Origin of the sequence: Sphingobium xenophagum, from assembly GCF_031457465.1 — a bacterium.
Taxonomy (GTDB): Bacteria; Pseudomonadota; Alphaproteobacteria; order Sphingomonadales; family Sphingomonadaceae; genus Sphingobium; species Sphingobium xenophagum_A.
Genome location: NZ_JAVDWV010000006.1, coordinates 1 through 55,228 on the forward strand (window position 1 = coordinate 1; position 55,228 = coordinate 55,228).

Consider the following 55,228-nt stretch of genomic DNA (forward strand, 5'->3'; position numbering starts at 1 on the left):
GCCGAAAACTCATCCATCGGGCGCCTCCAACCATGGAGACTGCCCAAGAATCCCATTCGATCAATCGTTCAAGCCCATATGCGATTCCCCTGCCCTCAAGGGGGAGGGGCCAATATGGATCACTGCTCCTCTTCGGCCAGGGGCACAAGAAGGACAGCATATCCTCATGATCAAAACCGCGCTTCTCCTCGCCACCGCCCTCGCCGCCTGCCTTTCCGGCATGGCGCTGGCGGAGCCGGTGCTGCTGATCTCGATCGACGGGCTGCGGCCCGGCGACGTGATCGAGGCACAGAAGCGCGGCCTCGCCATTCCCAATCTGCGCCGCTTCCTGACTGATGGCGCCCATGCCTCCGGCGTCACCGGCGTCGCGCCAACGCTGACCTATCCCAGCCACACGACGCTGATCACCGGCGTGTCGCCCGCGAAACATGGCATCGTCGCCAATAACAGTTTCGATCCCATGGGCATCAACCAGGGCGGCTGGTACTGGTATGCCCCCGACATCAAGGTGCCGACCCTTTGGGAAGCTGCAAACAAGGCGGGCCTCTCCACCGGCAATGTCCACTGGCCGGTCAGCGTCGCGCCCAAGGGCGTGACCTGGAACCTGCCGCAAATCTGGCATACCGGCCATGGCGACGACGCCAAACTGCTCGACGCGCTGGCAACGCCGGGGCTGTCGGCCGAACTGGCGGCGAAGGTCGGCCAGCCCTATGCAATGGGCATCGACGAAAGCCTGACCGGCGACCAGCTCCGGGGCAAATTCGCCACCGCGCTTATCGCCACGCACAAGCCGCAATTCCTGACCGTCTATTTCGCCGCGCTTGACCATGAGGAACATGCGAGCGGCCCTGACAGCCCGGCCGCCAAGGCCGTGCTGGAAAAGATCGACGCCATCGTCGGCGATCTGGTGGCGGCGGAGATGCAGGCCCATCCCGACGCGGTGATCGCCGTGGTCAGCGACCATGGTTTTGAAGCGACGCATACCGCCATCAACCTCTATCGCCCGTTCATCGACGCGGGACTGATCACCGTTGGCGCTGATGGCAAGGTCGCCTCCTGGCTGGCCATGCCCTGGATTTCGGGCGGATCGGCCGCGATCATGCTGGCCCGGCCCGACGACGCCGCACTGACGGAACGAGTGAAGACGCTGCTCGACACGCTCGCCGCCAACCCTGCCAACGGCATCGCGCAGGTAGCCGACAAGGCGCAGATCGCCGCGATCGGCGGCAATCCGCAAGCGACTTTCTATATCAACCTCGCCCCAGGCTTCGTCACCGACATTTATCGCGGCCCCCCTGCGCCGGTGCGCGCGAAAAGCCCGGTCAAGGGGATGCACGGCTATTTCCCCGGTCCCGCCAATCTGCAGGCGAGCTTCCTGCTGATGGGCAAGGGCGTGCCGCGCGGCAAGGATTTGGGCATGATCGACATGCGCGCCATCGCACCGACGCTGGCGACCATCATGGGCGCGTCGCTGCCCGACGCCGACAAGCTAGCGATCGACCTCCAGCCCTAAGGCAACGCAGCGTTTCCCGGCGCGGCAATGGACTTCGTTGCACAGGCGACATAGCTTTGCCCCGTTCATTGATCCGGGGGTTCCCATGCCGCGCTACAGCCTTGCCGCCATCATCCTGCACTGGGCGATCGCCGCCCTGCTCGCTTTCCAGATCAGCGTCGGCTGGGCGCTGGAAGATCTGGGGGCGCGCGGCTTTGCGCTCTACCAACTACATAAGTCGGTCGGCATCGCCATCCTCGCGCTGACGCTGCTGCGGATCGGCATCGGCTATTGGAAGCCGCGCCCGGCGAAGCTGGAGGGCGGATGGCAGGGTGCCTTGGCATCGACCGTGCATGGCGGCCTCTACGCTTTCATGTTGGGTGCGCCGCTGACCGGCTGGGCGCTCGTCTCGACTGCCAAGGTCAAGGTGCCCACCCTGATCTTCGGGATCATCCCCCTGCCGCATCTGCCGCTCCCCGCGTCCGCCCATGGCCTGGCCGAGGGCGGCCATAGCCTGATCGCCTGGATCGGTATCGCGCTCGTCTTGCTCCATGTCGCGGGCGCGCTGCGCCATCATCTGCTGATGCGCGACGGCCTCATCTGGCGGATGATCCCGAACCGATCGACCGCGCTGCTGGTCGGACTGCCCGCGCTGATCCTGCTCGGCTTTGCGCTGGGGCGGATGATTCTGCCCGCTGCTGCACCCGTTACCGCCGCAGAAGCGCCAGCCGCCGAAGAACCGGCAGCAACGGCCCCGGAGGCCCCAGTCAACATCACCGAACCAGACAATAGCGCCGTCGCCAATGAAACCGTCGCCGCAGCAGAAGAACCCATCGGCCCGCCCCCCGCCTGGACCGTGCAACCCGGCGGCACGATCGGCTTTGCGGTCGGGAATGATGGCCAGACGATCACGGGAAGTTTCGTCAAATGGACCGCCGCGATCGTCATGGACCCCGACCATCCCGAAACCGCCGACATTCAGGTATCCATCGACATGGCCAGCGCCAGCGTCGGCGACGCCTATCAGGACGGGATGCTGCCAGGCGACGAATTTTTCGCCGTCGCCGCCCATCCGACCGCGACCTTCACCGCAAAGGGCGCGGAAAAAACAGGAGCAAACGCCTATCGCGCCAGCGGCAGGCTCAGCCTCAAGGGCGTGAGCAAACCCCAGACCATCAGCTTCACCCTGTCGGGCGACGGCGCGACCCGCAAGGTCAGCGGCACCGCCACCATCGCCCGCGCCGCCTTCGGCGTTGGCAATGGCGACAGCAGCGGCAGTCTGGCTCCCAATGTCGCCGTCACCTTCGCCTTCACCGCGAAGAGGAAGCCATAAACCACCTTCCTCCGTTCGCCCTGAGCCTGTCGAAGCCTGTCCTGAGCGCCTGCCTTGGCAGGCAGTCGAAGGGGGCCTCACTTCTTTGAAGAAAGTGCAGGGCTTCGACAGGCTCAGCCCGAACGGGCTTGATGGTGGATGCGAGGGCAGTCAGCCCTAAAACCGCATCCCGACACCCACGCCGAACACCCACGGGTCCAGGCTCACCTTCACCCGCTGCACGCCTGCCGCCGCCGTCGTCAGCCGCGCTTTCGTGTCGATGTCGATATATTTGACGTCGAAGTTCAAAAACAATTTCTCGTTCAGGTCGATGTCGACCCCCGCCTGCCCGGCCCAGCCAAAGCTGTCGGACAGATGCACCTTGGTCTTGCCAACCGCGCCTTCCAAAGCGCTGGACGCATCATTGTTGAAGAACAACGTATAGTTTACGCCCGCGCCGACATAGGGACGGATCTTGCTGCCCGGCGCGAAATGATATTGCACCGTCAGCGTCGGTGGTAGCGCATTGGTCGCCGCCAGATCGCCCAGCGATCCCGTCGTCCCGGTCTTGCCGCTCACCGTATGGCGGCTGGTCGCCGCGATCAGTTCGAAACCGATATGATCGGTCGCCATGTAAGTGATGTCGATTTCCGGCGTGATGGTGTTGTTCACCTTCACCTTTTCGCCCGGAAAGCCGGGCAGCACGCTACCGCTCTTCTCATTGGGCGCGACCATGATGCCGCGCAGGCGGACAAGCACGTCGCCCTGCGCGGCCTGCGCCGGGGCGGCCATGGCAGCAGCGGCGCAGGCCGTGGCTAGCAGGATGGTCTTGATGGTCATGATAAATCTCCCTGTCTGGTGGGGAGCGCTCTGCCGCATCCGGCACGGCGCGGCATTGACCGGGCGCAAGCTGCAATTTGATCTGGCGCAATGCAGCCGCGGCGACTTGCTGCGATCACCCAGCCCATGTGGACCTATCATCCTGACCTGCTCGCCCGGCCGGTGCCGCGCTACACCAGCTATCCCACCGCCGCGCAATTTACCGATAGGGTCGGCGCGACGGAGATGGGCCAGCGGCTGGACGCGCTCGCCCCCGACACGCCGATCTCGCTCTATGTCCACATCCCCTATTGCCACGACATCTGCTGGTATTGCGGCTGCAACACCGGCGCGGCGAACAAGGCACAGCGGCTGACCGCCTATGTCGAAGCGCTGGAGCGCGAAGTCGCGCTGATCGCCGCCCGGCTGAACGGACGCGGTCGGGTGACGCGTATCGCTTTTGGCGGGGGCAGCCCCAATTCGCTGCCGCTCGTCGATTTCATCCGGCTGATGCAGCAGTTGCTACGCTGTTTCGACGCCCATCATGCCGAGCTTTCGGTCGAACTGGACCCGCGCCGTCTGGACGCGGACTGGATCGACGCGATGGCCGCCATGGGGGTCGACCGCGTCAATCTGGGCGTCCAGACCTTCAGCCCCCATGTCCAGACGCGGATCGGCCGTATCCAGCCGCTCGACATGGTCGAACGCGCGGTGGAACGGCTGGACAAGGCAGGCGTCGCCACGGGCTTCGACCTGATGTATGGCCTGCCGGGGCAAAGCATGGACGATCTGTCCGCCACGCTCGACGCCACCATCCGCCTCGCGCCTGCGCGCATTGCCCTGTTCGGCTATGCCCATATGCCGCGCCTGCTGCCGCGCCAGCGGCGCATCGACGCCAGCGACCTGCCAGATGTCGCTCAGCGATTCGCGATGGCTGCCATGGGGCATGTTGCGCTGACGCAGGCAGGCTATCGCGCGATCGGCTTCGACCATTTCGCCCTGCCCAACGATGGCATGGCGTTCTCCGCCGCGCAGGGCCGCTTGCGCCGTAATTTTCAGGGCTTCACTGATGATCCCGCCCAAATCTTGATCGGCATGGGTGCCAGCGCCATCAGCCAATTCCCCGACCTGATCGTCCAGAATGCGAAACAGGCCGGCCCCTGGCGCACCGCGATCGAAGCGGGCCAGCTCGCCACCACGCGCGGCCTGATCCGCACTTCCGAAGACCAGCGTCGCGGGCGCATCATCGAAGCCCTGCTCTGCCAGGGCGAAGTACATCTGGACGCCGCCGACCCCCAGCCCGACCTCGACCGCTTCGAACAACGCGGACTGGTCGAACGGAGCGGAAATCGTCTATGGCTGACCGCCGAAGCACTACCCTACGCCCGCAGCATCGCCGCCTGTTTCGATGCCTATCTGGAGCTCGTCGAAACACGGTTCAGCCATGCGGTCTAGCGCGGCGCTCGCCAGCACGCTGGCCTGCCTGTTCCTCAACGCCCCGCTGGCCAGCGCCGATGCCGCTTCACCCTGGTATTGCGGCGCAGGCCTTGCGGGCCAGTGGGTGCCGCCCTGGCTGCCCCAGCCCGGCCCCAGCCGCCACGACATCGCCTGCCACCTCATGACCGGATGCCGCCGCGAGGAGCAGCGCGAAGCTGGCTGAGCCGGATGGTGGCCATAGCGCGCCCGGTCGTCTGGACAGGCCCGGAAGGCTGCGTCATGGTCGCCCCCAACGCCCCTCACCCACAGGATGCCCCGCCATCATGCGCGCGCCCCTCCTTGCCCTGCCCGTCGCCCTGCTCGCCGCGTCCCCCACACCAGCCGCACAACCGGGCGGCGGCGCATTCATGTTCGAAAGCGGCACCAGCCTGCTCGCCAAATGCCGTAACAAGGCTCCCGAATATGGCCTCGCCTGCACCGCCTATATCGTCGGCGTGGTCGATGGCATCCGCAAGGATCTGTTCATCGGACGGGGCCGACAAGTCTGCTGGCCCGAAAGGATGAGCGCCGACGACGCGCGCCGCACGGTGGTCGCCTATCTCGAACGCTGGCCCGACCAACGGCGCACCCCCGCCTCCGTGCTGGTCAGCGTTGCGCTAAACGACCGCTATCCTTGCCAAAAATAGCCGCTCGATCACATTGATCGAAAGGATCATTGCGCGGCGCGCCCGTGCGGCTGCTATAAACTTGCCTTGAAGGGCGCGGCGGCGTAGGTGCGGCCCCTGTTTTTTTGGTTCATGTAGGAGACTCGTCGTGGCGGCGAAATGGACGCCGGATAGCTGGCGCGCGCATAAGGGCATTCAGATGCCTGCCTATCGTAATGCGGAGGCTCTGGCCGCCGTCGAGGCACAGCTTGGCCAGTTTCCGCCGCTCGTCTTTGCAGGCGAAGCCCGCAACCTGAAGGCGGATCTCGCCAAGGTCGCGGCTGGCGAATCCTTCCTGCTGCAGGGCGGCGATTGTGCGGAGAGCTTCGCGGAATTCCACCCGAACAATATCCGCGACACGTTCCGCGTGCTGCTGCAGATGGCGGTCGTCCTGACCTTCGCGTCGAAGCTGCCCGTGGTGAAGGTCGGCCGCATGGCAGGTCAGTTCGCCAAGCCGCGCTCCGCCGACACCGAAGTCATAGATGGCGTCGAACTGCCCAGCTATCGCGGCGACAATGTCAACGACATTGCCTTCACCGCACAGGGCCGCGAGCCGGACCCGCAGCGGATGGTGCAGGCCTATAACCAGTCGGCGGCCACGCTCAACCTGCTGCGCGCCTTCTCGACCGGCGGCTATGCCAGCCTCGACCGGGTGCATGGCTGGATGCTCGATTTCATGGGCCGCTCGCCCTGGGCTGCGAAGTTCGAACAGATGGCCGACCAGATCGGCCAGGCGCTCGACTTCATGCGCGCCTGCGGCCTGTCGGCGGAAACCGTGCCCCAGCTTGGCGGGACCAGCTTCTACACCAGCCATGAAGCGCTGCTGCTGCCGTTCGAACAAGCGCTGACGCGGCAGGATTCGCTGACCGGCGACTGGTATGACACGTCCGCGCATATGCTGTGGATCGGCGACCGCACCCGGTTCGAAGGGTCGGCCCATGTCGAATATCTGCGCGGCATCGGCAATCCGATCGGCCTCAAATGCGGCCCCAGCCTGGAGCCGGACGCGCTGCTGCGCCTGCTCGACACGCTGAACCCGTCGCGTGAAGCCGGGCGGATCACGCTCATCACCCGCTACGGCCATGACAAGATCGAGGCGGGCCTGCCCAAGCTGGTCCGCGCGGTGCTGCGCGAAGGGCATCCGGTGGTGTGGTCCTGCGACCCGATGCACGGCAACGTCATCAAGGCCGCCAACGGCTATAAGACGCGGCCCTTCGATCGCATCCTGGCCGAAGTGCGCGGCTTCTTCGCCGTCCACCGCGCCGAGGGCAGCTTCGGCGGTGGCATCCATGCCGAAATGACTGGCCAGAATGTGACGGAATGCACCGGCGGCGCCATCGCCATCACCGACGAAGGCCTCGCTGACCGCTACCACACCCATTGCGACCCGCGCCTGAACGCAGCGCAAAGCCTGGAGCTGGCTTTCCTGCTGGCCGAAATGCTGAACGAAGAACTGAAAGAACGCCGCGCCGCTGCGTGATGATCGGTCGGGGCTGGATTGCATGATCCGGCCCCCGCTGGTCCGGGCGGCATCGGGCGACCGACGGAGGCATATTGGACACGCAGACGATCGTCATCATGGCTTTGCTCATGGGCGTGGGCGCGATGCTTTATACGGCCGTCGGGCATGCCGGGGCCTCGGCCTATCTCGCGATCATGGCCTTCTTCAGTGTCGCGCCGGAAACGATGCGGCCGACCGCGCTGGTGCTGAACATCCTTGTCGCCACCTTCACGACCTGGCGCTTCGCCCGCGCCGGGCAATTTGACCTTCGGCTTGCCCTGCCCTTCGTACTGGGTGCCCTGCCCTTCGCATTTCTGGGTGGCCGCATCCACCTCCCAGCCGACACCTATCGGCCCCTCGTCGGGGCGATTCTGCTTGTCGCGGCGGCACGGCTGCTCTGGCCCCGCCCGATCGCCCAGCAGGCGACGATAGCCGCACCGCCCCTATGGGCAAGCCTTGGCAGCGGCGCGATCGTGGGCGCGCTATCGGGCCTGACCGGGACGGGCGGCGGCATTTTCCTCAGCCCTATCCTGCTTTTCTTTGGCTGGTCTACGCCACGCCGTGCCAGCGGCGTTGCCGCCCTGTTCATCCTCGTCAATTCGATCGCGGGGTTGGCCGGTAATCTGTCGAGCGTCGGAAAATTGCCGGACGCGCTGCCCTATTTCCTCGCGGCGGTCGCGATCGGCGCGGCGATCGGGACCAGCTTAGGCATTGCGCGCCTCCCCAATGCGCGCCTGCTTCAGGCATTGGGCGTCGTGCTGTTGATCGCCGGCGGAAAACTGCTTCTCACCTGACGCATCACAGACCGCAGACGGCTCTGCCGGGACGCGGGAATGGGCTCTTTCAAAATAGGATTTCGTCTGCTTTATCCTGACGGATGCGTGATCCTTCCTCCCCGATGCCAGGATTTTTTGGCGGCAACAGCGTCGCGTCGCTGTCGCATAGGTGTCGCGTCAGTGGCGCGTCGCTGGCGCGCGGGCCGCACCTGACGCATAGGCATCCGTCGCGTCGCCGGTGCCTATCCGTCGCAATTTCTGCGAAACAGGGAAAATCACCCCGACGACGGTGTGAACTTTGCCACTGTCGCGTTACTGCGCCCCGCCCTTCCGTTTCTGCGCACGGCGCGCAAAAATGTTCAGGCATTCGACCAGCGTCGAAAACGCCATCGCCGCATAGATATAGCCCTTGGGCACATGCACGCCAAAGCCATCGGCGATCAGCACCGCGCCAATCATCAGCAGGAAGCCCAGCGCCAGCATCACCACGGTCGGATTGCGCGCGATGAAGTTGGCGAGCGGATCGGCCGCCAGCACCATCGCGGTCACCGCGACCAGCACCGCGATCACCATGATCGCCAGATTGTCAGTCATGCCAACCGCGGTCAGGATCGAATCGAGCGAGAAGATCATGTCGAGCAGGATGATCTGCACGATCGCGCTGCCAAAGGTGATGGTCGCAACGCTCTTCTTGTCCAGCATATCGTCACCACCCGCCGGATCGACAGTGTGATGGATTTCCTTGGTCGCCTTCCAGATCAGGAACAGACCGCCGACGATCAGGATCAGGTCGCGCCAGGAAAATTCGGTCTCAAAAGTCGGTGCGCCGTATTCGTTCAACGGACCGCTGATGCCAAGATCGAACACCGGGGCCGTCAGCCCGACGATCCAGGCGATCATCGACAACAGAACCAACCGCATGCCGAGCGCCAGGCCGATGCCGATGCGCCGTGCCGTCTGCCGTTGCTCCATTGGCAGCTTGTTGGTCAGGATCGAGATGAACACCAGATTGTCGATACCCAGCACCACTTCCATGACCACCAGCGCGATCAGCGCGGCAATGGCGGTGGGGTCGGTAAAAGCGGCAATCAGACTGTCCATGATAATCCTTCCAGGGCTGCCATTCGGCACGCGGGCGCAACGATCCATCTGGCCAGCAGTTCCCGCCCACCTGCGCAGCACCGTCTTGATCGGGTGAAGAGGCGCGCTTACAGCAACGGCGGGGCAAATCAGGGGGAATTTTTATGCGGTCAATAATGGGGGTCACCATGCTGGTGGCGGTCCTGACAGCAAGCATGCCGGTTCAGGCGGAGGTCTTCTCCATGACCGGCCATTTTCCCGCCCCCCATCGCCCCGTCAGCCAGCTCCGCAGCATCGGCGTTGATCGTATCGCCGGGCGGGACGGCACCGCCCTGGCACTGGCGATCGAACAGAAATTGCGCCGGACCGGACCGGATGGACGCCCCTATTTTGCCCTCATTGCCTTGTCGCGGCGCGGCCCCGATGCCGATGGCATCATCACCGGCCTGGCCGACGCCAGCGTGCGCGACAGCAATGTGACCCGCAAGGTGGAGGTATGCGCCGAGGGCACCGAGCAAAAATGCACGAAGAAGGAAAAGGTGGAGGCATTCTGCTTGCAGCAGACGATCAGCTTTGCCCCGACCTTGCGGATCGCCCGTGCAGCGGACGGTCAGATACTCTATAACGAAACCCGCACGCAAACCGACACGATCGTCACCTGTCCCAACGACAAGTCCAAGCGCACACCGCGCCAAAGCATTGATCGCATGGTTCGCGCCGCCGCCGACCGGCTGGCTGACGACATTATTCCACGCCACGAAAATTATCGCATCCGTCTGCGCGAAGAGCGCGAGGGGATGGACAAGGCCATGGCCCAGCGGTTCCGCGACAGCATCAAATTGTCGCAACGCGATCCGGTCGCCGCCTGTAATATATGGTCCGCAATGGACGCCAACCAACCGGGCCATCCTTCGCTTCTGTTCAACCGGGGACTGTGCGCTGAACGGGACGGCGACTATGCGACGGCGGAACGCTTTTATGCTCAGGGTGCGCGCGACGATGCTTTTGCCGAAGCGGTGGAACGGGTCCGTGCCCTGACGCTGGGCCGCGCCGACGCTGCGGCACGGGCGCGCGGCGAGTGACGCGGCGGCTGGACTTGACGGAGCGAGTCCCGTAGCGAAGGCCCGTTCCGATTTTCAAGCGCCGCGGCGTCCTGTCGCGGCCCCTGCCCTTTACGAAAGGCGGCCCATGGCAAGAACCACCCTCACCCGTTTCCTGATCGAACAACAGCGCTTGGCCGAAGCCCTGCCCGCCGAATTGCGCCTGCTGATCGAAACCGTGGCGCGCGCGTGCAAAACGATCAGCCATGCCGTCAGCAAGGGCGCGCTGGGCGAAGTGCTGGGCAGCCTGGACAGCGAAAATGTCCAGGGCGAAGTCCAGAAGAAGCTGGACGTCATCGCCAATGAAATGCTGCTCGATGCCAATGAATGGGGCGGCCATCTCGCCGCCATGGCGTCGGAAGAGATGGAGACGATCCACCGCATCCCCAATCGCTATCCCAAGGGCGAATATCTGCTGCTGTTCGATCCGATCGACGGGTCCAGCAACATCGACGTCGACCTTTCGGTCGGCACCATCTTCTCCGTTCTCAAAGCGCCTGAGGCCTGTGCCGGCCGCGAAGTGACCGAGCAGGATTTCCTGCAGGACGGCCGGGCGCAGGTCGCGGCGGGCTATGCCATTTACGGGCCGCAGACCTTGCTGGTGCTGAGCGTCGGCACGGGCGTCTATGAATTCACGCTCGACCGCGAAGTCGGCAGCTGGGTGATGACCGACGCCAATATGCAGATGCCGCAGGGCAAGTGCGAATTTGCCATCAACATGTCGAATCGCCGCCAATGGTCGCCCGCCGTTGCCCGCTATGTCGAAGAGCGCGTCATGGGCGGCGCGGGTCCGTGCGGCCAAGATTACAACATGCGCTGGACCGCCTCCATGGTGGCGGACGTGCATCGCATCCTCAAGCGCGGCGGGATTTTCCTCTATCCCTACGACCATCGCAATCCGGGCAAGGCCAAGCTGCGGCTGATGTATGAAGCCAATCCGATGAGCTATCTGATCGAGCAGGCCGGTGGCGCGTCGAGCGACGGGTTCCAGCCGATCATGGACGTGCCCGCGACCAGCCTGCACCAGCGCGTCGGCGTGGTGCTGGGCGACCGCGCCGAAGTGGAAGCGGTCGTCGCTTATGGCCGCGAGATGGCGACGGCATAGAAGATAAGAAAATGGGGGAGAGCGCACTTAAGCGCTCGATCCCCCAACTATGCCCCGCCTGCCGGTCTTACCGGCGGCCCCTCTCCAGAAACATGTTATATGGCGCGGCAACAGCGAGGGATGCCTAGCCCAAGCCGCAGACAAAAAAAAGGCTGATCGTGAGACCAGCCTGAAAAGTTTAGGAGAGGATGCCTGAAAGGCACAGTCTTAGTGCCAGCGGGGCGTATTCTTCGCAAATGCGAAGGGTGAAGCTGCAATTGCGTAAACTGCAATCGTGTCCCGTGCCCTCGCGGCGAATCGGGTAAAGCAAATATCAGGGCTTTGGGCGTAGGCCCGCGCCATGCACGGAAAGGCAGAACAGATAGGCGCGCACACGACCCGGCCCCACCGCCGCGACATTGACGGCCTGCGTGCGCTCGCCATCCTGCCTGTCCTGCTGTTCCACGCCCATGTGCCGGGCTTTGCGGGCGGCTATGTCGGCGTCGACATCTTCTTCGTGATTTCGGGCTATCTGATCACCGGCATCATCGCCCGCGACATCGACGAAGGCCGCTTCTCGCTGCTCCGCTTCTACGAGCGGCGCTTCCGGCGAATCATGCCCGCCCTCGCCCTGATGATCCTCGCCGTGCTGGGCCTGTCGGCCTGGCTCTATTTGCCCGGCGATCTGGAGGGCGTGCCCAAATCCGCTTTGGCTGCGACGCTGTTCGTCTCCAACCTGTGGTTCTTCACCGACACCGGCTATTTCGCGGGCGGCGCCGACGTGAAGCCCCTGCTCCAGACCTGGTCGCTGGCGGTGGAGGAGCAATATTATATCGGCTTCCCCGTCCTGCTGATGCTGCTCGCCCGCTTCGGAACGCGCGTGCGCGCAGGCGTCGTGGCGGCCATCGCGGTCGCCTCCCTGACCCTGTGCATATTGATGCAGCGCGACACCACAGGCTTCGCCTTCTACCTGCTCCCCACCCGCGCTTGGGAATTACTCGCGGGCGCGCTCCTAGCGCTGGGGATCATACCTGCGATCCGGGCGCGCTGGCTGCGCGAAGCCGTCGCTTGGGCTGGCCTCTTGGCGATCGGCAGTGCGGTCTTCCTCTATGACCGCAACACGCTATTCCCCGGCGTTGCAGCTTTGGCTCCCGTCCTGGGGGCAATGGCGCTGCTCCACGGCGCGCCGGGGACGATCGTGGGTCGCATCCTCGCCCTGCCCCCGCTGGTCGGCGTTGGGCTGATCTCTTACTCGCTTTATCTGTGGCACTGGCCGCTGATCGTCTTCACCGAATATGCGACCGACCTGCCGCTGTCGGGTGGAACACAGATCGCCGTCCTTGTCGCATCGCTGGCCATCGCCTGGCTATCCTGGCGCTTCGTCGAACAACCTTTCCGCGATTCGGCCCGCATGCCGCCCCGCACCATTTTCCGCTTCACCGGCGCGGCGATGGCGCTACTCTGTGCGCTGTCGCTAGCCCTGCTGGCGATGGGACCATGGTCCTCACGATTTTCACCCACCGTTCTGGCGCAGATCGCCGGGCGCAACGACATCAGCCCGGATCGCAAACGCTGCCACGACAGCTATATGCGTGGCGCCAAGCCCTGCATCCTGGGCGCCCCAGTCCGGCCCGACGCCATGCTGTGGGGCGACAGCCACGGCGTGGAACTGGCGCATGTGCTGGCACAAGACGCCCGCGCACAGGGCCAATCGCTGATCGAGCGTACAACGTCGAGTTGCCCGCCCGTATTGGGTTATGAGGCGAAGGATGCTCGCTGCGCTACCGCCAACCGGACCGCGTTCGAAGCAATCCGCGCCGATACGGGATTGCGCCGCATCTACCTTGCCGCCTTCTGGGCCAATGGCGTATTTGACGATCCCGCTTTCGTGGCGAAACTCGACCGCACCATCGCCGCGATCCGGACCGAAGGGCGGGAGGTCGTGCTGATCGGCGCAGTTCCGCCCCAACCCTTCGACGTTCCCCGTCACCTCGCCCATCTGGCGAGAGCCGGCAGGCTGAACCGCGCGCAAGGCATCGCGCGGGCACAAGTGGAAGCGCGCATCGTGCGTCTGCGCGCGCTCTTTGCCCGCTGGCAGGCGCAGAGTGTGACGCTGATCGACCCCGTGGCGCGGCTATGCGACGCGCGCGTCTGCGCCATCGAACGGGACGGCCAGCCGCTCTATTTCGATTCGCACCACTTAAGCGTTGCAGGCGCGCGCGCCGTCATTGATCCGCCGCGTTAATCACTCCGCCGCCAATACATAATCGGCACGCGGCAATTCGGCCGCGAGCGCCTGGACCATCGCTTGCACCAGCACGCGCATCCGTGCGATTCCCGGCCCCGGCCGGTCCAGCGTCGCGTCGAGATAAAGTGCGCGGTCGATCTCGATCTGCAGCGCATGCAGATCCCGCTCCGGTCGCCCATGCCGTTCGATCAGATAATCGCCCGCATAAGGGCTATTGATCGCCACCAACATGTCGTGCCCCGCCGCGACATCGGCGGCGAGCGTCGTCAAGCGGCTCGACGCGCTGCGGCCGAACCGGTCGCCCAGCACCAGGCCCGGCGCGGGGTGTCCTGGGGACGGGGGCGGCAACGGTGGCATAGAATGCAGGTCGATCAGGATCGCATGGCCATGAACATCGCGCGCCGCAGCCATTAGTTGCCCAATCATCGTGTGATAGGGCCGATGGACCGTCTCGATCCGCCGCTGGGCCTCAGCCCATGCAATTGGCCTGAGCCACAATTCGGGCGCGCCGGCCAAACGGCGCGGCAGCAGCCCAAGTCCGCCGCGTAACTTCGCGCTGCTCTGCAACGTGATCATAGGCGGCAGGTCCGACAGCATCGCCGGATCAATCTCCCGGTCATGGCGATTAAGGTCGATCAATGCGCGCGGTGCGCGCGCGATCAGTACCGTAAAGCCGAGCGCAATGAGCGGGTGGACGAGCAAATCGACCCAACGATCTTCAAGCCGCCTTAATGTCTCAGGCCGCACGCGCGCCTGCTCCAGCAAGGCGGGGGGATAGAGGCGGCCTGCGTGGGGAACCGACAGTATAACCGGACTGTCAGGAACCGTGGGGCCATATAGGTCGAAGGCCGGGTCGCTGTGCGTCGGCGCGCGCGGCGGGCTGTCGTCCAATAGGGCTCCTTTCAACGGCGCAGGCGAAAATGGTTGCTTGGCTGGATAATATTTACACCTTGTCGCATATATCTCGGCTTCGCGCCACCCGTGGGGGTCGCAGATGTTATGAAGAGTGGGGGCGATGGTTCGCATATTATTGGCAGAAGACGATGAAAGCATGCGGGTCTATCTTGCTCGCGCGCTGGAACGGTCGGGATATGAAGTCGTCGCGGTTTCAACGGGAACCGAGGCTGTCCCCCATATTCAATCCGACCGATTCGACCTGCTCCTGACCGATATCGTCATGCCGGAGATGGACGGCATTGAACTAGCCCAACACGCCGCATCCATAGCACCGGATATGCGCATCATGTTCATCACTGGCTTTGCCGCGGTGACATTGCGCGCAGGTAAAGCCGTGCCGCAAGCAAAGGTCCTGTCCAAACCTTTCCATTTGCGCGATCTGGTGCTGGAGGTTGAACGGATGTTTAGCAGCGAGAGTCTGACCGGATTGAACTGAACGTCTAGTCTGGAACGACTTCTTGCATGTCAGGCGTGGGATCAAGCGCGATCCCCGCCATCGCAGCGTTGAAACGCTCCCGATCCAGCCCCTTTTCCCAGGCGGATACCACCACCGTCGCCACGGCATTGCCGATAAAGTTGGTCAGACTTCGGCACTCGCTCATGAAACGATCCACGCCCAGGATCAACGTCATGCCGGCAACAGGCACGGTCGGCACAATCGACAGCGTCGCGGCCAATGTGATGAAACCCGCCCCGGTGACCCCCGCTGCCCCTTTGGATGATATCATCGCGACCAACAGCAGCAATATTTGCTGCTCCAGGCTGATATCGACATTGCAAGCCTGCGCGATGAACAGCGCCGCGAGGGTCATATAGATGTTGGTGCCGTCAAGGTTGAAACTATATCCTGTCGGCACGACCAGGCCGACCACCGACTTGCGGCACCCGGCTCGCTCCATTTTCTCGATCAGGCTGGGCAAAGCGGCTTCCGACGAGGATGTGCCGAGAACCAGAAGCAATTCGGCCTTCAGATAGCGGATGAGATGAAGGATGTTGAAGCCCACCGCCCAACAGACGCCGCCCAAAACCACCAGCACGAACAAAAGCGAGGTCAGATAGAAGGTCGCGACCAGTCCCGCGAGGTTGGCGAGCGTGCCGACCCCATATTCGCCGATGGTGAAGGCCATCGCCCCGAACGCCCCGATCGGTGCCGCCTTCATCAGGATCGATACCAGTTTGAACACCGCATGGCTGGCGGATTCGAGGACGATCATCAGCGGGGCTGCCTTGTCGCCGATCAGAGTCAGCGCGATGCCGAACAGGATCGCCACGAACAGCACCTGCAGGATGTTGCCGTCCGCCACCGCCGACACCATGGTCGCGGGAATGATGTTCATCAGAAAGCTTGTCAGGCTGCTCTCATGCGCCTTGCTCGCATAGTCGGCGACCTGTTCGGCATCGAGGCTGGCGGGATCAATGTTGAGCCCCGCGCCGGGCTGTACCACATTCGCGACAATCAGGCCGACAATCAGCGCCAGCGTCGAAAAAGTCAGGAAATAACCAAAGGCCTTGGCCGCGACCCGGCCAATGGCACCCAGTTCCTTCATGCCCGCAATGCCGGTCACAATCGTCAGAAAGATGACAGGCGCAATGATCATCTTCACCAGCTTGATGAAGGCTTCCCCCAAGGGCTTGAGCTGGACACCGGCATCAGGGAAGAAATGACCGATCGTCACGCCCAGCGCGATAGCGATCAGCACTTGGACATAGAGCTGCCGATACCAGGGCAGACGTGGCGTCGTCTGGATCGGCGAAGATGGCGATGGCAGCATATGTCTTGGCGTCCCCCTGTTTGCACTGCAACATATGGGCCTGCTATGCCCTGTCCAGAAGAATATCGGGGTCGGGCATTTTCCTGCTTGCACCATCCGATTCGCCCGGCTAAAGGCCCAACTCCCGTGGGCGTGTAGCTCAGTGGTAGAGCACTGTGTTGACATCGCAGGGGTCGCAAGTTCAATCCTTGCCACGCCCACCATGACAAAGCCCGTCACCTGTTTTCAGGTGGCGGGCTTTCTCTTTTGCGGTGTCGCTGGCGCCGGGCTATGGGCGTTGCGGCATGGGCAAGGGGCGAACAGAGATGGCAGGCTGCGAGATCGTTTCGGGCAAGCGCCTGCTGTTCGTGATGGCGGCAGATGCGGAATATGGGCCGCATCTGCGTAGCCGGTTTACGCCGCTGATGACGGGCGTGGGGCCGGTAGAGGCCGCACTGGCGACCGGGATCGCCCTTCAGGATATGGCGCGCCATAATGCGCTTCCCGATCTGGTCGTATGCCTCGGCTCGGCCGGTTCGCGGATTTGCGGCTTGGGTGAAATTGTGCAGGTCGCCAGCGTTTCGTGGCGCGATATGGATGCCTCGCGGTTGGGCTTTACCAAAGGCGTGACGCCCTTTGTCGACCATCCGGTTGATTTGCCGCTGGCAACGCCACTGGCCATACCAAGCGCCCGGCTCTCCACAGGTGCCAATATCGTCGGCGGCGACGATTATGCGGCAATCGACGCCGACATGGTCGACATGGAGACCTTCGCGGTGGCGCGGGCCTGCGCCCGGTTCGACGTGCCGCTGATGGGCTTGCGCGGTATTTCCGACGGACCGGGCGAACTCGATCATATCAACGGCTGGATGGAATTGCTGGAACTACTCGACGAGCGTTTGGCGGCAGCGGTCGATCTGCTGCCGGAGGCATTGGCCAACGGTCTTTAGTCGCCTTCGAACGCGATGATCGCCTGCGCGGCGACACCGTCGGCTTCCAACGCCGCCATCCCGCCAAGATCAGGCAGGTCGATCGCGAACAGCGCCATCAACACACTCGCGCCCTGCTCGCGCAGCAATTGCGCTGCGGCAAGGGCCGTGCCGCCTGTGGCGATCAGATCATCGACCAGCAATATGCGGGCACCCGATGGAACTTGCCCTTCATGCAGTTCCAGACGATCCGTGCCATATTCCAGCACATAGTCGATGCCGACAGTTTTGCCCGGCAGCTTGCCCGCCTTGCGCACGGGCACAAAACCCTTGCCCAAGGTCAGAGCGAGCGCGGCCCCCAGGATGAAGCCGCGCGCTTCAATGCCGACGATCAGGTCGGGGTCCAGCGGTCGCGCGATGGTGCCCATACGCTCGACAAGTTCCGCCAGCCCTGCCCCGTCCGCCAGCAAGGTCGTGACATCGCGAAATTGAATGCCGGGTTTCGGAAAATCGGGAATGGTGCGGACGAGGCCCGCCAGCGTGTCGATGCTCATGCCGTCTCCATAAGGAAAAAGGGCGCGGTTCCCAAATGAAACCGCGCCCTCTTCATAATCCTTGTTCTTGCGGACCGACCTGTCAGGCCGCCTTCTTCTTTTCCGCCCAGATATTCTGGTAGGACATATAGGCCAGGCCCGTAGCGATCAGCAGGAAGATGATCGTCGCCAGACCCGCACGGCGGCGATTCTCCAGCTTCGGCTCAGCGGTCCAGGTCAGGAAGGCCGAAACGTCCTTCGCCATCTGGTCCACCGTCGGCTTGGTGCCGTCGCTATAGGTCACCTGGCCTTCGGCCGTCAGCGGCGGCGCCATGGCGAGGTTCAGGTTCGCAAAATAGGGGTTGTAGTGCAGCCCTTCCGGCGTCTTGGAGTCCGGGAACTCCTTGAGCAACGCAGCGGGTTGCGCCTGATAACCGGTCAGCAGCGAATAGACATAGGCGCTGCCATGGTGGCGGGCCTTGGTCATCAGCGACAGGTCTGGCGGGATCGCATTATTGTTTGCCGCAGCCGCCGCGACATTGTTCGCGAAGGGCTTGGGGAAATAGTCAGCGGGCATCGGCTCGCGGGTCGATGCTTCGCCCGTTGCCGGGTCGACCGAGGGAGCCTTGATCGCCCATTGCTTGGCGATCGCCTTCACTTCCGCTTCGTTATAGCCCAACGCTTCGAGATCGCGGAACGCCACGAACTTGAGGCTGTGGCAGGCCGAGCAGACTTCCTTGTAAACCTGGAAGCCGCGCTGCAGTTGCTGCTTGTCATAGCCACCAAGCGGTCCGTCGAACGAGAAGGACACGTGCTTGGGAAGCTCGTGGAATTCATGCTCCACGGTCGGCTGCGGAGGTTCGGAGACATAGGCCACCGCCCCCATGAGGAAGGAGACCAGCAGCCAGCCCGCGAAGAAGAGGCCGACGAGAAATGCGCCGATGCGTACCATGTTACGTCTACCCCTTATTCGGCCGGGACCGCGACGGTTGCGCCGTCGGTCTTGCCATATTTCGCCAGCACGGCCTCGGTGATCGAACCGGGCAACGGCAGCGGCTTTTCAAAGCGCGAGATCAGCGGAAGGATGATCAAGAAGTGCGCGAAATAATAGGCCGACGCGACCTGCGAGATCATCACGAAAGGCTCTTCAGCCGGCGCACCGCCGCAATAGCCCAGGATCAACACGTCGAGGATGAGGATCCAAAAGAACTTGTTGAAGGTGGGGCGATACTTGCCCGACCGCACCGGCGAGGTGTCGAGCCAGGGCAGGAAGAAGAGCAGCAGGATCGATGCGAACATCGCCAACACGCCCAGCAGCTTGGCGGGGACGAAGAAGAAGTCCACGGTGAAGGCGCGCAGGATGGCGTAGAAAGGCCAGAAATACCATTCCGGCACGATGTGCGCGGGCGTCGAGAGCGGGTTCGCTTCGATATAGTTGTCCGGGTGGCCCAGGAAGTTGGGGGCGAAGAACAGCAGGATGCAGAAGGCGATCAGGAAGATGCCCGCGCCGAAGCCGTCCTTGGCCGTGTAATAGGGATGGAACGGCACAGTGTCCTGCGGTCCCTTCACCTCCACGCCGGTCGGGTTCGAGGAACCGGGAATATGCAGCGCCCAAATGTGCAGGATGATGACACCGGCAATCACGAAGGGCAGCAGGAAGTGCAGCGAGAAGAAGCGGTTGAGCGAGGCGTTGCCGGGTGCAAAACCGCCCAGCAGCCAGGTCTGGATCGGTTCGCCGACCACGGGAATCGCGCCGAACAGGCCGGTGATCACCTTTGCGCCCCAGTAGGACATCTGACCCCAGGGCAGCACATAGCCCATGAAGGCGGTGGCCATCATCAGCAGGAAGATGACGAGGCCAAGCAGCCATACCATCTCGCGAGGCGCCTTGTAGGAGCCGAAATAGAGACCGCGGAAGATGTGGAGATAGACGACGATGAAGAAGAAGCTGGCCCCGTTGGCGTGGGCATAGCGCATCAGCCAGCCCGCATTGACGTCGCGCATCGTCTGTTCGACGGTGCTGAACGCCACCAGGTCATTGGCACCATAATGCATCGCCAGGACGACGCCGGTGATGATCTGGATCATCAAAGCAAGGCCGGCCAGGACGCCGAAGTTCCAGAAATAATTGAGGTTACGCGGAACGGGATAGCCCGCACCCACAGCGTTATAGGCGAGACGCGGAAGCGGCAGCTTCTCGTCGATCCACACCATCACCGGATTTTTCGGCGTATATTGCTCAGCCCAGGGAAAGCTCATCGTTTCTTACCTCAGCCTACGAGAATGGCGGTGTCGGAAGTGAAGCTGAACTTCGGCACTTCCAGGTTGGTCGGCGCAGGGCCTTTGCGGATGCGCGCGGCGGTGTCGTAGGACGAACCATGGCACGGGCAGAAATAGCCGCCATATTCGCCCTTATTCTCACCTTCGCCAGCGCCCAGCGGCACGCAGCCCAGATGGGTGCAGACACCCATGGTCACCAGCCACTGCTTCTTGCCATCGACCGTGCGCTCTTCGAGCGTCTGCGGATCGCGCAGCGTGGAAGGATCGACCTTGTCGGCTTCGGCGATTTCCTTTTCCGTCAGCTGGCGCACGAACAGCGGCTGGCTGCGGAACGTCGTCTTGATCGCCTGACCCGGCTGGATCGCCGAGAGATCGACTTCCGTCGATGCCATCGCCAGCACGTCCGCGCTGGGGTTCATCTGGTCGATCAGCGGCAGCACGACGGCTACCGCGCCCACGCCTGCAAAACTCACCGCAGCGATATTGATGAAGTCGCGACGGCGGACCCCATCTTCGCCGGGTAGACCCGTGCTGTCTGTATGTTCAACGCTGGCCATGCACCTCAACCCTTGCAAGAACGTCCCTGGTCCCGCCGCAATGCCGTGAACGGCCCTGTTTATCAAGGGTGATGGGTAACCATATGATATGGCCCCCGCCGTCCCCCCGGCGTGGTTCGCGGGCCTGATAACCCCAGTGCGCGCTCTTTGCCAACAGCAAAGTCACGCAAGCTATGACAATTTGCCGCAGTGCATTATGGGCACTGCCATGCGTATCGCCCTTTATCAGCCCGAAATCGCCGGCAATGTCGGTGCCATCCTGCGTCTGGCGGCCTGTTTCGCCGTGCCCGTGGACATCATCATGCCGACCGGATTCGCCTTTTCCGACGCCCGCCTGAAACGCGCGGCGATGGACTATGGTGCAGCGGCGGAGGTCGTGCGGCACGCCAATTTCGAGGCTTTCGATGCGGATCGGCGCGCCAACGGCCGCCGCCTGCTGCTGATGAGCAGCCATGCCTCGCAGCGTCTGCCGGACGTTGCATTTCGCGGTGACGATGTGTTGTTGATGGGGTCGGAAAGCGCGGGCGTCCCCGATGCCGTGCGGGATATGGCCGATATCCGGGTGCGGATTCCCATGGCACCGGGCTTTCGATCCTTGAACATCGCCGTTTCCACGGGCATCGCCGTCGCCGAAGCCCTGCGCCAGACCGGAAAGTTCCCGCAATGACCCCCGCTCCCACGCCCATCGTCCCCTTCACCCTCGATTCTCGCCAGCAGGCCGCCCGCGCCTGGTTCGAATCGCTCCGGGACCGCATCTGCGCCGCGTTCGAAGCGATCGAGCGGGAGGCGGGTAGCGATGCCAGCTTCGCCTACACCCCCTGGGACCGCGAGGCAGAGGGACAGACACCGGGCGAAGGCGGCGGTGGCGTGCGCGGCGTCATGAAAGGCAAGATATTCGAGAAGGTCGGGGTCAATATCTCGACCGTGGGCGGCGAGTTCGCCCCCGGCTTTGCGCAGAGCATCCATGGCGCGGCGGAGAATCCGGCCTTTTTCGCGACCGGAATCAGCCTGGTCGCGCATATGGCCAATCCGCATGTGCCCGCCGTGCATATGAATACGCGCTATCTGGTGACGACCAAAAGCTGGTTCGGCGGCGGGGCGGACCTCAACCCCCCACTGCCGCGTGCAGAAGACACAGCCTGTTTCCATGACGTCCTTAAGGCCGCATGCGACGCGCATGACCCGGACCATTACCCCCGATTCAAGGAATGGGCGGACGAATATTTCTTCATTCCTCATCGCGGCGTCCATCGCGGGGTTGGCGGCATTTTCTATGATCATCTCGAATGCGCCGATGATGCCGCGTTCGACGCAAATTTCGCCTTTACCCGCGCGGTGGGCGATGCCTTTCTTGACGCCTATCCGCCGATCGTGCGGCGGCGCATGGACGAGGCCTGGACCGAGGCGGACTGTGCCACGATGCTGGAATGGCGTGGCCGCTATGCCGAGTTCAATCTGGTGCATGATCGCGGCACGCTGTTCGGTCTCAAGACTGGCGGCAATATCGACGCCATCCTGATGAGCCTGCCGCCGATGGCGAGCTGGAGCTGACGCCATGGCGCTGATCCCGGTCGATCCGGCCATGGTGGCCGCGATCGTCACTCATTTGGAGATGCGGCAAAAGCCGCGCCCTACGCCGATTCCGCCATCGCCGTTGCGACTCGTCCGATGGAAAGTGCCCAAACTCGACAGCTATCGCGCGCTGTTCCGCCGGGTGGGAGAGCCATGGCTCTGGTTCTCGCGGCTGGTGATGAAGGACGAATCGCTTGCCGCGATCATCCATGACCCGGCGGTCGAGGTCTATGCCGTCACTGACCCGCGCGGGATCGAAGTGGGATTGCTCGAACTGGATTTCCGCTCGGTGCCGGATTGCGAACTGGGTTTTTTCGGGCTGGTGCCGCAACTGAACGGCAAGGGCCATGGCCAATGGCTGATGGCGCAGGCCAAGGCGCTCGCCTGGCGCAAGGGCGTCGAACGTCTATGGGTCCACACCTGCACGCTCGACAGTCCAGCGGCCCTTGGCTTCTATATCAAGGCGGGGTTCGTCGCCTATAAGCGCGAAATCGAGACATTTGCCGACCCACGCCTCGCCGGGATATTGCCGCGCGACGCGGCACCCCATATGCCGGTGCTGGATCAGCCTGCGGTCGCCTGACGATAGAGACGCGCGAGCATCACCAGCATATAGACTAGGACTGCTGCTGTAACGGCGGAAGAAGCGATCCCGCCAACTAGTCGCGCTCCATCTACGCCCGCGATGACGCCGCCTAACAGCCCTAGGACGACTTGCGCTGCCGAACTAGCAACAATGGATAGTACTAGAGCGACAACCATAAAGCCCACCAGCCGCCAGAAATGGCCTCGCGTTAACATCCAAGCGCGCCGCAGCGATGCAACAACGCCTAGTTGTTCGTCAATAACAACCGCGTTCAGTAGAGCTAGGCGACTCCAAAAAAAAGCAGCAACCGTTGTTACAGCCACCAAAGGACCGAAAATAGGCGATACAAACAACAATGGAATTGATACCACCATCATCACTAGCATACCGGCCACTCCGGAAACCAAATAAGTGCCGACCAAGATGGGCAATCTCATCAAACTCAACCGTAGTGCCTCTGCAACGCTGATTCCTGGCCTAAGCGCCAAAGCAAGCTGAGCCAGAGATCCGAACCAGCTAATGAGTACCGTCAGAGATAAGGCCACCCAGTAGCTCAGCGGAATGGGCGGCATTGGGCCTTTCGGCGCGTTTGACCAAGCGACTAGTTCAGGCGGCGTCACCTCTTGAAGGAAGACCATCGGCAGCGCCACGAAAAGCAGCGCGACGGGAAACAGCAGCGTGGCTTCGCGGGCGACGAAGGCCACCGCTTCCTGCCACGCCTTGCCGATCGACATTGTCGCCATATCTTGTAACGCCTGCCCTGTTCCCGGAAATATCGCGGAGACTTGATCGCTCGCAGTCTCCAAGTCAAGGAAGCGTCATGACGGCTCCCCTTCCCTTCCCCGACAGCGTCGAATGGCGCACAGAGACAGCGCCTGTCGATTATCCAACGGCCCTGGCCGAGATGGAGGCACGCGCTGCCGCGATCCATTTGGGGGAGGCGCGCGAACGGGTGTGGCTGCTGGAACATGCGCCGCTCTACACCGCCGGGACCAGCGCAGATCCGGCCGAACTGATCGACGCGCGCTTTCCGGTCTATGATGCTGGGCGCGGCGGCCGCTACACCTATCATGGGCCAGGGCAGCGGATCGGCTATCTCAACATCAACCTCGGCGAACGCGGCAAGGATGTCCGCAATTTCGTGCATCATCTCGAAGGCTGGATGATCGCAGCGCTCGCTGATCTCGGCATAGCGGCGCGGCGGGCGGAGGGGCGGATCGGCATCTGGACCGATGACGCGCAAGGGCGGGAGGCCAAGATCGGGGCGCTGGGCATCAGGGTGCGACGCTGGGTGACGCTCCATGGCTTTGCGATCAATGTCGATCCTGACCTTAGCCATTTTACCGGCATCGTGCCGTGCGGGATCAGTGACTATCCCGTGACCAGCATCGCTGCGCTGGGCGGCAACGCATCCATGGCCCCGCTCGATGCCGCGCTCAAGGCGCATTTCCCTGCCTTTCTCAACCGCTTGTCACGGTGCGGCACGGGACTTGAGCAATGCGAAGCCGGTCGCTAGGGTCACGCCTTTCGCCGGGCGGGGGATTGCCGGGCATCAATGATCGCAAGGAGACCCGGATGCGCCGCCACGTACTTGCCGCCATGACCCTGTCGCTGCTGCCGCTGGCCGCTTGCGGCGGCGCGGACAAGACCGAAACCAAGGTCGAGATGAAGGACATGGAAGTGGTCGATGGCACCACCAGCGACGCCATGACCGACCTGGACGGGGTCCAGAGCGAAGGCACGGCGATCGCCCCGACGGGCAATGCCACGACCAGTGCCACCGCACCTGCGAAACCTGCCGCCGATCCTGCGGGGGAAGATACGGAAATCCTGTCCGACCAATAGGACTGGCGCAATCATTCAGCGCTGATACAGTCGCCATCGACACATATTCATTCGACTATCTTCATCGCACCTGCTCGTAAAAGGCCTCTAATTCATGACGTTCCGTACTGTGCTGACCGGCCTTTCTCTGGCCGTGGCGCCGATGCTGGCCCAACCTGCCGCCGCTCAATTTTTCTGGTCGCCGCCTGACCTCTCCGCCCCACCTTTAACCGATTCGGCGGCCGCCACGGCGCTGGGCTTGCCCGGCGCTACGGAAGCGGAGGTCAAGGCAGGATTGGTGTGGAACTTGCGCGCCGCGCTCAATGTCGCGGCGCTGCAATGCCAGTTCGAACCCACCTTGCTCGCCATCGGCAATTATAACGCGATGATCGCGCATCATGACGCCGAACTGGATGCCGCGCAGGCCGGTATATTGAGCTATTTCCAGCGCACCGTGGGCAAAGGACGGCCAGGACAGGCGGCGTCCGACCAATATGGCACGCGCATCTATTCAGGCTATTCGACAGTGCAGGCGCAGAAGGGCTTCTGCCTCGCAACGGCCGAGGTCGGACGCAAGGCCATCTTCGCAGATCGCGGCACGTTGCATGAGGTCGCGCGCAGTGGCCTCGCTTCGATCAAGAAGTCGCTGGTTGCGGCGGGTGAGCAATATTATGGTACGCCCGGCTATGACTATGTGACGGCCCTGCCTTCCTTTGATCCCAAATGCTGGAAGAAGGGCGTGTTGGAACCTGTTTGCCATCAAGCATGGAATGACAAGATCGGCGTAGCCAGGCCGTAAGACGGATTCAGCGCAGGCCCAGATATTTATGGGCCTGCACCGTCAAGCGCCAGCGCGGCCGGTCCATGACCAGCGCGATGGCGGCGCGGGCATTGTCCTGCGCATGGGGATCATCAAGCGGCTGGAGCAGATGATGGGCGAAGGCCCAATGCTCCATAGCCGCAACATCGGCGAGGCTATGCCCACCGCCCGGTTGCGGCCAGACGAGTTTCAACTCATCGCCTGACGTCTGCACCACATCGCTTCCCGCTTTGGGGCTGATGCAGACCCAGTCGATAGAAGGGTGGACGGGCAAGGTGCCGTTGCTCTCTATCGCGATCGTGAAACCGCGTGCGTGGAGCGCATCGACCAGGGCGTCGTCCACCTGCAACATCGGCTCGCCGCCGGTCAGGACGATATAGTGATCCGCCGCCCTGCCCCATAAGGCCAACGCAGCATCCGCCAGCGCATCGGCATCAGCGAACTTCCCACCCCCATCGCCATCCGTCCCGACGAAATCCGTATCGCAAAAGCGGCAGACTGCGCTCGCCCGGTCCTGCTCGCGGCCGCTCCATAAATTGCAACCAGCAAAGCGCAGAAATACGGCACGCCGCCCTGCCTGCACCCCTTCGCCCTGGAGTGTCAGGAACATTTCCTTGACCGCATAGCTCATCGTGCGCGCTTTCAGGGCCGCGCCGCGTAGAGGGTGGGATCGGGAAGGCCCGCTTCCTGATACCCTTTTGATCGCAACCGGCAACTGTCGCACAGGCCGCAATGCCTGCCATCGGGCGTCGGATCATAGCAGGACCAACTGATTCCGGTGTCCAGCCCAAGCCTGTCGGCTTCGCGAACGATATCGGCCTTGCTCATATATTGCAGCGGTGTCTGAATGCGGATCGGGTGACCTTCAACCCCCGCCTTGGTCGCAAGCGCCGCCATCGTCTGAAAAGCGTCGATAAATTCGGGGCGACAATCGGGATAACCCGAATAATCCAGCGCGTTGACGCCGATAAAGATGTCGCTGGCACCAGCGACTTCGGCCAGTCCCAGCGTGAGGGACAGGAAGATGGTGTTGCGCGCCGGGACATAGGTGATGGGGATGTCGGCACCCACACCACCCTTGGGCACCGCGATATCAGCCGTCAGCGCCGACCCGCCGAATGCAGTCAGGTCGAGCGGCAGCACGATGTGGCGCATCGCGTTCAGGGATTTCGCGACACGCGCGGCCGCCTGCAATTCCACGCGATGCCGCTGGTTATAATCAATCGACAAAGCGAGCAAACGATGGCCCGCCTCGCGCGCTAATGCGCCCGCGACCATCGAATCCAGTCCGCCCGAAAGCAGGACGACGGCGAATTTTCCCTGATTGGCAACCATGGTCCCGCGCTACTGCCCCGATCGCGGCAGCGCAAGCATGGCGCTGCGCTTAGCGACAGGCACCGATGCGGCGTCCCTCTGCGATGAAGACGAAAGGGGCGCCATCGGCAACCCCTTGGGCGTTGATCTGGACCAGCCGTGCGGTTTCAACGCGCAGATCAGTCCGGCCATTACCGGCCGCCGCGCAATCATAGGTGACAACGGCCGCATGCGAATCATCACTGACAACGAAGCTGCGGCATGAGGTACCCGCATGGCGGATCTGTAATAGCTGACGCGGGTCTGAAACGCACAACTTGCGCGTTTCCGCCCCATCGCCGCGACCGCGCAATTCCCATTCACCCGGCTCCAGTGACTGAAGCGCCAAGAGTTTGGGCGTATCCGCCGCCCCGGCCCAGCCCGCCGCTGTCATCGCCACCGCTGCTGCGAGCGAGCGCAAAACCGCCTGTCCCATGATCCATGATCCCATCTAAACGCCGCACGTCACAAGCACGGCGCAAGTTCGTGCGAAGAATGCCGTGGAATTGCGGCATTTTGATAGCGCGAACCGGCCACCCTGCCCAAATTACAAATATCGTTACCGTAACGATATGCCGTCAGGCGAAGCTATCGACCCTGAGCGGGAAGAGCCGCGAACAAAAGGCGCAATCAACGCCGATGATGCCCTGCTCGTCGGCCATTTCGGCCCGGTCATCGGGCGAAAAGCGGCCGATCACGTCGCGGATATGCGACAGGTCGCAGCGGCACCCCTTGACCAGCGGGGTGGGGTCGGTCGCGCGCACTTCCTCTTCCTCATGGAACAGCCGCCAGACGATATCGCTCAAGGGCAGCGACGTGTCGGTCAATTCCTCTTCCTTGAGCGTCACCGCGAGCGCCTGCACATGCTCCCATTCGGGGTGATCATGGCGGACGTGCAGCCGTTCGCGGCCGACTTCGCCTTCGGGCAGATGCTGGAGCAATAATCCGGCGGCGTAGCAGCCTTCGCCCGGTTCGTGCCGGGTAGCGATGCGGATCACACTGGGGATTTGTTCGGACTGGAAGAAATAATGTTCGGCCGCCGCGCCCAGCGATTCGCCGTCCAGCGGCACGATGCCCTGATAGCGTTCGCCAGTGACGGACTGGTCGAAGGTGATGGCGAGATAGCCCTTTCCGAACAGGCCGAACAAGGTCGGGTCAGGACCAAGTTCGGCGAGCCGGTCGGCATCGAACTTTGCATAGCCGCGCAAATCGCCATTCTTATAGTCGGCGACCAGCAGGCGGACGACGCCATGTTCGGTCTGCGCCTGCATCGTCAGTTGCCCATCGGCCTGCTTGAGCGTCGCGCCAAGCAGCGCCGCCAACACCAGCGCCGACGCCAGCAGCCGCTCGATCGCCGGGGGATAGGCATGGGCGGCCAACACCTCATCCAGCACCGGACCAAGCCGCACGAGACGCCCGCGCGCATGGCGCGAGGCTATGGTAAAGCCGATGGCATGGTCGACATGGGGGGCGATAGTCACATCAAGGCTCCGGTGATCCCGCAGGCGATGGCGCGGGGCTTAGGCCGCATCGGACGATGCGGGCGAGCCGCCTAGATAGGAAGTCCGCCCGCAAACTCAACCAAGATGCCCCAAGGCCCAGAGCAGCACCGACTTCTGGGCATGAATGCGGTTTTCCGCCTCGTCCCAGATCAGCGATTGCGGGCCGTCGATCACGTCGGCGGTCACTTCCTCGCCGCGATGGGCGGGCAGGCAGTGGAGGAACTTGGCTTGCGGCTTCGCGCTCGCCATCAGCGCGGGTGTCACCTGATAGGGCATCATCGCGGCCAGCTTTTCCTCGGCATGGGCCTGTCCCATCGAAATCCAGGTGTCGGTGACGACGATGTCCGCGCCGGCGACCGCCTCTGCCGCATTGCGGGTCAGGCTGATGCGCGCGCCCTGTGCCTGCGCCGCGGCCGCAAAGGAAGCATCAGGCTCATAGCCTTCCGGCACGGCAACGCGCACGTCGAACTTGAGCAGCCCCGCCGCTTCGATGATCGAGTGCAGCACGTTGTTGCCATCGCCCAGCCACGCCCATTGGCTGCCAGGCAAGGCCACACCATGTTCGACCACTGTGAGCAGGTCAGCGACGATCTGGCAGGGGTGCGACAGGTCGGTCAGGCCGTTGATGACGGGAACGCTCGCGTGATGGGCCATTTCCTCGATCTTGGCATGATCGTCGGTGCGGATCATGATGGCGTCGCACATGCGCGACAGGACACGCGCCGTATCGGCAATCGTTTCACCACGGCCCAACTGCGTCGTGGCCGAATCGAGGATCAGCGAGGTGCCGCCCAGCTGGCGGATCGCCATGTCGAACGAGACGCGGGTGCGGGTCGAATTCTTCTCGAAGATCATCGCCAGCGTGTGACCGGCCAGTAGCGCATCGGCATCGACGCGCCCCTTGGGCCAGGACGCCCGCGCGGCCTTCCGGTCGATGGCGTCGGCGATCATCGCGGCAATGGCATCGCCGCCTGCGTCGGAGAGATTCAGAAAATGCTTGGTCATATTAACTACCCATCAGCCGTTCGGGCTGAGCCTGTCGAAGCCCTGCACTTTCTTAAAAGACAAGTGCAGCCCTTCGACAAGCTCAGGGCGAACGGAGGTCAGTCTTAGGCCGCCTTGGCTTCGACAAAGGTCCGCGCACCGGCGGAGATTTTCTCGATGGCTTCGGCGATGTGGCTTTCCTCGATGACGAGGGGCGGCAGGATGCGCAGCACATTCTGCCCGGCCGACACGGTCAGCAGGCCATGATGGTCGCGCAGATGCCCCACGAAGCTGCGGGCGTCATGGCTGTCCTTGAGCTTCACGCCCAGCATCAGCCCCATGCCGCGCACATCCTCGAACATGTCGTCATGATTGGGGATGAGTTGCTCCAGCGCGGCGCGCAGGCGCGCGCCCATCGCGGTGACATGGTCCAGGAAACCGTCAGCCAGCACTTCTTCGATCACGGTCAGGCCCACCGCCATGGCGAGCGGATTGCCGCCATAGGTGGTGCCATGGGTGCCGAACACCATGCCCTTGGCTGCTTCCTCGGTGGCGAGGCAGGCGCCCAGCGGGAAGCCCGCGCCAATGCCCTTGGCGACCGCCATGATGTCAGGGGTGATGCCAAACTGTTCATGCGCGAAGAAGGTGCCGGTGCGGGCATAGCCGCACTGGACTTCATCCAGGATCAGCAACAGGCCATGTTCGTCGCACGCCTTGCGCAGGCCGACCAGAAACGACTTGGTCGCGGGCGTCACGCCACCTTCGCCCTGCACCGGCTCCAGCAGGAAACCGGCGGTATTATCGTCGACCTGCGCCAGCGCCGCATCGAGATCGTTGAACGGCACGACGGTAAAGCCGGGCAGCAGGGGTTCGAAGCCGTCGCGCATCTTGGGCTGGCTGGTGGCCGAAATCGTCCCCAGCGTGCGCCCGTGAAAGGCATTGTCGAAGCTGATGATGTTATGGCGATGGGCGTTGCCATTGGCGTAGTGATAGCGGCGCGCGGTCTTGATCGCGCACTCGACCGCCTCAGCACCCGAATTAGTGAAGAAAACGGTGTCGGCAAATGTATTGTCGACCAGCTTCTGCGCCAGCTTCTCCCCCAGCGGCATGCCGTAGAGGTTCGACACATGCATCAGCGTCGCGGCCTGATCAGCGATCGTCTTGACCAGCTTGGGGTGGCCATGGCCGAGCAGGTTGACCGCGATGCCGCTGGCGAAATCGAGATAGCGTTCGCCGCGTTCGCCGATCAGATAGCAGCCTTCGCCTCGCACCGGACGGACATCGCACCGGGGGTAAACGGGCATGAGCGGCGTAATCGACATGAGCCTTCCCTTTCTGGCTTGATGCTGCGCGTCCTGGGCGCAGGAGATATAACGCAAAAAGGCGACCCCGCCGGGCCGCCCTCTGCGAGCATCGCCTATACAGGCGGCTTGGTAGGGGTGCAACCCCGCAACCGGGCCAGTCCGATCGCGCTGGCCTTAGCCGATCTGGTTCCAGGCGTCGGCAATCTCCGCGATCATGGCGCGGGCCTGATCGACCGGTTCCGCCGCCCGCCCCTTGGCCCCGACCAGCAACAGGCGGCGCGCTTCGCGATAGATTTGCGCCAGGCCCAGCGCGACGTCGCCGCCCTTGTCATGATCCAGGCTCGATTCGAGCGCGAAGATGATCGACATGGCGCGGGCCTGCTTGTCCGACACCTGCATGCGGTCCGCCTGCCGTTCGGCAAGCGCGGCGGCTTCGAGCGCCAGCAGCAGCTCGTCGAACAGGATCTTGACCAACGCATGCGGCGTTGCCCCCTCGGTCCGGCCGCCCGAATGCACCGCCGCATAACGACGCGCGGCGCTCGCCCCTGCATAACCCTGATTGTAGAACATGGTCCCGTTCGTCCCTGTTATTTACCGCTGTTGTTCCAGATCTCGATCTGCTGTTCGAGATAGCTTTGCGTAGCCTTGAGCGCCGTCAGGCGCGTTTCCATCTTGGAATAGACGGTAGTGAGTTGCGCCTCGTAATTGGTCATTTGTGTGTCGAGCTTTTCGAGTTGCTCGCTCAGCGTTTTGGCCAAAGCTTCATATTTGTTGCGGGCTTGCGCCAGCGCGCCGTCCTTGAGCTGAATCCGATCGCGCGTGGCGTCCATCAAACCGGCAAGCCCCGGATTGCTCGCGCTCGCCACGGCGGGGTTGAGCATCTGCGTAATGGCCGCCGGATTTGCCGCAATGGCCTTATCGAGCTTTTCCGTGTCCAGCTTGAGCGTGCCGTCGCGATTCGTCGCGACGCCGATATCCGACAAAGTGCGATAGGTGCCGCTGCTACTCAGCGCCGAAGATGTCATCTGCGATAGCTGCCGCTTCATGTCACGGATCGCCGCTTCGCCGTTCAACACCCCTGATGTTGACACATCAGCACCTGATGAACTCGCGGTATTAAGGCCCTTCATCAGCGTATTATAGGCATCGACGAACTCGACCATCAGATCGCGCATGGTGGTCGTCGGCTCGGTCGAAGCCAGCGTGACCAGCGTGCCCGGTGCCGCCTTGTTCAGGTCTATGCGCAAATGGGCAATCGCCGTATCTATGGTGTTGCTCGCATAATGCTGCTCTACCCCGTCCAGGCTGATGATGGCATCCTTGGGTGTCGCCATCGACGCCATGGTCGCGCTGTCTGCGCCATCCCAGGCGAATTGCGCCAGATCCGGGCCGCTGACCGAAGTGAGCGAGAAATCGTTGGCTGCGCCAGTTGCGCCCTTCATGACCAGCCGCGTGCCCTGAGTATCGGTAATGACGGAGGCGGTGACGCCCAGGCCCGACGCATTGATGGCGGCGGCCAGACCGGAATAGCTGTTATTGGCGGCGGTGATGTTGATCGTTGCGCTCTGACCGCCCACGGTCAGGGTCATTTCGCCCTGCCCAACAGCCGAAGCGGCCGTTGCCCCCGCAACAGGGGTTGATGCGAGCGTCCGCGCCGACGCGAGTTGCCGGACCTCCAACTGCGCTGGCAAACCCTGGGGCACGCCACCCGGCAGCAAGCCGACCGTCGCGATGCTGGGATCATTGGATGCCGGCGTTCCGGAATAGCCCGTGCCCGCCAACAGGCTGTTCAGCGCATTCGCGAAAGTATCGAGCGAACTGGAAGCCGAGGCCAGCGCCGAGATGCGCGAACTGTTCAGGCTCTGCCGGTTGGTGATAACGCTCTGCTTGGGATCGCGCGTGGCCGCTACCAGGCTGGTCACCAGCGCCTTGGTGTCGATACCCGATCCGACGCCGAGCGCCGTGGTAATGCTGCTGCTGACCGATGCCATTGCGTCGTCCTTTCAGAGGAGAGAACGGCGCTAGTGCGAAGACCTTTAGGAATGATTTGCGGGATGCGGAATCAGTTGGGCGAGGCGACGATCTGATCGACGACGCCGCGCGGGACATGGGCCTGCGCGGCATGGCTGTAGGCAGCGCGCTCGACCATGCGGCGAGCAATCACGGCAACATGCTCGATCGCCTCCTTGCTGGCGGGGGGTAGCGGCACCAGGATGATCGGCCGAGCAAGCATGGCGTCGATGGATCGAGCGGCCCCATCCACCGAAGCGCCGCTGTCGAGATCCGCCAATATGTCGGCGATGCGAGCATGGATCGCGACATATTCGGCAGCACCGGCAACATCCTCATCAACGCTCACGAGGTCGATTTGCGGGTCCGGCGTTCGGGCTTCGCGGTCTGGCGAAGGGGCGGAGCGGCCCGTCTCAATCGACTGAACAGCCTGCACAGGCGCTATTGCCCGTGGCGCGGTCCTGTCGACCGGCGGCAACTCGATACGGGTAAAATAGTCGCTCATGACGCATATCCTAATGCGTCCCCATGAAGAGAATACGGACGAGCGCGGCTAAACTTTAATTCACCATTACGCCTTCGTCACGTCCGACGCCCCTCGGTATTGAATCGCAGGTCGTCGGGCACGGTGATGAAGGGGCGATCCATTTCGGTCGCCATCCTGTTTTCGACGCGGAAGACGAAGGCGAGGACGGTGGCGACCGCCATGTAGAGGCCTTCATTGACGACCTGACCGGCGCGCGACGTGAAGTAGATGGCGCGGGCGAGATCGGGATATTGCAGCACGGTGACGCCATTTTGTTCCGCCAGGTCGCGGATGGCGGCGGCGATCGCATCATTGCCGCGCGCCACCACGACCGGCGCGGCATCGACGCCTGGCTTGTAGCGCAGCGCGACCGCGAAATGGGTCGGGTTGGTGATGATGACGCTGGCTTCGGCCACTGCCTGACGGGTCGATCCGTTCAGCACTTCGAACTGGCGGCGACGGATCTGGCCCTTGAGTTCGGGCGAGCCTTCACTCTCCTTATGTTCGTCCTTCACATCCTGCTTCGACATGCCGAGCCGTTTGGCCCGCTGCATGATCTGCGCCGGAACATCGATTCCGGCGATCAGGAACAGGCCGCCCGCCATGACCAGGCAGGTGAGGATGAACATATTGCCAAGGTCCGCGATGGCCGGACCGATACCCATTTTGCCCAGCCCGGTAATTTCGGTCAGCCGCTCCCAGATCATCCAGATGCCGATCGCGCCGAGCAGGCCGATCTTGGCGATGGACTTCATCAGTTCGATCAGCCCCTGCATACCGAACATGCGCTTGAGACCCGACGCGGGGTTCATCTTCGACGCCTTGGGCGCGAAGGCGCCGGGGCGGAAGCCAAGCGACCCCAGCAGCGCTGGCGCAGCAATCGCCGCCAGGAAGGTCGCCAGCATCACACCACCGACCGGCAGGGCAATGCCTGTAAGCAATTCGACCCCCCGCTCCGCCGGGGAGAAGTCGGCAATATCCTCGCGTCGGAAGCGCAGCGCTTCGACCAGCATATCGGACAATGATTCGATCAAGGTTGGCCCGGTGACCGCGAGCCAGCCGATGCCCGCCATGACGACCATCGCCGTGCCCAGTTCGCGCGACTGGAGAATGTCGCCCTTCTTGGCGGCATCATTTAGCTTCTTCTGGGTTGGTTTCTCGGTCTTTTCACCGCTATCATTGCCGCCCGCCATGGCTATTGCCCCTCCGCGATCATGCGGGCCTGCTCAAGTCCGGCCTTGATCGAGGCGGTCATGCCTTCGGCCATGATCGGCACGGCCATTGCCAGGAGGACGAGGCCCGCCATCATCGCGACAGGCATACCCACGGCGAACAGATTGAGCGACGGCGCGGCGCGCGCCAGCATGCCCATGACGATCTGCACCAGTACCAGCGCAAAGGCGACCGGCAGGGCGACGGTGACACCCGCGCCCAGCAACGCGCCGCCAAATTCGATCAGCCGCCAGATGGTATCGTTGGACAGCATCGCCGCGCCCGGCGGGATCGCTTCATAGCTTTGCACCACGAAGCTGGCGAGCAGCAGATGCCCGTCCATGCCGAGCAGCAGGAAGGTGGCGAGGATGGAGAGGAAGGTGCCAAGCACCTGGGTCGACTGGCCCGACGAGGGATCGACCATCGCGGCGAAGTTGAGGCCCATGGCATTGCCGATTGCTTCCCCCGCGACGAAGGCGGCGGCATAGCCGATCTGGACCGCAAAGCCGATCGCGAGGCCGGCCATCACCTCGCCCGCCACCATCATCACGCCTTCGAAACTGGCGACACCATCCTGCGGCAGGGTGATGGTTACGCTGTTGAGCGCGGCAAGGCCGAGCGCAAGCGCGAGGATCAGGCGAAGCTGGAGCGGGACGGCGGGCGCGCCGAAGACGGGTGCGGCGATGAAGGCCGCGCCGGGCCGGATCATGGCGACCAGCCAGACCCATAGCTGCGCCTCCACCCCCGCAAAGCCGGGGGCTATCATTGCAGCAGGTCCGGTATGCGATCGAATATCTCGCGGGTGAAATCGGCGATCAGCACCATGATCGAACCGCCGAACAAGGCAAGCATAGCCCCGACCACAAGGATTTTGGGGATGAAGCTCAACGTCTGTTCATTGACCGAGGTCGCGGCCTGCACCATGCCGATGATCAGGCCTGCAATCAGTGCGGGCAGCAGGATAGGCGCGGCCGCCAGCGCGGTGATCCACAGCGCCTGTTGGGCGAGGCCCATGAAGAAATCGGCGTTGTCCATCGGGCCTAGATACCCCACCCCGTTCGCTTCGAGCGTGTCGAGAAGCGATTGCGCGAACGGTTCTCGACTTCGCTCGAACCGAACGGAATCAGGAGGCGATCCATGGTCATGTCGCGAACGATCCCGCCAGGCTGCCCATCGTCAGCGCCCAGCCGTCGACCAGCACGAACAGCAGCAGCTTGAATGGCATGGAGATGATGGTGGGGGACAGCATCATCATGCCCAGCGCCATCAGCGTGGAGGCGACGACAAGGTCGATGATGAGGAAGGGCAGGAAGATCATGAAACCGATCTGAAAGGCCGTCTTGAGTTCGCTGGTGACGAAGGCGGGGAGCAGGATGGTGAAGGGAATATCGTCGGGCGTGCGGAAGGCGGGGGCTTCGGCGAGGTTGGCGAACAATTTGAGGTCGCTTTCGCGGGTCTGCTTGGTCATGAAACCGTGCAGCACCTTGCCCGACCGGCCGACCGCTTCCTCGATCGTGATCTGGCCCTTGCCATAGGGATCGAAGGCGAGGCCGTTAATCTGGTCGATCGCCGGGCGCATCACGAACAGCGACAGGAAGAGGGCGAGGCCCACCAGCACCTGATTTGGCGGCGTCTGTTGCAGGCCAAGCGCCTGCCTTAGCAGCGACAGGACGATGATGATACGGGTGAAGCTGGTCATCATCAGCACAAGCGACGGCAGGACCGTCAGCAGGCTCATGAGGATCAGGATTTGCAGGGATAGCGACAGTGAGCGGCCGTCGCCCGAAATCTGCCCCATGGCCCGGCCCAGCGCGCCGCCATTGTCCGCGGGGGCGGCAGGCGCCGCCTGGGCAAAGGCGGGCGCGGCCCATAGCAGGACCAGCAACATCGTCATTCCCAAGACGGCGAGAATCCATCTCCGAACAGCTGCCCCTTGGCGCGAGGTCGGGAGATGTATCCCCGCCCGCGCGGGGGTGACGGATAAGGGGTTAGCGCAGGCGCGCATGGTCGCCTTCCGCGATCTTCTCGATCCGGCCGCGGGTAACCGACAGCAGGATCTTCTTGCCCTCAAACTCGACCACGGCGAGCTTGCCGAACGCGCCCATCGGCAGGGCTTCGAGCAACTTGAGCGAACGGTCGCCCTGCTGGCCCATCATACCGGGCTGATATTTGCGCCACAGCCACAATGCGCCAAAGGCCATGCCGCCGACCAGCGGCAGGAGGATCAGCAGTTTAACAAAATACCAGAACATGATGGAGCCGCCCGCGCTTCATGGTTAATGGACCCAAGCGATCCGCAGTTTCGATCCGCAAGGCAAGCGCAAAATCAATGCGGTGCGATCAGCCGCGCCGTTCGATGCCTGCAAGCCGGGTTTCGGTCGCCGCAATGTCGACGATGCGGATGCCATAGCGGCCATTGACCGTCACCACCTCGCCCTTGGCGATCAGCGCGCCATTGACCATGATGTCGAGCAGATCGTCGGCCTGGCGATCCAGTTCCACGATGCTGCCTTCGGCCAGGTCCATGACCTCGGCGAGCCGCAGCGAGGTCGATCCGACCTCCACCGACATGCGGACCGGAATGTCGGCCAGCAGCTTGAAATGACGATTGTTCGTCATCCGGCTGACGGGATCTTCGGCGCGCTCCATCCGGGGGGCTTCGCTCATGTCGCTCATTGGTCGGGTCCTTGTACGAGTTTTTCAATCTGGAAGGCGGCGCGGCCATCCTGTTCGCCGATGCTGCCATGGGCGACGATGCGGTTGCCCACGATCAGCGGCAGCGAGCGGCCGATCGTGACGGGAATGACATCGCCGACCTTCAATTCCATGAGGTCGGAGACGGAAAGATGCGGCCGGGCCAACACGGTGCGCGCGGGCAGGCGGATGTCGCGCATCCGCCGGGCGATGCGCCCCTGCCAGACGGGATCGCATTGTTCGGCATCGGTGGGCAGCTTCGACCCCATCAGCGCTTCGACGGCGCGCAAGGCGGACAGCGGAAAGACGAGGTCGATCGGCCATTCCTGCTCGCGGGTCAGGCTGACGGTGAAGCGCTGGACGACCATCTGGTCGCCGGGCTGGGCGCTGGCGGTGAAGCCGACGCCGGCTTCGCGCATGACGAGGCTGGCATCGAGCGGCAGCACGTCGTTCCAGGTTTCGACGACGCGCGCGATGATAGCGTCAGCCAGGCGGACGATCAGCCGGTCTTCGGTGGGTGTGAACTCGCCGCGCGAGGGCAAGGGCCGGTTGCCAAGGCCGCCATAGAAGCAATCGACCAGCGTCGAGATCATGGCGGCGTGCATATGCAGCAGCACCTGGCCCTTGAGCGGGAGCAGGCGATAGACGGACAGGCTGGCAAAGGCGGGCATGGCGGCCGACCAGGCGCCCATGTCCATCAATTGCGTCTCGTGCGCGGCGACATGGGGGCGCGTGCCCGATATCGGTTCGATGAGCGTGCGCATGCGCCGGGCGAGCTTGTCGCCCAGCCGGTCCAGCCCCGACAGCATCACCGGTGCCTGTGAATCCCCCCGCCCGAAAGCGTAGGTTTGAACGTCGTCCATCTTTGTCCCCTGCCCTGCGGGCCGGGGGACTTCCCGGCCTTCTGGACAGTGCTATTGAATAACGAAATTGGTAAAATAAACGTTATCGACGCCGCCATAACCCGTTTTTTGCTTCAAAATATCGTTAATTATCACCTTGATCTTCGCCTGGAGGGCTTGCTTGCCCTTGGGAGTCGCCAACATCTCTTCGGGCTGTTGCGCGAGCATCATCAGCACCTGGCTGCGGATCGCCATCTCATGCGTCTTGATCGCGTCGATCACCCGCAGGTCATAATAGGTCGATACCGCCAGCGAAATCTGGGCAAAGGCGTCAGTGTCCGTCATGTTGGACGTGAAGGGCGTCTGCAACTGAAAATAGGTCGCCTGATAGGCGGTGGGATTGTCCGGCGCGGGCAGGTCCACGCCCTTGCCATGCGCGCCGCCGTGCGCGGCGGAGGCGGAACCATGGGGCGCGGCATGCGCCTTGGCGACATCTTCGGCGCTTTCGCCAGCCAGCACCAATATCGGCTTGTTGGGATCTTCCTTTGGCCCGTCGGCCTTGGGATTGAAGAAACCTGCGGCGTAAAGGCCGCCCGCCGCACCAGCGCCGCCGATCAGCATGGCTATAACGACCAGCAGGATCATCTTCATGCCCCCGCCTTTTTTCTTCTTGGCCTTCGGTTCGTCGCTCATTCTTCCTGTCCCCCAGGCTTAAGGCCGATCATGCGTAGCGCGCGCGAACGGCATTGCGAGAGTTGTCTCCCGCATCCGCATGGTTAAGAACGGCTGCCTCGTCCGCGCCTTTATGTGATGACGCGATATTTTCGCGACCCTGCCAGCGACCCTGGCCCTGAAAGGCGGGTTGCCCGGCCTGCTGCTGGTGCGGTTGGCCAGACGCATTCTGTCCTGACGGATCGGGTCGGGTGGCGGCGTCGGCAGGCGCACGTTCTATCCTCACCTCGCTGATTTTCACGGCGGCCAGCCCAGCGTCGAGGCGCAGGCGGTCGCCATCCTGGCGCAGCGCCTGTTCGGCAAGGTCGGTGGCGACAGTCAGGGCGACGGTTGCACCCTTGTCGCCCTGCCGGATATCGACCTGGATCGGGCCGAGCGTGTCGGCATTGATCTGAAACCGGCCCTGTGCGCCATTGGCGGACAGGCCTGCAATGTCGCGGGCAAGACTGTCGATCCATTGGCCCGATACGCCCATATCCACCACTTGCGCGCCAAGGCTGGCGGACAGGTCAACAACCGGAGCCGTGGGTTGGAGCGGGACGAGCGCCGCAGGCTGGGCGGCGAACGGGAGCGCGGTTGGCGCGGCCACCATGTCGCTGCGGGGCGTGGCCAGGAGCGGGGCTACGGCGTCCCTATCGACATCCGGGCGCGGCACGGCCTCTGTCGGCTGCGAAGAGGCCGCGCGACCAGTCATGTGATCGCGCACCAGTTGCAGGAGCGACACCGCCTCAGCCCTGACGGGCGCATGCGCAGGTGGCGGGGCGTCGAGGGTGAGTGTCGGTAGCGGGGCGGCGGCAACGTCAGTGGTCGCGATGCTCTCAACGGGGCTGGCGGCCGGGGCCAGGCTGAGATCGCGAACGGCGGTCATTGAACCCGGCGTAGCTGGCGGCGGCGAGGCCTTGGCTTCTGCAGGCAAAGCGTCGGCGACGATAGGCGGCGCTGGCACCGGAATGGCGGGCGGTATGGCCATGCCGGTCGCTGCGACGGCCGGGTCGGGTAGCGGCAACGGGTCGGCGAGTTGGTCAGGCACGGTTTCTTCGGACAGCAGGCGATCGGGACTGGCGTCGGCCAACGGCGCGGCGCTCGTCGGCTGGGCGGCAGCGGCTCGATTGACCGGCTCGACATCGGGATCGGTTGATCGGATCGGGGCTTGAGGGGACGGCTGGACCGACATTGTCGCGTCCTGCGACGGTTCGGCCTGCGCGGAAACGGACAGCGAAGCGGACAAAGGTTCGGCTTTTTCAGGCCCGGTCACAGCGTCCGACTCTATGTCCATTTCGCTGTCCGTTTCGCTATCCGCCATCGGCGCGCGAACCGCGGTGGCGGATGCTTTTGCAGGCGCAGCGGTCGCGGCTTTGTCGGACGCGGGGACCGGCTGGGCCAGCGGGGTTGGGGTAACGGGTTGACTGTCCGTTTCCTGCGGGATGGGCGCGCGACTCTCGCCCGTTTCCGGGGTCGGAGTCGGAAGTGGACGCGCGGGCATGGCGACAGGCTCTGGTGCTTCGGGCACATCCTGCGTCCTGAGGATCGGGGTGTCCGTCGCCCCGTCGGCCGAAGCGACACGCGGCGGCTGCGTGGGGGTGGTGGCCAAGGTCGCCGCCATGGCAGGCGCATCCGAGCGTGCCGGGACGGGTTGGGTCGGGTCGGCCGTGAGGTCGCCCTGCCCGCTTTCACGCTGTTGGACGGGCGTTACCGCAAAGGCGGCAGCAGGCGCAGACATCTCGGCGTCGGGGGCCGGAGGCATCGCGTTTGGCAAAGTCGCCATCGCGTTCGGTGCCAGGGTCACGGCGTCCGGGGTCAAAGCCGTCGCGCTCGGCGGGGTGGTCGCCGCGTCGAGCAGTTGCGCGAAATCGGGGAGGCCCGGCGTCGGGGCGATGCCTGCACCCTTCCCTGTCCCACCGGCGGGTGTCGGGAAGAGCAAGGCCTTGATAGAGGCGAGCATCGTCATGTCAGGCATCCCCTGTCCGCTGCATGCGGCGATAACGCGGCAAGGCCGCCAGCTTGTTTTCGCGCCATTCTTCAAGGGTCGCGCGGGCGCGGTCCTTGAGGCGGGTGGCGATTTCCTTTTCGCGGTTGGCGGCGAGCGTCACGCCTTCCTTGCTCTCCACCTTGCGCCGCGCGTCGTAGAGCGCGCCGTCGAGTTGGCGCCCCGCCTGCTCCAGCCGGGTGGCGAGTTCCTGCATAGCGGCGAAGGATGCGCCGGTGGCGGCCCCTTGGGTTTCGAACAGTTCGTAGCGGACCTTGTTGAGCCGCTCGATATTGCGAGCCAGCCCATCGGCTTCGTCGCGCGCACGCGCTGTCTCCGCGACGGCCATGGCATGTTGGACGTGGCGCACGCGCAGGACGCGATGGCGGCGGGATACCAGGCCCTTCATGCGCCGAACCCGGCGATCAGCGCGTCGGCGCTGGTGTCGAGGTCGATGCGGCTTTTCTGATCCTGCCGGATGAAGTCGAGAATTTCCTGACGGCGCTGGACCGCTTCATCAATCACCGGATCATTGCCGGGGCGATAGGCGCCCATCAGGATGAGATCGCGATTTTCTTCATAAGCGGCCCAGAGCCGACGATAATTGGCGGCGGCCATGCGATGATCGTCAGGCACCACGTCGGCCATGACGCGCGAGAGGGATTTGCCGACGTCGATGGCCGGGAAGATGGATTGTTCGGACAGGTGGCGCGACAGGACGAAATGGCCGTCCACGATGGCGCGGGCCGCGTCAACGATCGGGTCGTCCGTATCATCGCCATCGGCCAGCACTGTATAGAGCGCGGTGATCGAGCCGCCAGTGCGGGCGTCCACCCCGGCCCTTTCGACCAGGCGCGGGATGAGCGCGAGGGCCGAGGGCGGATAGCCCTTCATCGCGGGCGGTTCGCCAAGCGCCAGGCCGATTTCGCGCTGGGCATGGGCGCAGCGGGTGAGGCTGTCGATCAGCAGCAGCACCTTCTTGCCACGGGCGCGGAAATATTCGGCGATGGCGGTCGCGCGCGCGGCGGCGCGCAGGCGCAGCACCGGGGGATGATCGGCGGGCACGGCGACGACGATGCTCTTGTGCATCGTATGTTTGAGCTTGGTTTCGAGGAAGTCGCTGACTTCGCGGCCGCGCTCGCCGATCAGGCCGACGACGACGATATCGGCTTCGGCCCCGGCGATCATCTGGCCCATCAGGACCGACTTACCGACGCCAGACCCGGCGATGATGGCGATACGCTGGCCGCGCCCGGCGGTGAGCAGCGCGTTGACGGCGCGGACGCCAAGGTCGAAGGGTTCGGTGACGCGGCCGCGATCGAGGACGTTGCCCTTGACGCCGTTGAGCGGCCAGACGCCGCCAGCGATGATCGGTCCCTTGCGGTCGAGCGGCTGGCCCATGGCATCGACGACGCGGCCGATCAGCCCTTCGCCGACCTGCACCATATTGGCCTGGCTATCGGGTTCGACCCGTGCGCCATTTTCGAGCGGTGCGTCGCTGTCGAGCGGCACCAGCAGGGTGCGGCCGCCGCGAAAGCCCGCGACTTCGGCGCGCGCGATCGTGCCGTCGCTGGCGATCACCCGCGCGCCTGCGCCGATCGGGCGGCGAAAGCCGGTGACTTCGAGCATCCCCGCGTCATGGCTGACCAGACGGCCGACATGGCGCGGGGCGCGATTCTGCACCTGCAAATGGTCGAACAGACTTTCGGCCTGGGCCAGCGAGGCGCGAATCAAGGCCTGCCCTCCATATCGTCGAGCAGCGCGCGCAGGCGCGAAAGGCGCACGTCGGGGCCATCCTCGACCCAGCCTTCGGCAGTTTCCAGCCGGACGCAGCCGCGCTGCATAGCCTTGTCGGGCACCAGCTTCACGCCGATCTGTTCGCCTTCCAGCATAACAATGTCGTCGGGGTGCAGGTGAAGCGCGCCCTTTTCGTCATTATCTTCGATGAAGGCAGCGACGGTGTCGCAGCGCTGCACGAGGCGTTCGATGTCGATCTCGACTTCGCCCACAATCTGTTCGACCAGGCGGACGACGGTGGCGGAGAGCATGGTGGACAGCATGCCGCTGGGCGCGGGCGCCAGCGACGCCAGCGATTCCGCCAGCCGTTCGCGGATTTCCGTGTCGGCACCATGGGCTTCGGCGGTGATGCGGCAGCCTTCGTCGAAGCCGAGTGTGAAGGCTTCCATCCGCGCTTCTTCGACCAGATCGACCACGGGTTCAGCGTCCGCCATGGCAGCGCGGATCGTCGCGGTCTGCGCGCCGGGATGGGCGGTGTAGAGGCTGCGAAAACCGCTGCTCTCGCTTTGTACGAAACCGGCAACCGCGACTGGCGCGAAATCACGGGCTGCTTCGGCACCCCAAATCCTAGACAAAATCATTCCCCTTGCCACCGAGCATGATGGTGCCTGCATCCGCCATGCGGCGGGCGGTGGCGATGATCAGTTTCTGCGCTTCCAGAACTTCGGCGAGGCGGATGGGGCCGCGCTCTTCGATCTCGTCGGCGATTGCCTGGGCCGCTCTCGCGGACATGCTGCCGAAAATCTTGCCCTTGAGCATGTCGTTCACGCCCTTGAGCGCGACGACCAGAACCGTGTTGTCGATGGTCCGCATCAGTGCGCCCAAATTCTTGTCGTCCATGTCGATCAGATTATCGAAGACGAACATCTCCTCCTCGATGGTCTGGGCGATCATCTTGTCGCGCTTGGCGACGGCCTTCATGATCCGCTGCTCATTATCCTTGCGGACATTGTTCATGATCGCGGCCGCTTCGACCGTGCCGCCGCGCTGCGACGCCGCGCCCTGCTTGCCGACCGGGCCGCGCAGGAGCAATTGCTCCAGATCCTCCAGCGCTTCGTTCGACACTGGCCCCAGGGTGGCGATGCGATAGACGATCTCCTCCTGATATTCGGACGGCAGCAATTGCAGCACGTCAGCGGCGACGGGTGCTTCGAGATGGGCGAGCACGATCGCCATGATCTGCGGATGCTCCGCCTCGATAAGCACGGCGATTTCCTTGGCATCCATCCATTTGAGCATCTCAAGCTGGGTGGAGCGGGTCGGCGGGGTGATGCGCGCGAGGATGGTTTCGGCGCGTTCCTCGCCCAAGGCCTTGGTCATCGCGCCGCGAATATGGCGGGTCGCGCCATAGCCGATGGTGGTGCGCTTCTTGGCCTTGGCGACGAAATGGTCGAGCGCCTCGTTCACCTCTTCGGGATCGACATCGGCGACGTCATACATGGCATAGCCGAGCTGGCGCACTTCCTCCGGTTCCAGCCGGGAGAGGATTTGCGCGGCTTCATCCTCGTTGAACAGCATCAGCAGGACGGCGGCGGCGGCGCTGCCCTTGAGCGCTTCGGGACGACCGGGAACGATCTCAGGCATTTTCCTTCTTCCCCTCCTTGAGGAGGTCGCGGACGACCAGGGCGGCGCGGTCGGGGTCCTGCTTCACGAAGTTGCGAATGAGGTCGGCGCGCTGGGCATAGTCATAAGTGGAGGAGATCATGTCGAGCGTGACCGGCTTTTCAGGATCGGGCGCTTCGACCACCTGCTTGGTGAGTTCGGACGAGATTTCCCGGCCGATGCGCTGGCCTTCTTGCGCGGTCTGTTCGGTGGCGGCAGCCTGGGCGGCGGCGCGGCGCTTGAGCAGCGGGCGGCCGATGCCGAATACCAGCAGCAAGGCGACCAGCAGGGCGGTGCCGTTGCGCACCAACGGGTTCATCCAGTCGGATTCATACCAGGGGATGACGGTTTCGGGCGTCTTGAGGAAGCTGCGCGAGGAGAGCGCCACCACGTCGCCGCGTGTCTGGTCGAAACCGACCGCGCCCTTCACCAGTGCTTCCAAAGCGGCGATTTCCTGCGCGGTGCGCGGCTTGCCATCCGCCCCGGTGTCGAGCGCCACGGCGACCGACAGGCGCTTGACGGTGCCGATCGCGTCCTTGGTCACGGACACTTCACGGCCGAGTTCAAAGCTGCGGTTGAAGGTTTCCTGCGTCTTCATCAGCGGATTGGGCGGGGTGCCGGGGGTTTGCGCGGCGGTTTCGCCCTGCTGCACGGCCTGGCCATTGGGGTTGGTCTGGGTGACGGTCGGGTTGACCGGCACCTGATTGGTCAGCGCACCGGGGATGCCCGACGCCTCGCCGCCTGCGCCCTGGCCGCGCGGGTCGGATGCCCAGGTGCCTTGTTCGACGCGCAGCCGCGCTTCGTCCTGCGGGAAGGTTTCGCGGGTCGCCTGCCGCTCGGCGAAATTGAGTTCGGCATGGACTTCGGCGGAGAAATTGCCCTGGCCAAGGATCGGCGTGAGCAGCGCGATCACCGACTGGCGATAGCGATCCTCGATCCGGCCCTGGATCGAGAGCTGGCGATCATCGGCGGCGTCGCCGTCATTATTGCTGAGCAGGCGGCCATTCTGGTCCACCAGCGAAATCTGGTCGGGCGAGAGATCGGGAATGGAGGAGGCGACGAGATGCACGATCGCGCTGACCTGCGCATTGGTGAGCGTGCGGCCCTGCGCCAGCCGCAGCATGACGGAAGCGGATGGCTTGGCCCGGTCGCGCAGGAAGACGCTGGGCGGTTCGACGGCGAGGTGGACCTTGGCGCTTTCGACGCTGTCGATCGCCTCGATCGTGCGGGCCAAGTCCATTTCACGGGCGGAGCGCAGCTTTTCGCCTTCCACGGCGCGCGAGGCGCCCATCGGCAGACTGTCGATCATGCTGTTGCCGTCGGGCGCGCTTTTGGGCAGGCCCTGGGCGGCGAGCATCATCTTCGCCTTGAAATAATCATCCTCGCCTACGGTCATGCCACCCGATTTATCGAAACCGAAGGGGATGCCGGCCTGCTCCAGCACTTGCGCGACGGCCGATTTGTCGGCGTCGGGCAAGGCGCGGAACAGGTCGCGCTGGGGCGGTTCGCGCAGCGCAAGCCAAGCAAGGCCCGCCAGCGCGACGACGCCGAGCATACCGAGCAGCGGCAGGCTTTTGGCCACCGCCGGTTGCTGGATGAGGCCGGTGAAGCGCGCTTTGAGTGCAGCCATGCCGGTGAGGCCGTTGCGGGCCGCCGAAGCGGGGGCCGGGAGGGCGGGCTTGCCGCCGTCGATGGTGAGTGCGTTGTCGCTCATGGTTTAGACCGGCATGCTCATAATGTCCTTATAGGCGGACAGAAGTTTGTTGCGGACCTGAAGGGTCGCTTCGAAGCTAACCGACGCCTGCTGCTTGGCGAGCATGACGGCGGCGATGTCGGTGGTTTCGCCGCGTTCGAAAGCGGCGGCGGCTTCACCGGCCTTGCCCTGAAGGCCGTTGACCTGTTGCAGCGCATTGTTGAGCGCATCGGTAAAGCCACCGGGCGCAGTGCCCTGGGCCGCGCCTGCACCGCCGACCGGGCCGGTCGAGCCGATGTCGCGCAGCGCGGCGTTTTTTTGCAGGATGGCGTTGCGGATCGCCATCACGCTGTCGGTCGGGGAAATGCCGTTCATATCCTATCCTCCCCCTTATGCTGCGGCCAGCTCGCGCATTTCGGCGAGCCGATAGCGCAACGTGCGTTCCGAAATGCCGAGCTTGCGCGCGGCAGCGGCGCGGTGGCCGTCCGTTTCGCGCAGGGCGCAGCGGATGGCTTCGAGCTTGGAATGGCGCGCGACGTCGCGCAGGCGAATGGGTTCGGCGGGCAATTGTATCGGCGCTGTGGCGCGGAAGGGCGTCACCATCTGCGCCGCGCCTGCCAGATGCAGGTCGTCCGCCTCGATCTGATCGCCATCGCGCAGGACCAGCGCACGCTGGAGGATGTTGCCCAATTCCCGCGCATTGCCCGGCCAGCTATGCGCGGCGAGCTTGTCGAGCGCGGCGGCGGTCGGCCAGACGAAGCCCGCCTTGCCATCATCCTGATGCCGCAACAGCATCGCGGCGGTGATGGCGCTGATGTCGCCGCGACGCTCGGCGAGCGGACGCAGTTCGAGCGGCATGACGTTGAGACGCCAGTAGAGATCTTCACGGAAGCGGCCTGCGGCGCATTCCTGCGCCAGGTTGCGGTTGCAGGCGGCGATGATACGGACATTGACCGGCACCGAATGGGTCGCGCCGACGGGCAGGACTTCGCCTTCCTGTAGCGCGCGCAGCAGCTTGGCCTGCAGCGCGAGCGGCAGTTCGGCGATTTCGTCGAGAAAGAGCGTGCCGCCATCGGCGGCGAGGAACAGGCCTTCGGACGCACTAGCGGCGCCGGTAAAGCTGCCCTTGCGATGGCCAAACAGCATCGCTTCCATCATGGTTTCGGGCAGCGCCGCGCAGTTGACGGCGATGAAGTCATGGCCCGACCGGCCCGACTGGGCATGGAGGAAGCGCGCCATGCCTTCCTTGCCGGTGCCGGTGTCGCCCTGAATGAGGACGGTCGCATCGCTGCGGGCGACCCGCCCGGCGAGCGTCATCAGCCGGACGCTGCCGCTATCGCCCACCGCCGGGACGGCAGCGGGCCGTGCCAGTTCGGCGATCAGCGCGAAGGCAAAACCCATGTCGGCAAGGCCAAAGGCGACGCGGGCGGGCAGGCCATTGGCCGCCGCGATCAGCGAGGGGGCACCGTCGATCAGGTTGATGAGGATGTCGCGATGAGTCGCATGGCCGATCTCGGTAGCCAGCAGGATGCGGCGGCTGTCCTTGGTACGCGGGCTGGCCGCATCGACAATGCAGACGGTAAAAAGTGCGTTTTCGAGCCAGTGCTGCAGACCCGGAACGAGCGCGCAGACTCCACGGCTCACGTCAAGCGATGACATGATCGTAACCCCAATAATCGGTCAGCTTGTGCCCCCGCACGCCCCGGACCCCTTCGATGGGACAATATATATATTTTTGTGGTTATCAGATGGTTAATGCGCACGTCCGTTTGCCGCAAAACGGCAATTTTCTTCCGGCAAAAGCGGCAAGGCGGATCGGTGCCACCCCCACCTTCACTCATAAATGCATGAAAAACAATATTTTTAAAAAATATGTGCCTGCCGCTAAAGGCCGGTTGCGCCCCGCCGTTATCCCCTTTCGAGGCCGCAAGTGCTCCATAGCAGCGACCTGATGTTGCATAGAAAGGGAACAACATGACTGTTATCGGAACCAACTCTTCGGCACTGCGCGCTGCCAACGCTTCGACCATGGCCAGCAAGGGCCTGAGCACCGCGATGGAGCGCCTGTCGACCGGCAAGCGTATCAACAGCGCGAAGGACGACGCCGCCGGCCTCGCCATCGCATCCACCATGACCGCGCAGATCAAGGGCATGACCCAGGGCATCCGCAACGCCAATGACGGCATGAGCCTGGCGCAGACCGCGGAAGGCGCGCTCGGCGAAGTCAGCAACATGCTGCAGCGTATGCGTGAACTGACCGTCCAGTCGCTGAACGGCACCAACGACGATGATGCCAAGGCGAACATCCAGGCGGAAGTCGCTCAGTTGCAGACGCAGATCACCGACACGCTGACCAACACCGAATTCAACGGCACGAAGCTGTTCGCCAGCGATCAGACGATTTCCATCCAGGCCGGTGCCAACGCCACCGACAAGGTCGACATCGAACTGACCGACATCCTGACCGCCATGGCCGACCCGCTGGCCGTGGACGCCAGCACCCCGGTCGATGCTGACCTTGCCACGTTCGACGATGCGCTGGCGGCCATCGCGACGGCCCGCGCCGACCTCGGTGCGGTTCAGAACCGCCTCGAATCGACGGTCAACAACCTGACGAACAACGTCACCAACCTGACCGACGCCCGCAGCCGCATCGAAGACGCCGACTTCTCGACGGAAACGACCGCGCTCGCCAAGCAGCAGATCCTGAGCCAGGCATCGACCGCGATGCTGGCACAGGCCAACCAGAGCCAGCAGGGCGTTCTGAAGCTGATCGGCTAAGCCAATACCCCATTGGTCGGCTGAGGTCTGGTCACCTGACAGCCGCCCATAGGCGCCCGGCGCATTAACAGTCCCCACCGCGCCGGGAGCCAATCTTCGATCAAACGACCAGCATCCGAAGCCTCCGTCCCCCCGGACGGGGGCTTCATCGCATATGCAACATAGGGGGGTTGGTTTTGCGTGACAGGCTCGCCATGGTGAAGCCATGACCCATATTGACCGGCGCGCGTTGATCGCTGCCACGGGCGCTGCCCTCCTCCTCCCCCGCGCGCTGCACGCGCAAACGCAGGCTGGCCCCTTTTCCTGGGAGCGGCTGATCGGCCAGGCGCAACGGCTGGCGCGCGCGCCCTTTGCCGAAACCCCGGCCCATCCGGGCGCCGCCAAGGTCGATTATACCGCGCTGCACGAGGCGCGCTTTCGCGAGGAACGGACTTTGTGGAGCGACCTGCCGGGGGATACCGGCATCCGTTTCTTCCCGCTGTCCGCCACCGCGCCGCAGCCCGTAGAGATCGCCATCGTCGAAAAGGGGCGCGCCACGCCGCTGCGCTACGATCCGGCCATGTTCGATGCGCCAGCGGGCAATCCGGTGACCGCCTTGCCGCCGGGCGCGGGTTTTGCGGGATTCCGCATCATGAATGCGGCGCGGGATGGCGACTGGCTGTCCTTCCTTGGGGCCAGCTACTTCCGTGCCCCCAGCCCGCAAAAGCAGTTTGGCCTGTCGGCGCGGGCCGTTGCGATCAACACCAGCATCCAGGGGCGCGAGGAATTTCCGCGCTTCACCCATTTCTGGCTGGAACGGACTGGGCCAAGCAGCGTCACCATCTTCGCCCTGCTTGATGGGGCGTCGATCACCGGTGCGTTCCGCTTCGTCAGCCGCGTGGACAAGGATGGCGTGCGGCAAGAGGTGACCGCCGCCCTGTTCCCCCGCCGTGCCATCCCCGAATTGGGGCTGATGCCGATGACCAGCATGTTCTGGTATGATCAGGCGAACCGGACGATCGGCACCGACTGGCGGCCGGAAATTCATGACTCAGACCTGTTGTCGATCGCCAGTGCCGATGGCACCGCCCATGCCCGTCCGATCGTCAATCCCACGGTGCCGATGGTAAGTGCCTTTGCCGAGCGCGATCCCAAGGGGTTCGGCCTGCTGCAGCGCGACCGGGATTTCGACCATTATCAGGATGATGGCGTTTTTTATGATCGCCGCCCGACTTTATGGGCCACGCCCGCCCGGCCGCTGGGCGCGGGCGAGGTGCGGCTCTATGCCTTTCCGACCGACAGCGAATATACCGACAATCTGGCCGCCTATTGGACGCCCGCCGCTGCGCCTGTGCCGGGCAAGCGGATCGACCTTTCCTACAAGCTCGACTGGACGGCGGACCGTTCGCCCGCCGCGACGGGCACCGCAATCGTCGAGAATGTGTGGCGCGGGCGCGGCGACCAGCCCGACGTTGCGCGGCTGGTGATCGACTTCGCCGGTGTGGCGGAGGGTAGCAAGCCCGACCTGTGGGTGGACATCGCCAACGGTACTTCGGTCAAGCAAGCGGGCTATCCGGTTCTGGGCCGCAAAGGCCTGTATCGCACAGTGCTGGACCTGCGGCCCAATAGCGGCGGGACGGCGGATGTGCGGTTGCAATTGCGGTCCGGCGGTCGCGCGGTGAGCGAATATGTGCATTACCCCGTTGGCGGATGAACGGAACCGTTGGCGTAACGAACGGTTCTGGCCGTTGGGTGAATCGCTATGGGTCTGGATGATATGGGTAATGGACAGGTGCCGGTGGCCGATGCCGCCGCCGGGGACGTGCCGGTGAGTCCGGCCTTCGAACAGTTGCCGCCCGAAAGCCCGATCGCGATGCCGGAGCAGGATTTCGATGCACGGCCACCGCTGATCGCGCCACGCCGCTTCAATATCGACCTGTGGGCGCGGCGCATGCTGGTCGTGCTGCTTGCCCTCATCCCCACCGGCATGGCCGCGCATGAGATGCGCCGTTCGATCGGCCTGGACGGGATTTCGCTGCTGGAGGGCGTCTATCTCGCCCTGTTCATTCCGCTGTTCGCCTGGATCGCGTTCGGTTGTGCCACCGCGATCATCGGCTTCCTGCTGCTGACCGTGGGCAAGGGGCGCAGCGTGACGCCGCGCCCGCTGCGCGCGTCGCAGCCGTTGCAGGGCAAGACCGCGATCCTGCTGCCGGTGTGCAACGAGGATTTTCTGGGCGTGCTGGGCCGTTTGTCGATCATGGAACGATCGTTGGCGCAGGTGATGGGGCGCGAGCGGTTCGAATTTTTCATCCTGTCCGATTCCAATGTGCAGAGCGGCGAGACGGAGCGCGCGGCCTATCTGGAGATGCGCGGCGCTTTCTCCCGCCCGGTCCATTATCGCCGCCGCGCGCGCAATATCGGGCGCAAGCCCGGCAATATCGCCGAATGGGTCGAGCGGTTTGGCGGCGGCTATGATTATATGATCGTGCTGGACGCCGACAGTATCGTTAGCGGCCAGACCATGGCCCGGCTGGCGTCGGACATGGAGCGGCATCCGCAGGTCGGCCTGATCCAGACCGTACCGACCGTGATGGGTGCGGCGACGCTGTTCGCGCGCTGGCAGCAATTTGCGAGCCGCCTGTTTGGGCCGATCTCGGCCGCCGGGATGATTTGGTGGGCCGGGTCCGAAGGGATGTTCTGGGGCCATAATGCCATCGTCCGGGTCAAGGCCTTTGCGCAGAGTTGCGGTCTGCCCGAACTGCCCGGTCGTGCGCCCTTTGGCGGGCATATCATGAGCCATGACATGCTGGAAGCGGCGCTGCTGCGGCGGCGCGGCTGGGACGTGCATATGGTCACGGCGGACGATAGTTTCGAGGAATTTCCGCCGTCGATGCCGGACCTCTTCACCCGCGACCGGCGCTGGTGTCAGGGCAATATCCAGCATGTGCCCTTGCTCGTTCGGATTGCGGGCCTGCATCCGGTCAGCCGGTTCCAGTTGCTGGTGGGGGCGACGGCCTATTGCACCTCGCCCATGTGGCTGACGCTGATGCTGGTCGTGCTGGGCGGCGGGGCGAGCGGGGTGTGGCCGCCGACCGATGTGCTGCCATCGGGCGGATTGCTCGCGGTCACGGCTTTCCTGTTGTTCGGGCCGAAACTGCTGGCGATGCTATGGGCGTTGCTGGACCCGGCGCGGCGAATCGGCTTTGGCGGCGCGGCGCGGATGACGCGCGGGGTGATTGTCGACATCATCCTGTCGATCCTGATGGCGCCGGTCGCGATGCTGACTCAGACGATCAATCTGTTCGGCATATTAATGGGCCGCAAGAGCAGTTGGAACGGCCAGACCCGCGACCGCGACGGGATGGCGATCGGCAGCGCGATCTGGCTGTTCAAATGGCATATCCTGCTGGGTGCGTTGCTGCTGGCGCTGGCGATCAAGGCGGGGAGCGGCATCGGCTGGATCATTCCGGTGACGGCGGGGCTGTTCCTTGCGCCCGTGCTGGCCGCAGTTACCGCGCGCAAGGATCTGGGGCGCAGGGCCGAGGCGAGCGGGCTGTTCCAGGTCGCCGACCCATGGTGGCGGACACAAAGCTATCGCCCGTTGCGGTTCCGCTGGCCCAATGGCGAAGAACGTCGGGTCGGACGGCTGGCGGCGAACGACGAATAGGGTCAGTCCCAGTCGCGCAGTTTCTCGCGCAGCTTGTCGAGCGCGGCTTTCTTGATCTGGCAGACGCGCGCTGCGCCGATGTCCAGCGTGTGGCCGATTTCCTCCAGATTGAGTTCTTCGACGAAATAGAGTTGCAACACCAGCGCCTCGCGCTGGGGCAGTTCGCCGATACAGGCGGTGAGCGCCTTTTTGAGCGATTCGCGTTCCATGACGTCGTCGGCGCGATCCTCGACATCGGCGAACCACATGGACTGGTCCGAATAGACCTCGTCCATGCTGGTGTGCTGCACCATTTCGACGCTGTCGGCGAGTTCGCGATAGTCGGACGGGTCGAGGCCCATTTCGGCGGACATTTCCGCCTCTGTCGGTAAGCGGCCAAGCGTTTGTTCCAAACCATTGCGGCACGCGGCCAATTGCTTGCGCTTGGCCATGGCGGAGCGGCAGATGGTCGCCTGTCGCCGCAGATGGTCGATCATCGCGCCGCGCACGCGCAATTGAGCATAGGCGGCAAAGCCGAAGCCGCGATCTTCGAAACTATTGGCGGCCTCGACCAGCGCGAGCATGCCGATCTGGAGCAGATCCTCTACCTCGATCGCGCTCGAAACGCGGCCATGGACGTGCCAGGCGATCTTGCGCACCAACGGCATATATTGGCGGGCGAGCCGCTCCGGGCTGTTTTCGCCGGGCTTGGCATAGGTATGGGCGCCGGCCGCGATCTTGTTCATATACATGGCTCAGCCTCCTTTCAGGCGACTCGTTCGCGCGCGTGTTCCTGGCGGGGTGCCGGGTCGTGGCGGGGCGTGGGGCGCTGTTCGCCGCCGACGACCGCGACCACTTCGACGCCCTTGCCATCGGGAATTTCGAGGAAGGACAGCACCGGCGTTTCGGGCAGATGCGGCTTGAACAGCCGCGCCAGCGCCCGCCTGGCCAGCGGCGAGGTAACGATGGCGAAGTTGCGCGCCTGCCCCAGCAACGGGCGGGCGGCCTGCACCACCGCTTCGACGATGCGGTTGGCGAGTGCGGGTTCGATCGGGTGCCGGGCGTCGCCCGCCACCCGCATCGCCTGCGCCAGCATCGCTTCGAGATCGCCGTCCAGCGTGATGACCGGCAGCGGCATCTTCACAGGAACCAGCCCCTGAATGATGAGCGCGCCGATCCGCTGGCGCACAGCTTCGACCAATTGTTCGTGGCTCATGTCGGGCCGGGCGGCGTCGACCATCGCCTCGCAGATGCGGCGGAAATCCTTGAGCGCGATGCCTTCGGACAGCAATGCGCGGCAGAGCGCGCTGATCTGGGTGAGGCTGAGCGTGGCGGGCGTCAGGCCTTCGACCAGTTGCGGCGCGGCGTCCTTCAAAGTGTCGAGCAGCTTGCGCGCTTCGTCCAGGCCGAACATTTCGGCGGCGTTCATGGCGATGAGCTGGTTGAGATGCGTCGCCACCACGGTCGGCGGATCGACCACGGTATAGCCCGCGATTACCGCTTCGCTGCGCTTGGCTTGCGAAATCCAGACGGCGTCGAGGCCGAAGGTCGGGTCTTTGGTCGGGCGGCCGACGACGACGCTTTCGAGCGCACCACTGTCGAGCGCGAGCAGGTCGTCGGGCCAGATTTCATCCTCGCCCACGACGACGCCGGCGATGGTGATGCGATATTGATTGGGTTCGAGCGCCAGATTGTCCTTCACCCGCACCATCGGCACGACGAAGCCCAGTTCCTTGGAGAGCTGGCGACGGATGCCGGTGATCCGCGCCATCAGCGGCGCGCCCTTGCGTTCGTCGACCAGGGCAATGAGGCCATAGCCGATTTCGAGGCCGAGGATCGCGCCGTCCGACACGTCATCCCATTCGATCACCGCCGGATTCGGCGCGGGCGCCACGGGTGCGGGTTCGGCGGCCTTCTTCTGGCTGGCCTTGCGCAGGTTCCAAGCGATGCCGCCCGCCACGGCGGCGGCGGACAGGATGATGAGATGCGGCATGCCGGGCAGGACGCCGAGGAAGCCGAGGATCGCTGCGACCGGCACCCAGGCGCGGCCCGACCCGAACTGGCCGGCGATCTGCCCGCCCAGATCCTGCTCGCTCTTGACGCGGGTGACGATGGAGGCGGCAGCGATCGAGAGCAGCAGCGCGGGGATCTGCGCCACCAGCGCGTCGCCGATGGCGAGGATGATATAGGTCTGGGCTGCTTCGCCGATGGCGAGGCCATGGCTGACGACGCCCAATATGATGCCGCCGATGATGTTGATGACCAGGATCAGAATGCCCGCGACCGCGTCGCCCTTCACGAACTTGCTGGCACCATCCATCGAGCCGTAGAAATCGGCTTCGGTCGCGACTTCGACGCGGCGCTGCTTGGCTTCTTCCGGCGTCATCAGGCCGGCATTCAGGTCGGCGTCGATCGCCATCTGCTTGCCCGGCAAGGCGTCCAGGGTGAAGCGCGCCGATACTTCGGACACGCGGCCCGCGCCCTTGGTGATGACGACCAGGTTGATGATCATCAGGATGGCGAAGACGAAGATACCAACGACATAGTCGCCGCCGATCAGGAAATGGCCGAATGCCTCGATCACCTGTCCGGCCGCGTCCGAGCCTTCATGCCCCTGAACCAGCACGACGCGGGTGGAGGCGACGTTGAGCGCGAGGCGCAGCAGCGTGGCGAACAGCAGGACCGTCGGAAAGCTGGAAAAATCGAGCGGCTTGGCGGCGTTCAGCGCCACCATCAACACCGCGAGGCTGATCATGATATTGGTGATGAAACCAATGTCGAGCATGACCGCCGGAACCGGCACCATCATGAACAGCACGACCATCAGCGTCGCAAAAGGCAGCACCGCCCCCTGGGCGGCGCTCATCCAGATCTTCGCTTTGACTTGGGTGGGATTCATGAGGAGCCGTTACCTTCCGAGGGTGGCGAGCATGAGATAGGCGAGGCGCGCGGTCTGCGGCTGGGGCCGGATGCCGACATCGACCTGTTCGCTGAGCCGCTGGGTTTCGATCCGCACATAATCGGCGGGTTGGACCGTCTTTGCGCCCGATGGCAGCGCGGCGGCGGCATATTGCACCTCGCCGCCGAGGCTGCCGGAGCTTTTTTCGAGCTTCGCGGCAAAGCGGTCGCGAATGTCGGCGAAGCTGCGCGCGCTGCCCGACCGGTCGTAGAAGATCGACCGGTTGGCGCGCGCGGCGGCGGGAAAAAGCGAAGCGGCAGTAGCACCGGGCGCGCGATCATGGA

General features: G+C 63.9%; 59 protein-coding genes and 1 tRNA gene (1 of these 60 cut by a window edge). 23 read left to right on the forward strand and 37 right to left on the reverse strand.

What is annotated here, in order from left to right:
- Nucleotides 1-169: 169 nt before the first annotated feature.
- Complete coding sequence (locus J2W40_RS07050; protein ID WP_409050356.1) at nt 170-1,513, forward strand: alkaline phosphatase family protein; 1,344 nt, start codon at nt 170-172, stop codon at nt 1,511-1,513.
- A gap of 85 nt (nt 1,514-1,598) precedes the next feature.
- Nucleotides 1,599-2,825: a YceI family protein gene (locus tag J2W40_RS07055; RefSeq protein WP_310223068.1), complete on the forward strand. Its 1,227-nt coding sequence runs from the start codon at nt 1,599-1,601 to the stop codon at nt 2,823-2,825.
- A 156-nt stretch (nt 2,826-2,981) separates the two neighbouring features.
- Here J2W40_RS07055 and J2W40_RS07060 read toward each other — a convergent pair whose 3' ends face one another.
- On the reverse strand, nt 2,982-3,644 hold the full coding sequence (locus tag J2W40_RS07060; protein ID WP_310223070.1) for an OmpW/AlkL family protein: 663 nt from the start codon (nt 3,642-3,644) through the stop codon (nt 2,982-2,984).
- Nucleotides 3,645-3,770: 126 nt separating this feature from the next.
- Here J2W40_RS07060 and hemN point away from each other — a divergent pair, with 126 nt between their 5' ends.
- The 5 genes from hemN to J2W40_RS07085 all read left to right on the forward strand — a co-directional run bounded on the left by hemN (nt 3,771) and on the right by J2W40_RS07085 (nt 8,059).
- Nucleotides 3,771-5,078, forward strand: coding sequence for an oxygen-independent coproporphyrinogen III oxidase (gene hemN / locus J2W40_RS07065; RefSeq protein ID WP_310223514.1), 1,308 nt, complete (start codon nt 3,771-3,773; stop codon nt 5,076-5,078).
- Complete coding sequence (locus tag J2W40_RS07070) at nt 5,068-5,283, forward strand: hypothetical protein (protein ID WP_310223072.1); 216 nt, start codon at nt 5,068-5,070, stop codon at nt 5,281-5,283. Before hemN ends, J2W40_RS07070 begins: the two co-directional genes overlap by 11 nt.
- Before the next feature lie 100 nt (nt 5,284-5,383).
- The gene (locus J2W40_RS07075) at nt 5,384-5,746 is read left to right on the forward strand and encodes a Rap1a/Tai family immunity protein (protein ID WP_310223074.1); all 363 of its coding nucleotides are present in this window, start codon (nt 5,384-5,386) and stop codon (nt 5,744-5,746) included.
- A gap of 127 nt (nt 5,747-5,873) precedes the next feature.
- Nucleotides 5,874-7,244, forward strand: a complete 1,371-nt coding sequence (locus J2W40_RS07080) for a class II 3-deoxy-7-phosphoheptulonate synthase (protein WP_310223076.1) — start codon at nt 5,874-5,876, stop codon at nt 7,242-7,244.
- Nucleotides 7,245-7,318: 74 nt separating this feature from the next.
- The gene (locus tag J2W40_RS07085) at nt 7,319-8,059 is read left to right on the forward strand and encodes a sulfite exporter TauE/SafE family protein (RefSeq protein WP_310223078.1); all 741 of its coding nucleotides are present in this window, start codon (nt 7,319-7,321) and stop codon (nt 8,057-8,059) included.
- Between the two features lie 294 nt (nt 8,060-8,353).
- On the opposite strand, the gene J2W40_RS07090 is transcribed toward J2W40_RS07085, so the two are convergent.
- Nucleotides 8,354-9,142 carry a TerC family protein gene (locus J2W40_RS07090; protein ID WP_310223080.1) on the reverse strand — a complete coding sequence of 263 codons (789 nt, stop codon included), beginning with the start codon at nt 9,140-9,142 and terminating at the stop codon, nt 8,354-8,356.
- A gap of 143 nt (nt 9,143-9,285) precedes the next feature.
- On the opposite strand from J2W40_RS07090, the gene J2W40_RS07095 reads away from it, so the two are divergent.
- From J2W40_RS07095 to J2W40_RS07105, 3 genes are all read left to right on the forward strand, one after another.
- Entirely contained in the window at nt 9,286-10,203 is a 918-nt protein-coding gene (locus J2W40_RS07095; RefSeq protein ID WP_310223082.1) for a tetratricopeptide repeat protein, read from the forward strand.
- Nucleotides 10,204-10,309: 106 nt separating this feature from the next.
- Entirely contained in the window at nt 10,310-11,326 is a 1,017-nt protein-coding gene (locus tag J2W40_RS07100; RefSeq protein WP_310223084.1) for a class 1 fructose-bisphosphatase, read from the forward strand.
- Between the two features lie 340 nt (nt 11,327-11,666).
- Nucleotides 11,667-13,550 (forward strand): acyltransferase family protein, encoded by a 1,884-nt coding sequence (locus J2W40_RS07105; protein ID WP_310223086.1) that lies wholly within the window; start codon nt 11,667-11,669, stop codon nt 13,548-13,550.
- On the opposite strand, the gene J2W40_RS07110 is transcribed toward J2W40_RS07105, so the two are convergent.
- The gene (locus J2W40_RS07110) at nt 13,551-14,444 is read right to left on the reverse strand and encodes an N-formylglutamate amidohydrolase (RefSeq protein WP_310223088.1); all 894 of its coding nucleotides are present in this window, start codon (nt 14,442-14,444) and stop codon (nt 13,551-13,553) included. It abuts the gene before it with no gap.
- Between the two features lie 124 nt (nt 14,445-14,568).
- Between J2W40_RS07110 and cpdR the strand changes: the two genes are divergently transcribed.
- On the forward strand, nt 14,569-14,946 hold the full coding sequence (cpdR, locus tag J2W40_RS07115; RefSeq protein WP_310223516.1) for a cell cycle two-component system response regulator CpdR: 378 nt from the start codon (nt 14,569-14,571) through the stop codon (nt 14,944-14,946).
- 4 nt (nt 14,947-14,950) lie between these two features.
- Here the strand turns inward: cpdR and J2W40_RS07120 are convergent, their stop codons facing one another.
- A complete protein-coding gene (locus J2W40_RS07120) occupies nt 14,951-16,282 on the reverse strand; it encodes a dicarboxylate/amino acid:cation symporter (protein WP_310223090.1) in 1,332 nt (443 codons plus the stop codon).
- 128 nt (nt 16,283-16,410) lie between these two features.
- Here J2W40_RS07120 and J2W40_RS07125 point away from each other — a divergent pair.
- Together J2W40_RS07125 and J2W40_RS07130 are read left to right on the forward strand one after the other, a co-directional pair.
- A tRNA-Val gene (locus J2W40_RS07125) sits at nt 16,411-16,485 on the forward strand.
- A 102-nt stretch (nt 16,486-16,587) separates the two neighbouring features.
- Nucleotides 16,588-17,211, forward strand: coding sequence for a 5'-methylthioadenosine/S-adenosylhomocysteine nucleosidase (locus tag J2W40_RS07130; protein WP_310223092.1), 624 nt, complete (start codon nt 16,588-16,590; stop codon nt 17,209-17,211).
- Here the strand turns inward: J2W40_RS07130 and J2W40_RS07135 are convergent.
- The 4 genes from J2W40_RS07135 to petA all read right to left on the reverse strand — a co-directional run bounded on the left by J2W40_RS07135 (nt 17,208) and on the right by petA (nt 20,560).
- Entirely contained in the window at nt 17,208-17,744 is a 537-nt protein-coding gene (locus J2W40_RS07135; RefSeq protein ID WP_310223094.1) for an adenine phosphoribosyltransferase, read from the reverse strand. The genes J2W40_RS07130 and J2W40_RS07135 overlap by 4 nt on opposite strands.
- 82 nt (nt 17,745-17,826) lie before the next feature.
- Nucleotides 17,827-18,675 carry a cytochrome c1 gene (locus J2W40_RS07140; protein ID WP_310223096.1) on the reverse strand — a complete coding sequence of 283 codons (849 nt, stop codon included), beginning with the start codon at nt 18,673-18,675 and terminating at the stop codon, nt 17,827-17,829.
- 14 nt (nt 18,676-18,689) lie between these two features.
- Complete coding sequence (locus J2W40_RS07145) at nt 18,690-19,982, reverse strand: cytochrome b (protein ID WP_310223098.1); 1,293 nt, start codon at nt 19,980-19,982, stop codon at nt 18,690-18,692.
- Between the two features lie 11 nt (nt 19,983-19,993).
- Nucleotides 19,994-20,560, reverse strand: a complete 567-nt coding sequence (petA, locus tag J2W40_RS07150; RefSeq protein WP_069065205.1) for a ubiquinol-cytochrome c reductase iron-sulfur subunit — start codon at nt 20,558-20,560, stop codon at nt 19,994-19,996.
- A gap of 196 nt (nt 20,561-20,756) precedes the next feature.
- On the opposite strand from petA, the gene J2W40_RS07155 reads away from it, so the two are divergent.
- The 3 genes from J2W40_RS07155 to J2W40_RS07165 are packed head-to-tail and all read left to right on the forward strand — an operon-like array spanning nt 20,757 to nt 22,715.
- Entirely contained in the window at nt 20,757-21,227 is a 471-nt protein-coding gene (locus tag J2W40_RS07155; protein ID WP_310223101.1) for a tRNA (cytidine(34)-2'-O)-methyltransferase, read from the forward strand.
- On the forward strand, nt 21,224-22,111 hold the full coding sequence (gene hemF / locus J2W40_RS07160; protein WP_310223103.1) for an oxygen-dependent coproporphyrinogen oxidase: 888 nt from the start codon (nt 21,224-21,226) through the stop codon (nt 22,109-22,111). The genes J2W40_RS07155 and hemF overlap by 4 nt, the downstream gene beginning before the upstream one ends.
- Before the next feature lie 4 nt (nt 22,112-22,115).
- Nucleotides 22,116-22,715 carry a GNAT family N-acetyltransferase gene (locus J2W40_RS07165; protein WP_310223105.1) on the forward strand — a complete coding sequence of 200 codons (600 nt, stop codon included), beginning with the start codon at nt 22,116-22,118 and terminating at the stop codon, nt 22,713-22,715.
- On the opposite strand, the gene J2W40_RS07170 is transcribed toward J2W40_RS07165, so the two are convergent.
- Nucleotides 22,697-23,461 carry a hypothetical protein gene (locus J2W40_RS07170; RefSeq protein WP_310223106.1) on the reverse strand — a complete coding sequence of 255 codons (765 nt, stop codon included), beginning with the start codon at nt 23,459-23,461 and terminating at the stop codon, nt 22,697-22,699. The two genes, J2W40_RS07165 and J2W40_RS07170, sit on opposite strands and share 19 nt — an antisense overlap.
- Before the next feature lie 77 nt (nt 23,462-23,538).
- Here J2W40_RS07170 and lipB point away from each other — a divergent pair, with 77 nt between their 5' ends.
- The 3 genes from lipB to J2W40_RS07185 all read left to right on the forward strand — a co-directional run bounded on the left by lipB (nt 23,539) and on the right by J2W40_RS07185 (nt 25,341).
- Nucleotides 23,539-24,234: a lipoyl(octanoyl) transferase LipB gene (lipB, locus tag J2W40_RS07175; protein WP_310223108.1), complete on the forward strand. Its 696-nt coding sequence runs from the start codon at nt 23,539-23,541 to the stop codon at nt 24,232-24,234.
- A gap of 59 nt (nt 24,235-24,293) precedes the next feature.
- Nucleotides 24,294-24,563, forward strand: a complete 270-nt coding sequence (locus J2W40_RS07180; RefSeq protein ID WP_310223110.1) for a hypothetical protein — start codon at nt 24,294-24,296, stop codon at nt 24,561-24,563.
- Nucleotides 24,564-24,657: 94 nt separating this feature from the next.
- The gene (locus tag J2W40_RS07185) at nt 24,658-25,341 is read left to right on the forward strand and encodes a hypothetical protein (RefSeq protein ID WP_310223112.1); all 684 of its coding nucleotides are present in this window, start codon (nt 24,658-24,660) and stop codon (nt 25,339-25,341) included.
- Nucleotides 25,342-25,348: 7 nt separating this feature from the next.
- Here J2W40_RS07185 and queE read toward each other — a convergent pair whose 3' ends face one another.
- The 25 genes from queE to J2W40_RS07310 all read right to left on the reverse strand — a co-directional run bounded on the left by queE (nt 25,349) and on the right by J2W40_RS07310 (nt 47,238).
- The gene (queE, locus tag J2W40_RS07190; RefSeq protein WP_310223114.1) at nt 25,349-25,993 is read right to left on the reverse strand and encodes a 7-carboxy-7-deazaguanine synthase; all 645 of its coding nucleotides are present in this window, start codon (nt 25,991-25,993) and stop codon (nt 25,349-25,351) included.
- 11 nt (nt 25,994-26,004) lie between these two features.
- Nucleotides 26,005-26,697 (reverse strand): 7-cyano-7-deazaguanine synthase QueC, encoded by a 693-nt coding sequence (gene queC, locus J2W40_RS07195; protein WP_310223115.1) that lies wholly within the window; start codon nt 26,695-26,697, stop codon nt 26,005-26,007.
- Nucleotides 26,698-26,746: 49 nt separating this feature from the next.
- Nucleotides 26,747-27,151 carry a DUF3617 domain-containing protein gene (locus J2W40_RS07200; protein WP_310223117.1) on the reverse strand — a complete coding sequence of 135 codons (405 nt, stop codon included), beginning with the start codon at nt 27,149-27,151 and terminating at the stop codon, nt 26,747-26,749.
- 142 nt (nt 27,152-27,293) lie between these two features.
- A complete protein-coding gene (gene hslO, locus J2W40_RS07205; protein ID WP_310223119.1) occupies nt 27,294-28,196 on the reverse strand; it encodes an Hsp33 family molecular chaperone HslO in 903 nt (300 codons plus the stop codon).
- Between the two features lie 96 nt (nt 28,197-28,292).
- Complete coding sequence (gene argF / locus J2W40_RS07210) at nt 28,293-29,222, reverse strand: ornithine carbamoyltransferase (protein ID WP_310223121.1); 930 nt, start codon at nt 29,220-29,222, stop codon at nt 28,293-28,295.
- Nucleotides 29,223-29,326: 104 nt separating this feature from the next.
- Nucleotides 29,327-30,523, reverse strand: a complete 1,197-nt coding sequence (locus J2W40_RS07215) for an aspartate aminotransferase family protein (RefSeq protein WP_310223123.1) — start codon at nt 30,521-30,523, stop codon at nt 29,327-29,329.
- A gap of 156 nt (nt 30,524-30,679) precedes the next feature.
- On the reverse strand, nt 30,680-31,075 hold the full coding sequence (locus tag J2W40_RS07220) for a flagellar export chaperone FliS (RefSeq protein ID WP_310223125.1): 396 nt from the start codon (nt 31,073-31,075) through the stop codon (nt 30,680-30,682).
- Nucleotides 31,076-31,092: 17 nt separating this feature from the next.
- Nucleotides 31,093-32,496 (reverse strand): flagellar filament capping protein FliD, encoded by a 1,404-nt coding sequence (gene fliD / locus J2W40_RS07225; RefSeq protein ID WP_310223127.1) that lies wholly within the window; start codon nt 32,494-32,496, stop codon nt 31,093-31,095.
- Nucleotides 32,497-32,567: 71 nt separating this feature from the next.
- Nucleotides 32,568-33,020 carry a hypothetical protein gene (locus tag J2W40_RS07230; protein ID WP_310223129.1) on the reverse strand — a complete coding sequence of 151 codons (453 nt, stop codon included), beginning with the start codon at nt 33,018-33,020 and terminating at the stop codon, nt 32,568-32,570.
- A gap of 77 nt (nt 33,021-33,097) precedes the next feature.
- Nucleotides 33,098-34,234 carry a flagellar type III secretion system protein FlhB gene (flhB, locus tag J2W40_RS07235; RefSeq protein WP_310223131.1) on the reverse strand — a complete coding sequence of 379 codons (1,137 nt, stop codon included), beginning with the start codon at nt 34,232-34,234 and terminating at the stop codon, nt 33,098-33,100.
- Between the two features lie 2 nt (nt 34,235-34,236).
- Entirely contained in the window at nt 34,237-35,019 is a 783-nt protein-coding gene (gene fliR, locus J2W40_RS07240) for a flagellar biosynthetic protein FliR (protein ID WP_310223133.1), read from the reverse strand.
- Nucleotides 35,016-35,288, reverse strand: a complete 273-nt coding sequence (fliQ, locus tag J2W40_RS07245) for a flagellar biosynthesis protein FliQ (RefSeq protein ID WP_310223135.1) — start codon at nt 35,286-35,288, stop codon at nt 35,016-35,018. The genes fliR and fliQ overlap by 4 nt, the downstream gene beginning before the upstream one ends.
- Nucleotides 35,289-35,394: 106 nt before the next feature.
- The gene (fliP, locus tag J2W40_RS07250; RefSeq protein ID WP_310223137.1) at nt 35,395-36,147 is read right to left on the reverse strand and encodes a flagellar type III secretion system pore protein FliP; all 753 of its coding nucleotides are present in this window, start codon (nt 36,145-36,147) and stop codon (nt 35,395-35,397) included.
- Nucleotides 36,148-36,241: 94 nt separating this feature from the next.
- Entirely contained in the window at nt 36,242-36,505 is a 264-nt protein-coding gene (locus J2W40_RS07255; protein WP_037476212.1) for a FliO/MopB family protein, read from the reverse strand.
- A gap of 88 nt (nt 36,506-36,593) precedes the next feature.
- Nucleotides 36,594-36,929, reverse strand: a complete 336-nt coding sequence (fliN, locus tag J2W40_RS07260) for a flagellar motor switch protein FliN (RefSeq protein WP_037476210.1) — start codon at nt 36,927-36,929, stop codon at nt 36,594-36,596.
- Nucleotides 36,926-37,810: a flagellar motor switch protein FliM gene (locus J2W40_RS07265; protein WP_310223140.1), complete on the reverse strand. Its 885-nt coding sequence runs from the start codon at nt 37,808-37,810 to the stop codon at nt 36,926-36,928. The genes fliN and J2W40_RS07265 overlap by 4 nt, the downstream gene beginning before the upstream one ends.
- Before the next feature lie 51 nt (nt 37,811-37,861).
- Nucleotides 37,862-38,482: a flagellar basal body-associated FliL family protein gene (locus tag J2W40_RS07270; protein WP_310223142.1), complete on the reverse strand. Its 621-nt coding sequence runs from the start codon at nt 38,480-38,482 to the stop codon at nt 37,862-37,864.
- A 28-nt stretch (nt 38,483-38,510) separates the two neighbouring features.
- Nucleotides 38,511-40,469: a hypothetical protein gene (locus tag J2W40_RS07275; protein WP_310223144.1), complete on the reverse strand. Its 1,959-nt coding sequence runs from the start codon at nt 40,467-40,469 to the stop codon at nt 38,511-38,513.
- Between the two features lies 1 nt (nt 40,470).
- Nucleotides 40,471-40,896: a hypothetical protein gene (locus J2W40_RS07280; protein ID WP_310223146.1), complete on the reverse strand. Its 426-nt coding sequence runs from the start codon at nt 40,894-40,896 to the stop codon at nt 40,471-40,473.
- A complete protein-coding gene (locus J2W40_RS07285) occupies nt 40,893-42,221 on the reverse strand; it encodes a FliI/YscN family ATPase (RefSeq protein ID WP_310223148.1) in 1,329 nt (442 codons plus the stop codon). The genes J2W40_RS07280 and J2W40_RS07285 overlap by 4 nt, the downstream gene beginning before the upstream one ends.
- Nucleotides 42,218-42,865, reverse strand: a complete 648-nt coding sequence (locus J2W40_RS07290; RefSeq protein ID WP_310223150.1) for a FliH/SctL family protein — start codon at nt 42,863-42,865, stop codon at nt 42,218-42,220. Before J2W40_RS07290 ends, J2W40_RS07285 begins: the two co-directional genes overlap by 4 nt.
- Nucleotides 42,852-43,868, reverse strand: a complete 1,017-nt coding sequence (gene fliG / locus J2W40_RS07295) for a flagellar motor switch protein FliG (protein WP_310223152.1) — start codon at nt 43,866-43,868, stop codon at nt 42,852-42,854. The genes J2W40_RS07290 and fliG overlap by 14 nt, the downstream gene beginning before the upstream one ends.
- Nucleotides 43,861-45,600, reverse strand: a complete 1,740-nt coding sequence (gene fliF, locus J2W40_RS07300; protein ID WP_310223153.1) for a flagellar basal-body MS-ring/collar protein FliF — start codon at nt 45,598-45,600, stop codon at nt 43,861-43,863. Before fliF ends, fliG begins: the two co-directional genes overlap by 8 nt.
- 3 nt (nt 45,601-45,603) lie before the next feature.
- Nucleotides 45,604-45,954 (reverse strand): flagellar hook-basal body complex protein FliE, encoded by a 351-nt coding sequence (fliE, locus tag J2W40_RS07305; RefSeq protein WP_310223155.1) that lies wholly within the window; start codon nt 45,952-45,954, stop codon nt 45,604-45,606.
- A gap of 15 nt (nt 45,955-45,969) precedes the next feature.
- Nucleotides 45,970-47,238: a sigma-54 interaction domain-containing protein gene (locus J2W40_RS07310; RefSeq protein WP_310223157.1), complete on the reverse strand. Its 1,269-nt coding sequence runs from the start codon at nt 47,236-47,238 to the stop codon at nt 45,970-45,972.
- A gap of 56 nt (nt 47,239-47,294) precedes the next feature.
- Here J2W40_RS07310 and J2W40_RS07315 point away from each other — a divergent pair, with 56 nt between their 5' ends.
- From J2W40_RS07315 to mdoH, 4 genes are all read left to right on the forward strand, one after another.
- Complete coding sequence (locus J2W40_RS07315) at nt 47,295-47,531, forward strand: hypothetical protein (protein ID WP_310223159.1); 237 nt, start codon at nt 47,295-47,297, stop codon at nt 47,529-47,531.
- Nucleotides 47,532-47,553: 22 nt separating this feature from the next.
- A complete protein-coding gene (locus J2W40_RS07320) occupies nt 47,554-48,360 on the forward strand; it encodes a flagellin N-terminal helical domain-containing protein (RefSeq protein WP_310223161.1) in 807 nt (268 codons plus the stop codon).
- A 205-nt stretch (nt 48,361-48,565) separates the two neighbouring features.
- Entirely contained in the window at nt 48,566-50,053 is a 1,488-nt protein-coding gene (locus J2W40_RS07325; protein ID WP_310223163.1) for a glucan biosynthesis protein D, read from the forward strand.
- Nucleotides 50,054-50,101: 48 nt separating this feature from the next.
- On the forward strand, nt 50,102-52,006 hold the full coding sequence (gene mdoH, locus J2W40_RS07330) for a glucans biosynthesis glucosyltransferase MdoH (RefSeq protein ID WP_409050352.1): 1,905 nt from the start codon (nt 50,102-50,104) through the stop codon (nt 52,004-52,006).
- A gap of 2 nt (nt 52,007-52,008) precedes the next feature.
- Here the strand turns inward: mdoH and J2W40_RS07335 are convergent, their stop codons facing one another.
- The 3 genes in view from J2W40_RS07335 to J2W40_RS07345 are tightly spaced (at most 14 nt apart) and all read right to left on the reverse strand, a layout consistent with a single transcriptional unit that may run on beyond the window.
- Nucleotides 52,009-52,737, reverse strand: a complete 729-nt coding sequence (locus J2W40_RS07335; RefSeq protein ID WP_310223165.1) for a sigma-70 family RNA polymerase sigma factor — start codon at nt 52,735-52,737, stop codon at nt 52,009-52,011.
- Between the two features lie 14 nt (nt 52,738-52,751).
- On the reverse strand, nt 52,752-54,884 hold the full coding sequence (gene flhA, locus J2W40_RS07340; RefSeq protein ID WP_310223167.1) for a flagellar biosynthesis protein FlhA: 2,133 nt from the start codon (nt 54,882-54,884) through the stop codon (nt 52,752-52,754).
- Between the two features lie 9 nt (nt 54,885-54,893).
- Nucleotides 54,894-55,228, reverse strand: the 3' portion of a protein-coding gene (locus tag J2W40_RS07345; protein WP_310223169.1) for a lysozyme family protein. It continues 484 nt past the right edge of the window; the window shows 335 of its 819 coding nt (coding positions 485-819); the start codon falls outside the window, past its right edge — the gene reads right to left on this strand; the stop codon is at nt 54,894-54,896.

Bases quoted from the DNA above. Each gene is read 5' to 3' on its own strand.
- queE (WP_310223114.1), bottom strand. From the start codon at position 25,993: ATGAGCTATGCGGTCAAGGAAATGTTCCTGACACTCCAGGGCGAAGGG.
- hemF (WP_310223103.1), top strand. From the start codon at position 21,224: ATGACCCCCGCTCCCACGCCCATCGTCCCCTTCACCCTCGATTCTCGC.
- argF (WP_310223121.1), bottom strand. From the start codon at position 29,222: ATGACCAAGCATTTTCTGAATCTCTCCGACGCAGGCGGCGATGCCATT.
- J2W40_RS07320 (WP_310223161.1), top strand. From the start codon at position 47,554: ATGACTGTTATCGGAACCAACTCTTCGGCACTGCGCGCTGCCAACGCT.
- J2W40_RS07105 (WP_310223086.1), top strand. From the start codon at position 11,667: ATGCACGGAAAGGCAGAACAGATAGGCGCGCACACGACCCGGCCCCAC.
- cpdR (WP_310223516.1), top strand. From the start codon at position 14,569: ATGGTTCGCATATTATTGGCAGAAGACGATGAAAGCATGCGGGTCTAT.
- J2W40_RS07135 (WP_310223094.1), bottom strand. From the start codon at position 17,744: ATGAGCATCGACACGCTGGCGGGCCTCGTCCGCACCATTCCCGATTTT.
- J2W40_RS07130 (WP_310223092.1), top strand. From the start codon at position 16,588: ATGGCAGGCTGCGAGATCGTTTCGGGCAAGCGCCTGCTGTTCGTGATG.
- J2W40_RS07335 (WP_310223165.1), bottom strand. From the start codon at position 52,737: ATGTATATGAACAAGATCGCGGCCGGCGCCCATACCTATGCCAAGCCC.
- flhA (WP_310223167.1), bottom strand. From the start codon at position 54,884: ATGAATCCCACCCAAGTCAAAGCGAAGATCTGGATGAGCGCCGCCCAG.
- J2W40_RS07100 (WP_310223084.1), top strand. From the start codon at position 10,310: ATGGCAAGAACCACCCTCACCCGTTTCCTGATCGAACAACAGCGCTTG.
- hemN (WP_310223514.1), top strand. From the start codon at position 3,771: ATGTGGACCTATCATCCTGACCTGCTCGCCCGGCCGGTGCCGCGCTAC.
- J2W40_RS07185 (WP_310223112.1), top strand. From the start codon at position 24,658: ATGACGTTCCGTACTGTGCTGACCGGCCTTTCTCTGGCCGTGGCGCCG.
- mdoH (WP_409050352.1), top strand. From the start codon at position 50,102: ATGGGTCTGGATGATATGGGTAATGGACAGGTGCCGGTGGCCGATGCC.
- J2W40_RS07255 (WP_037476212.1), bottom strand. From the start codon at position 36,505: ATGTTCTGGTATTTTGTTAAACTGCTGATCCTCCTGCCGCTGGTCGGC.
- J2W40_RS07090 (WP_310223080.1), bottom strand. From the start codon at position 9,142: ATGGACAGTCTGATTGCCGCTTTTACCGACCCCACCGCCATTGCCGCG.
- J2W40_RS07215 (WP_310223123.1), bottom strand. From the start codon at position 30,523: ATGTCGATTACGCCGCTCATGCCCGTTTACCCCCGGTGCGATGTCCGT.
- fliF (WP_310223153.1), bottom strand. From the start codon at position 45,600: ATGAGCGACAACGCACTCACCATCGACGGCGGCAAGCCCGCCCTCCCG.
- J2W40_RS07275 (WP_310223144.1), bottom strand. From the start codon at position 40,469: ATGACGATGCTCGCCTCTATCAAGGCCTTGCTCTTCCCGACACCCGCC.
- J2W40_RS07070 (WP_310223072.1), top strand. From the start codon at position 5,068: ATGCGGTCTAGCGCGGCGCTCGCCAGCACGCTGGCCTGCCTGTTCCTC.
- J2W40_RS07230 (WP_310223129.1), bottom strand. From the start codon at position 33,020: ATGAGCGACTATTTTACCCGTATCGAGTTGCCGCCGGTCGACAGGACC.
- J2W40_RS07180 (WP_310223110.1), top strand. From the start codon at position 24,294: ATGCGCCGCCACGTACTTGCCGCCATGACCCTGTCGCTGCTGCCGCTG.
- J2W40_RS07155 (WP_310223101.1), top strand. From the start codon at position 20,757: ATGGGCACTGCCATGCGTATCGCCCTTTATCAGCCCGAAATCGCCGGC.
- fliQ (WP_310223135.1), bottom strand. From the start codon at position 35,288: ATGGACAACGCCGATTTCTTCATGGGCCTCGCCCAACAGGCGCTGTGG.
- J2W40_RS07290 (WP_310223150.1), bottom strand. From the start codon at position 42,865: ATGATTTTGTCTAGGATTTGGGGTGCCGAAGCAGCCCGTGATTTCGCG.
- J2W40_RS07140 (WP_310223096.1), bottom strand. From the start codon at position 18,675: ATGGTACGCATCGGCGCATTTCTCGTCGGCCTCTTCTTCGCGGGCTGG.
- petA (WP_069065205.1), bottom strand. From the start codon at position 20,560: ATGGCCAGCGTTGAACATACAGACAGCACGGGTCTACCCGGCGAAGAT.
- J2W40_RS07270 (WP_310223142.1), bottom strand. From the start codon at position 38,482: ATGAGCGACGAACCGAAGGCCAAGAAGAAAAAAGGCGGGGGCATGAAG.
- flhB (WP_310223131.1), bottom strand. From the start codon at position 34,234: ATGGCGGGCGGCAATGATAGCGGTGAAAAGACCGAGAAACCAACCCAG.
- J2W40_RS07075 (WP_310223074.1), top strand. From the start codon at position 5,384: ATGCGCGCGCCCCTCCTTGCCCTGCCCGTCGCCCTGCTCGCCGCGTCC.
- fliD (WP_310223127.1), bottom strand. From the start codon at position 32,496: ATGGCATCGGTCAGCAGCAGCATTACCACGGCGCTCGGCGTCGGATCG.
- J2W40_RS07120 (WP_310223090.1), bottom strand. From the start codon at position 16,282: ATGCTGCCATCGCCATCTTCGCCGATCCAGACGACGCCACGTCTGCCC.
- J2W40_RS07170 (WP_310223106.1), bottom strand. From the start codon at position 23,461: ATGGCGACAATGTCGATCGGCAAGGCGTGGCAGGAAGCGGTGGCCTTC.
- J2W40_RS07315 (WP_310223159.1), top strand. From the start codon at position 47,295: ATGGGACAATATATATATTTTTGTGGTTATCAGATGGTTAATGCGCAC.
- J2W40_RS07145 (WP_310223098.1), bottom strand. From the start codon at position 19,982: ATGAGCTTTCCCTGGGCTGAGCAATATACGCCGAAAAATCCGGTGATG.
- J2W40_RS07060 (WP_310223070.1), bottom strand. From the start codon at position 3,644: ATGACCATCAAGACCATCCTGCTAGCCACGGCCTGCGCCGCTGCTGCC.
- queC (WP_310223115.1), bottom strand. From the start codon at position 26,697: ATGGTTGCCAATCAGGGAAAATTCGCCGTCGTCCTGCTTTCGGGCGGA.
- fliP (WP_310223137.1), bottom strand. From the start codon at position 36,147: ATGACGATGTTGCTGGTCCTGCTATGGGCCGCGCCCGCCTTTGCCCAG.
- J2W40_RS07310 (WP_310223157.1), bottom strand. From the start codon at position 47,238: ATGTCATCGCTTGACGTGAGCCGTGGAGTCTGCGCGCTCGTTCCGGGT.
- fliE (WP_310223155.1), bottom strand. From the start codon at position 45,954: ATGAACGGCATTTCCCCGACCGACAGCGTGATGGCGATCCGCAACGCC.
- lipB (WP_310223108.1), top strand. From the start codon at position 23,539: ATGACGGCTCCCCTTCCCTTCCCCGACAGCGTCGAATGGCGCACAGAG.
- fliR (WP_310223133.1), bottom strand. From the start codon at position 35,019: ATGATAGCCCCCGGCTTTGCGGGGGTGGAGGCGCAGCTATGGGTCTGG.
- J2W40_RS07325 (WP_310223163.1), top strand. From the start codon at position 48,566: ATGACCCATATTGACCGGCGCGCGTTGATCGCTGCCACGGGCGCTGCC.
- J2W40_RS07200 (WP_310223117.1), bottom strand. From the start codon at position 27,151: ATGGGACAGGCGGTTTTGCGCTCGCTCGCAGCAGCGGTGGCGATGACA.
- J2W40_RS07220 (WP_310223125.1), bottom strand. From the start codon at position 31,075: ATGTTCTACAATCAGGGTTATGCAGGGGCGAGCGCCGCGCGTCGTTAT.
- J2W40_RS07165 (WP_310223105.1), top strand. From the start codon at position 22,116: ATGGCGCTGATCCCGGTCGATCCGGCCATGGTGGCCGCGATCGTCACT.
- fliN (WP_037476210.1), bottom strand. From the start codon at position 36,929: ATGAGCGACATGAGCGAAGCCCCCCGGATGGAGCGCGCCGAAGATCCC.
- fliG (WP_310223152.1), bottom strand. From the start codon at position 43,868: ATGCCTGAGATCGTTCCCGGTCGTCCCGAAGCGCTCAAGGGCAGCGCC.
- J2W40_RS07095 (WP_310223082.1), top strand. From the start codon at position 9,286: ATGCGGTCAATAATGGGGGTCACCATGCTGGTGGCGGTCCTGACAGCA.
- J2W40_RS07280 (WP_310223146.1), bottom strand. From the start codon at position 40,896: ATGAAGGGCCTGGTATCCCGCCGCCATCGCGTCCTGCGCGTGCGCCAC.
- J2W40_RS07265 (WP_310223140.1), bottom strand. From the start codon at position 37,810: ATGGACGACGTTCAAACCTACGCTTTCGGGCGGGGGGATTCACAGGCA.
- J2W40_RS07055 (WP_310223068.1), top strand. From the start codon at position 1,599: ATGCCGCGCTACAGCCTTGCCGCCATCATCCTGCACTGGGCGATCGCC.